Source organism: Deltaproteobacteria bacterium, assembly GCA_026388415.1.
GTDB lineage: Bacteria > Desulfobacterota > Syntrophia > Syntrophales > JACQWR01 > JAPLJV01.
This window is the reverse complement of sequence record JAPLJV010000008.1, coordinates 1-57671: the sequence shown is the minus strand read 5'-3', so window position 1 is coordinate 57671 and position 57671 is coordinate 1. Positions and strand designations below refer to the sequence as shown.

47 protein-coding genes, 1 tRNA gene and 2 pseudogenes (1 of these 50 running past the window's edge) are annotated in these 57671 nt (G+C 51.0%); 34 read left to right on the top strand and 16 right to left on the bottom strand.

Features of this window, described 5'->3' with window-relative positions; all coding sequences use genetic code 11:
- The 8 genes from NT140_02125 to NT140_02090 all read left to right on the top strand — a co-directional run.
- Window positions 1-180, top strand: the end of a protein-coding gene (locus tag NT140_02125; GenBank protein ID MCX5830682.1) for an ATP-binding protein. Its footprint begins 1563 nt before the window's first position; 180 of the gene's 1743 nt are visible here — the last part of the coding sequence; the start codon falls outside the window, past its left edge; the stop codon is at window positions 178-180.
- 365 nt (window positions 181-545) lie between these two features.
- On the top strand, window positions 546-1796 hold the full coding sequence (rho, locus tag NT140_02120; GenBank protein ID MCX5830681.1) for a transcription termination factor Rho: 1251 nt from the start codon (window positions 546-548) through the stop codon (window positions 1794-1796).
- Between the two features lie 119 nt (window positions 1797-1915).
- Window positions 1916-2146, top strand: coding sequence for a 50S ribosomal protein L31 (rpmE, locus tag NT140_02115; protein MCX5830680.1), 231 nt, complete (start codon window positions 1916-1918; stop codon window positions 2144-2146).
- Between the two features lie 125 nt (window positions 2147-2271).
- Window positions 2272-3342 (top strand): peptide chain release factor 1, encoded by a 1071-nt coding sequence (gene prfA, locus NT140_02110; GenBank protein ID MCX5830679.1) that lies wholly within the window; start codon window positions 2272-2274, stop codon window positions 3340-3342.
- Between the two features lie 7 nt (window positions 3343-3349).
- Window positions 3350-4201, top strand: a complete 852-nt coding sequence (gene prmC / locus NT140_02105; GenBank protein ID MCX5830678.1) for a peptide chain release factor N(5)-glutamine methyltransferase — start codon at window positions 3350-3352, stop codon at window positions 4199-4201.
- A gap of 152 nt (window positions 4202-4353) precedes the next feature.
- A complete protein-coding gene (murA, locus tag NT140_02100) occupies window positions 4354-5610 on the top strand; it encodes a UDP-N-acetylglucosamine 1-carboxyvinyltransferase (GenBank protein ID MCX5830677.1) in 1257 nt (418 codons plus the stop codon).
- The gene (gene hisD, locus NT140_02095) at window positions 5607-6905 is read left to right on the top strand and encodes a histidinol dehydrogenase (protein ID MCX5830676.1); all 1299 of its coding nucleotides are present in this window, start codon (window positions 5607-5609) and stop codon (window positions 6903-6905) included. Before murA ends, hisD begins: the two co-directional genes overlap by 4 nt.
- A 53-nt stretch (window positions 6906-6958) precedes the next feature.
- Window positions 6959-7033 (top strand) — tRNA-Gly (locus NT140_02090).
- Between the two features lie 199 nt (window positions 7034-7232).
- On the opposite strand, the gene NT140_02085 is transcribed toward NT140_02090, so the two are convergent.
- A complete protein-coding gene (locus NT140_02085; GenBank protein MCX5830675.1) occupies window positions 7233-8504 on the bottom strand; it encodes a diguanylate cyclase in 1272 nt (423 codons plus the stop codon).
- 75 nt (window positions 8505-8579) lie between these two features.
- Window positions 8580-9869, bottom strand: a complete 1290-nt coding sequence (locus tag NT140_02080; protein MCX5830674.1) for a 4Fe-4S dicluster domain-containing protein — start codon at window positions 9867-9869, stop codon at window positions 8580-8582.
- Window positions 9870-10421: 552 nt separating this feature from the next.
- On the opposite strand from NT140_02080, the gene NT140_02075 reads away from it, so the two are divergent.
- Window positions 10422-10679, top strand: coding sequence for a hypothetical protein (locus NT140_02075; GenBank protein MCX5830673.1), 258 nt, complete (start codon window positions 10422-10424; stop codon window positions 10677-10679).
- A 4-nt stretch (window positions 10680-10683) separates the two neighbouring features.
- On the opposite strand, the gene NT140_02070 is transcribed toward NT140_02075, so the two are convergent.
- Window positions 10684-11427, bottom strand: a complete 744-nt coding sequence (locus tag NT140_02070) for a ribonuclease H-like domain-containing protein (protein ID MCX5830672.1) — start codon at window positions 11425-11427, stop codon at window positions 10684-10686.
- Between the two features lie 357 nt (window positions 11428-11784).
- On the opposite strand from NT140_02070, the gene NT140_02065 reads away from it, so the two are divergent.
- Window positions 11785-12300 (top strand): hypothetical protein, encoded by a 516-nt coding sequence (locus tag NT140_02065; GenBank protein MCX5830671.1) that lies wholly within the window; start codon window positions 11785-11787, stop codon window positions 12298-12300.
- Between the two features lie 60 nt (window positions 12301-12360).
- Window positions 12361-12684, top strand: a complete 324-nt coding sequence (locus NT140_02060) for a hypothetical protein (GenBank protein ID MCX5830670.1) — start codon at window positions 12361-12363, stop codon at window positions 12682-12684.
- A gap of 73 nt (window positions 12685-12757) precedes the next feature.
- Here the strand turns inward: NT140_02060 and NT140_02055 are convergent, their stop codons facing one another.
- The gene (locus NT140_02055) at window positions 12758-13159 is read right to left on the bottom strand and encodes a secondary thiamine-phosphate synthase enzyme YjbQ (GenBank protein ID MCX5830669.1); all 402 of its coding nucleotides are present in this window, start codon (window positions 13157-13159) and stop codon (window positions 12758-12760) included.
- A 751-nt stretch (window positions 13160-13910) separates the two neighbouring features.
- Here NT140_02055 and NT140_02050 point away from each other — a divergent pair.
- The 8 genes from NT140_02050 to NT140_02015 all read left to right on the top strand — a co-directional run bounded on the left by NT140_02050 (window position 13911) and on the right by NT140_02015 (window position 26512).
- Window positions 13911-16058 carry a PAS domain S-box protein gene (locus NT140_02050; protein ID MCX5830668.1) on the top strand — a complete coding sequence of 716 codons (2148 nt, stop codon included), beginning with the start codon at window positions 13911-13913 and terminating at the stop codon, window positions 16056-16058.
- A gap of 53 nt (window positions 16059-16111) precedes the next feature.
- Complete coding sequence (locus tag NT140_02045; GenBank protein MCX5830667.1) at window positions 16112-17803, top strand: ATP-binding protein; 1692 nt, start codon at window positions 16112-16114, stop codon at window positions 17801-17803.
- A complete protein-coding gene (locus NT140_02040) occupies window positions 17800-18186 on the top strand; it encodes a response regulator (protein MCX5830666.1) in 387 nt (128 codons plus the stop codon). Before NT140_02045 ends, NT140_02040 begins: the two co-directional genes overlap by 4 nt.
- Window positions 18187-18358: 172 nt before the next feature.
- Window positions 18359-18817: a FecR family protein gene (locus NT140_02035; GenBank protein ID MCX5830665.1), complete on the top strand. Its 459-nt coding sequence runs from the start codon at window positions 18359-18361 to the stop codon at window positions 18815-18817.
- The gene (locus NT140_02030; protein MCX5830664.1) at window positions 18814-19434 is read left to right on the top strand and encodes an OmpA family protein; all 621 of its coding nucleotides are present in this window, start codon (window positions 18814-18816) and stop codon (window positions 19432-19434) included. Before NT140_02035 ends, NT140_02030 begins: the two co-directional genes overlap by 4 nt.
- 80 nt (window positions 19435-19514) lie before the next feature.
- On the top strand, window positions 19515-22511 hold the full coding sequence (locus NT140_02025) for a GAF domain-containing protein (protein MCX5830663.1): 2997 nt from the start codon (window positions 19515-19517) through the stop codon (window positions 22509-22511).
- Window positions 22512-22613: 102 nt separating this feature from the next.
- Window positions 22614-25646 (top strand): PAS domain S-box protein, encoded by a 3033-nt coding sequence (locus NT140_02020; protein MCX5830662.1) that lies wholly within the window; start codon window positions 22614-22616, stop codon window positions 25644-25646.
- Window positions 25647-26032: 386 nt separating this feature from the next.
- The gene (locus NT140_02015) at window positions 26033-26512 is read left to right on the top strand and encodes an NlpC/P60 family protein (GenBank protein ID MCX5830661.1); all 480 of its coding nucleotides are present in this window, start codon (window positions 26033-26035) and stop codon (window positions 26510-26512) included.
- Between the two features lie 263 nt (window positions 26513-26775).
- Here the strand turns inward: NT140_02015 and NT140_02010 are convergent, their stop codons facing one another.
- The 5 genes and pseudogenes from NT140_02010 to NT140_01990 form a co-directional block, all read right to left on the bottom strand.
- Complete coding sequence (locus NT140_02010; GenBank protein ID MCX5830660.1) at window positions 26776-27078, bottom strand: MTH1187 family thiamine-binding protein; 303 nt, start codon at window positions 27076-27078, stop codon at window positions 26776-26778.
- 127 nt (window positions 27079-27205) lie between these two features.
- Complete coding sequence (locus NT140_02005; GenBank protein MCX5830659.1) at window positions 27206-27538, bottom strand: DUF3147 family protein; 333 nt, start codon at window positions 27536-27538, stop codon at window positions 27206-27208.
- Between the two features lie 121 nt (window positions 27539-27659).
- Window positions 27660-27800: pseudogene (locus tag NT140_02000) on the bottom strand (aldo/keto reductase).
- 92 nt (window positions 27801-27892) lie between these two features.
- A complete protein-coding gene (locus NT140_01995) occupies window positions 27893-29008 on the bottom strand; it encodes a radical SAM protein (GenBank protein ID MCX5830658.1) in 1116 nt (371 codons plus the stop codon).
- Window positions 29009-29210: 202 nt separating this feature from the next.
- The gene (locus tag NT140_01990; protein ID MCX5830657.1) at window positions 29211-29462 is read right to left on the bottom strand and encodes a hypothetical protein; all 252 of its coding nucleotides are present in this window, start codon (window positions 29460-29462) and stop codon (window positions 29211-29213) included.
- A 486-nt stretch (window positions 29463-29948) separates the two neighbouring features.
- Between NT140_01990 and NT140_01985 the strand changes: the two genes are divergently transcribed.
- The 4 genes from NT140_01985 to NT140_01970 all read left to right on the top strand — a co-directional run bounded on the left by NT140_01985 (window position 29949) and on the right by NT140_01970 (window position 33308).
- A complete protein-coding gene (locus tag NT140_01985) occupies window positions 29949-30968 on the top strand; it encodes a magnesium transporter CorA family protein (protein ID MCX5830656.1) in 1020 nt (339 codons plus the stop codon).
- Between the two features lie 99 nt (window positions 30969-31067).
- Window positions 31068-31535, top strand: a complete 468-nt coding sequence (locus NT140_01980) for a hypothetical protein (GenBank protein ID MCX5830655.1) — start codon at window positions 31068-31070, stop codon at window positions 31533-31535.
- A 5-nt stretch (window positions 31536-31540) separates the two neighbouring features.
- Complete coding sequence (locus NT140_01975) at window positions 31541-31948, top strand: phage holin family protein (protein MCX5830654.1); 408 nt, start codon at window positions 31541-31543, stop codon at window positions 31946-31948.
- Window positions 31949-32336: 388 nt separating this feature from the next.
- Window positions 32337-33308, top strand: a complete 972-nt coding sequence (locus tag NT140_01970; GenBank protein MCX5830653.1) for a class II fructose-1,6-bisphosphate aldolase — start codon at window positions 32337-32339, stop codon at window positions 33306-33308.
- An 18-nt stretch (window positions 33309-33326) separates the two neighbouring features.
- On the opposite strand, the gene NT140_01965 is transcribed toward NT140_01970, so the two are convergent.
- A complete protein-coding gene (locus NT140_01965) occupies window positions 33327-34190 on the bottom strand; it encodes a thiamine pyrophosphate-dependent enzyme (protein MCX5830652.1) in 864 nt (287 codons plus the stop codon).
- Window positions 34191-34221: 31 nt separating this feature from the next.
- On the bottom strand, window positions 34222-35907 hold the full coding sequence (locus tag NT140_01960) for a 2-oxoacid:acceptor oxidoreductase subunit alpha (GenBank protein MCX5830651.1): 1686 nt from the start codon (window positions 35905-35907) through the stop codon (window positions 34222-34224).
- A 528-nt stretch (window positions 35908-36435) separates the two neighbouring features.
- Between NT140_01960 and NT140_01955 the strand changes: the two genes are divergently transcribed.
- The 11 genes from NT140_01955 (at window position 36436) to NT140_01905 (ending at window position 47962) form a co-directional block, all read left to right on the top strand.
- Window positions 36436-36906: a ribosome maturation factor RimP gene (locus NT140_01955; GenBank protein MCX5830650.1), complete on the top strand. Its 471-nt coding sequence runs from the start codon at window positions 36436-36438 to the stop codon at window positions 36904-36906.
- Window positions 36907-36947: 41 nt separating this feature from the next.
- Window positions 36948-38129 (top strand): transcription termination factor NusA, encoded by a 1182-nt coding sequence (nusA, locus tag NT140_01950; GenBank protein ID MCX5830649.1) that lies wholly within the window; start codon window positions 36948-36950, stop codon window positions 38127-38129.
- A gap of 93 nt (window positions 38130-38222) precedes the next feature.
- A complete protein-coding gene (gene infB, locus NT140_01945) occupies window positions 38223-40883 on the top strand; it encodes a translation initiation factor IF-2 (protein MCX5830648.1) in 2661 nt (886 codons plus the stop codon).
- Window positions 40884-40895: 12 nt separating this feature from the next.
- Window positions 40896-41276 carry a 30S ribosome-binding factor RbfA gene (rbfA, locus tag NT140_01940; GenBank protein ID MCX5830647.1) on the top strand — a complete coding sequence of 127 codons (381 nt, stop codon included), beginning with the start codon at window positions 40896-40898 and terminating at the stop codon, window positions 41274-41276.
- Window positions 41257-42210: a bifunctional oligoribonuclease/PAP phosphatase NrnA gene (locus tag NT140_01935; protein MCX5830646.1), complete on the top strand. Its 954-nt coding sequence runs from the start codon at window positions 41257-41259 to the stop codon at window positions 42208-42210. The genes rbfA and NT140_01935 overlap by 20 nt, the downstream gene beginning before the upstream one ends.
- Entirely contained in the window at window positions 42207-43139 is a 933-nt protein-coding gene (truB, locus tag NT140_01930) for a tRNA pseudouridine(55) synthase TruB (protein MCX5830645.1), read from the top strand. The genes NT140_01935 and truB overlap by 4 nt, the downstream gene beginning before the upstream one ends.
- A gap of 101 nt (window positions 43140-43240) precedes the next feature.
- Entirely contained in the window at window positions 43241-43507 is a 267-nt protein-coding gene (gene rpsO, locus NT140_01925; protein ID MCX5830644.1) for a 30S ribosomal protein S15, read from the top strand.
- Window positions 43508-43614: 107 nt separating this feature from the next.
- Window positions 43615-45735 carry a polyribonucleotide nucleotidyltransferase gene (locus tag NT140_01920; GenBank protein ID MCX5830643.1) on the top strand — a complete coding sequence of 707 codons (2121 nt, stop codon included), beginning with the start codon at window positions 43615-43617 and terminating at the stop codon, window positions 45733-45735.
- Window positions 45725-46975: a pitrilysin family protein gene (locus NT140_01915; protein ID MCX5830642.1), complete on the top strand. Its 1251-nt coding sequence runs from the start codon at window positions 45725-45727 to the stop codon at window positions 46973-46975. The genes NT140_01920 and NT140_01915 overlap by 11 nt, the downstream gene beginning before the upstream one ends.
- A complete protein-coding gene (gene dut / locus NT140_01910) occupies window positions 46975-47421 on the top strand; it encodes a dUTP diphosphatase (protein MCX5830641.1) in 447 nt (148 codons plus the stop codon). The genes NT140_01915 and dut overlap by 1 nt, the downstream gene beginning before the upstream one ends.
- A gap of 22 nt (window positions 47422-47443) precedes the next feature.
- Window positions 47444-47962 carry a ferritin family protein gene (locus NT140_01905; GenBank protein MCX5830640.1) on the top strand — a complete coding sequence of 173 codons (519 nt, stop codon included), beginning with the start codon at window positions 47444-47446 and terminating at the stop codon, window positions 47960-47962.
- A 411-nt stretch (window positions 47963-48373) separates the two neighbouring features.
- On the opposite strand, the gene NT140_01900 is transcribed toward NT140_01905, so the two are convergent.
- The 5 genes and pseudogenes from NT140_01900 to NT140_01880 all read right to left on the bottom strand — a co-directional run.
- Window positions 48374-50299: a response regulator gene (locus NT140_01900; GenBank protein ID MCX5830639.1), complete on the bottom strand. Its 1926-nt coding sequence runs from the start codon at window positions 50297-50299 to the stop codon at window positions 48374-48376.
- A gap of 3 nt (window positions 50300-50302) precedes the next feature.
- On the bottom strand, window positions 50303-53569 hold the full coding sequence (locus tag NT140_01895) for a PAS domain S-box protein (protein ID MCX5830638.1): 3267 nt from the start codon (window positions 53567-53569) through the stop codon (window positions 50303-50305).
- Between the two features lie 233 nt (window positions 53570-53802).
- Window positions 53803-55563, bottom strand: a pseudogene (locus NT140_01890) (DUF1302 family protein).
- 295 nt (window positions 55564-55858) lie between these two features.
- Window positions 55859-57154: a DUF4019 domain-containing protein gene (locus NT140_01885; protein MCX5830637.1), complete on the bottom strand. Its 1296-nt coding sequence runs from the start codon at window positions 57152-57154 to the stop codon at window positions 55859-55861.
- Window positions 57155-57468: 314 nt separating this feature from the next.
- On the bottom strand, window positions 57469-57671 hold a 203-nt coding region (locus NT140_01880; protein MCX5830636.1), incomplete at its 5' end, for a DMT family protein.

Sequence of the window (57671 nt, the reverse complement as noted above, 5' to 3'; positions counted from 1 at the left end):
GCCCGCCTGGGGGAGAGGTTTTACCGGGTGGACAAAATGCGCTCCCGGGAACTCGGCGGCACCGGTCTTGGCCTCTCTATAGTCAAGCATCTGCTCAAGGCGCACCGGGGCTGGATGGAGGTGGAAAGCCAACCCGGCGCTGGGACGACAGTAAAACTTCTTTTCCCGATAGACGCCTAAAACCGGCCACCCGGAAATGCCCGGCGGCTCCGCTTTCACAATCGTATCGCCAGCCCCTGCTTTTCGATGCCATAACATCGCTGTTCATACGCCAAAAAAATGCTTGACAGGTAATTCTGTTTCATATAGAGGGTAGCCAACGAAGATAGGAGCATGCAGAATCCTTCCTTTTGAGGTGTTTCAAGAGTTCAAGTAACGACCCAAAATCTTAATCCAGGTTCTTCTTAAACTAATTTAGTTTATTGCATAATATAATCTACTCAGCTTTTTCAATGGAAACACAATTTAGATGAAACAATCAAATCACTTGGGCGGTGCTCTGGTTATGCAGCGCCCGCCTAATCCTAATTTTACAAGGAACTATTATGAATATTGACGACATTAAAAGACTACCGATCAGCGAATTGACGAAACAGGCAAAAGATCTGGATGTGGCGGGCGCCAGCGGTATGAGAAGGCAGGACCTGATTTTTTCCATCCTGCAGGCCCAGGCCGAGAAAAACGGCGTCATCTCCGGGGCCGGGGTGCTGGAGATCCTGCCCGACGGCTTCGGTTTTCTCCGGGCCGTGGATTATAATTACCTGCCCAGTCCCGATGATATTTACATTTCACCCTCCCAGATCAGACGGTTCAGCCTGAGAACAGGGGATACGATAGCGGGAGAAGTGCGGCCGCCGAAAGAGGGAGAAAAATATTTTGCCCTCCTGAAGGTAGATACGGTCAACTTTGAATTACCCGACGTCGCCAGGGACAAGATTCTCTTTGACAACCTGACCCCGCTTTATCCGGAGGAGAAATTGGACCTGGAGTCAGATCCGGAAAACTTTTCGACGCGGATTATGGATCTGTTTACTCCTATCGGCAAAGGGCAGCGAGGCTTGATCGTCTCGCCGCCGCGCGCCGGGAAAACTGTGCTGCTGCAGGATATGGCCCACAGCATTGCCAAGAATCATCCCGAAGTCATCCTGATGGTGCTTCTGATTGACGAGAGGCCGGAAGAAGTGACGGATATGCAGCGCAGCGTGCAGGGTGAAGTCATCTCCTCCACCTTTGACGAGCCCGCCACTCGACACGTCCAGGTTGCTGAAATGGTTATCGAAAAGGCGAAACGTCTGGTGGAACACAAACGGGACGTGGTTATCCTGCTGGACAGCATCACCCGGCTGGCCCGGGCCTATAATCCGGTGGTGCCTCCGAGCGGCAAGGTGCTGTCCGGGGGGGTGGATTCCAACGCCCTGCACAAACCCAAACGTTTTTTCGGCGCCGCCCGCAACATTGAAAACGGCGGCAGTCTGACCATCATCTCCACAGCTCTGATTGATACGGGCAGCCGGATGGATGAAGTCATCTTTGAAGAATTCAAAGGCACGGGCAATATGGAATTGCATCTGGATCGCAAGATTGCCGATCGCCGAGTGTTTCCGGCCTTTGACCTGGTGCGATCCGGAACCAGGAAGGAAGAGTTGCTGATACCGAAGCAGAACCTGAACCGGGTCTGGATACTGCGGCGGCTGCTCCAGGAAATGAATCCTGTGGATGCCATGGAGTTCATCGTCAGCAAGATCCGCAAAACGGAAACCAACCAGGATTTTCTGGCCTCCATGCACCAGGGTTGATAATAACAATCCCTAAACAGAACAATAATTTCCTTGAATTTATTCAGGCGATGTTATAAGGCCCGTGAAACCAGGAACGGTATATTTTACAAATCAGTCAGAAGAAGCGAGGATAATCTATGAAGCAGGGTATTCATCCGGAATATACGGAAACAACCATCAGTTGCGTATGCGGCAATGTGATTGCCACCAAGTCCACGAAGAAAGATATCAGAGTGGAGATATGCTCCCAGTGTCACCCCTTTATGACGGGCAAGCAAAAAATTATTGATACGGCCGGCCGGGTGGAGCGGTTCAACAAACGCTATGCCCTCCAGGATGAAAAAAGCAAGCAGGCAAAAAAAGTTTAGCATTCCAGTCTCCCGCCCCAGCGCTGCCCTTTTGCCGGGGAAACGTCCATCTCAGATCCCCGGGTGGTCCGTGGGAATCTCCGGTAACCTGATGGGCTGCATTCCCCCGGTTTCAAGACGCTATTATGTTCGATAAACTAAAAGATATTGCCACAAGATACGAAGAACTGGAGGGGTTGCTCAGTTCCTCGGAAGTGGTTGGCAAGCAGGGTCTCTATCAGAGGTATGCCAAAGAGCACGCCGACCTTCGTTTACTGGTGGAAACATTCAAGAATTACGAAGATATCAAGGGACGCATCGAGGAGGGGCAGGAGATCCTGCGCGGCGCCGATGAGGAACTCAAGCAATTAGTCAAGGAAGAGACACCCCAACTGAAAGAAGGCCTCAACCTGCTGGAAAGTAAATTGCAACTGCTTTTGCTTCCCAAAGACCCCAATGACAGCCGGAACGTATTTCTCGAAATCCGGGCCGGCACCGGTGGAGACGAAGCGGGACTTTTTGTGGGCGACCTTTTCCGGATGTATGCGCGCTATGCGGAGCTGAAAAACTGGAAGGTAGAGGTGATCAGCAGCTCTCCGGCGGGCGGGATGGGGGGATTCAAGGAAATTATTGCGCTGGTTGCCGGTGCAGGCGCCTACAGTCTGTTGAAATACGAGAGCGGTGTGCACCGGGTGCAGAGAGTGCCCGTAACGGAGGCCCAGGGCCGGATACATACCTCGGCTGTCACGGTGGCGGTGCTCCCTGAAGTGGACGAGGTGGAGCTCAATATTGATCCCAATGAACTGCGGATAGACGTCTATCATTCCAGCGGCCACGGCGGTCAAAGCGTCAATACCACCGATTCGGCCGTACGGATTACCCACCTGCCTTCCGGTCTCGTGGTCACCTGTCAGGATGAAAAGTCACAGTTGAAAAATAAAGCCAAGGCGATGAAGGTGCTGCGGGCCAGGCTCCTGGATGCAATGGTCAAGACACGGAATGCGGAAATTTCCGCTACCCGCAAAAATCAGGTGGGCAGCGGCGACCGCAGCGAACGGATCAGAACCTATAACTTCCCCCAGGGCCGGATGACGGATCACCGGATCGGCCTGACACGCTATGATCTGGCGAACCTCATTGATGGCGATATCCAGTCGGTCATTGATGCCCTGGGCACGCATTTCCAGGCCGAGGCTCTTAAGCAGGCCGCTATCTGAATCGTTTATGAACATTCGTGACATGCTCGGGCAGGCGGCGGCCAATCTGAAAAAATCGGGTTCAACCTCGCCACGGCTGGATGCCGAAGTGCTGCTTGCCTCATATTTAAATACCGATCGCCTGGAACTCTATAAAGCCCCCGAAAGACCCCTGGGGGAAGAGGAAATTGCGGGGTTCGGGAAATGGCTGGCTCGACGTCTCCAGGGAGAACCGGTCGCCTATATTATCGGGGCGAAGGAATTCTGGTCTCTGCTTTTTGAGGTCAACCGGGAAGTCCTCGTCCCGAGGCCGGAAACGGAAATTCTCGTGGAAGAAGCCCTGCAGTTCGGCAAAAAAATGCCGCCGCCGGGACTGCGTATTCTGGAAATCGGGGTGGGAAGCGGCGCGATCAGCGTGGCTTTGGCTACGGAGTTGCCCGAGGCCCGCTTGATAGCGACGGATATCTCGGCCGGAGCCCTGGCGGTGGCTCGTCGTAACGCCCGCACCCATGGCGTGGCGGACCGCATCGAATTTTTGTGCGGAGACATGTATGGGCCGGTTGTCGGGACATTCGATCTGATTGTCTCCAATCCTCCGTATATTACGGCCGGGGAATTCGGACAGCTTCCGCGTGGCGTCAGGGAATACGAGCCCCGGCAGGCGCTGCTCGCGGATGAGGGAGGCACGGCCTGTCATCGGGAAATCATTGCCGGGAGCGGGAAGCACTTGAGAAAAGGGGGTTGGTTGCTCCTGGAAATGGGGGTCGGCCAGCAAGAAAGCGTGGCTGGGCTGCTGAAGAAGGCAGGGAATTTTGAGCATATCGGAACCCGTCGTGATTACGGCGGCTTGGAACGGGTTATAAAAGCCAGAGCGACATGATCAACATTTTCCATGCGGAGTTGCATTTAAAATGATAACAAGGCGGCAAGGAGGAGGTGACGCCGGCGTACGTTACCGTACGTTTAGGAACCGACGACGAAGCCAACGCAGTTAGCGTTTGAATGCGGCTGCGCATCAGAGGAGCAGCGCCAGTGGACAAAATAGTCATTAACGGAGGGAACAGACTGCGGGGAGAGGTTCAGGTCAGCGGGGCCAAGAATGCCGCCTTGCCCATCCTGGCCTCGGCCCTGCTTACGGACGGATGGAATACTTTTTCCAATATACCGAATCTGGTGGATATCAGGACGATCGGGAAACTCCTGAAAAACCTCGGGGTGGAAATTGAGGGAGAATGTCCGGTATTAAGAGTTAATGGCGGCGCCATCAGCAATTGCGAAGCCCCTTACGATCTGGTCAGAACCATGCGGGCCTCTATCCTGGTATTGGGACCGCTGTTGGCTCGGATGGGGGAGGCGCGTGTTTCCTTGCCCGGGGGCTGCGCGATTGGCGCCCGTCCCGTTAATCTGCATCTGCGCGCCCTGGAGGAAATGGGAGCCAAAGTCAGCCTGCAGGAAGGCTATGTGGAGGCCAAGGCCCGGAGATTACGGGGCGCCGACATTTATTTCGACATTCCCACGGTTACGGGAACGGAGAATATCATGATGGCGGCGACACTGGCGGAAGGGGTTACGGTGCTTTCCAACGCCGCCAAAGAGCCGGAAGTGGTCAATCTGGCCGACGTCCTGGTCAAAATGGGGGCGAGAATCAGTGGCGCCGGCACGGACGTGATCAAGATTGAAGGGGTCAGCGAGCTGCATGCCGTAGAGGCCGAGGTCATTCCCGACCGCATCGAGGCGGGCACGTTTCTGATTGCGGCCGGTGTTACGGGTGGGGATATTTTGCTGACAGGATGCGCCCCCCGCTATCTGGACGCCCTGATCACGAAGTTGCGGGCAGCGGGCATGGAAATTAACGTCCGGGATAACAATGTGCGGGCCGTGGGAGGAGATGCGGTGCGCAGCATAGACATCAAAACCATGCCTTATCCGGGCTTTCCCACCGATCTCCAGGCGCAGATCATGACCATGATGGCCATCGGCTCCGGCCTCAGCGTGATTACTGAGACTATTTTTGAGAACCGCTTCATGCACGTCAGCGAGTTGCTGAGAATGGGCGCCGATATTGTCATTCAGGGCAATCACGCCCTGGTGCGCGGCGTGGCGAAACTTCGGGGCGCCAAAACCATGGCCACGGATCTGCGGGCCTCGGCATCCTTGATCCTGGCCGGGCTGGCGGCGGAGGGAACCACGGAGCTGTCGCGAGTCTATCACCTGGATCGCGGCTATGAAACTATTGAAAAGAAATTCTCCGCCATAGGAGCAGATATCAGGAGGGTAGCGTCGTCATGAAGATTATCCATACGGAGGACCCGGCCTTTGCTGAGACTTTTCTCGGAATCAGGCAGCGCGGCAAGGTATTTGATGAGGAAATCTGGGCGATTGTGGGAGGGATCATAGCTGATGTGGTGCAGAATGGCGACGCGGCCCTTTTTCGTTATACGGAAAAATTCGATGGTATCTCACTGAATTCCTGTACTATCGAGGCCAGTGAAGCTGAAATCGAAGCCGCCCTCGGCAAAGTTTCCCCGGAGAATTGGCGTGTCCTGCAACTGGCGGCCGAACGTATTGAGCGCTTTCACCGGCAACAGGCAGTCCCTTCCTGGTTGGCCGCCGAGGAAGCAGGCATCGAACTGGGGCAGCGTGTCCTGCCTTTGGAAAGGGTCGGTATTTATGCCCCCGGAGGGCGCGCCGTTTATCCCTCCACGGTGCTGATGGCGGCCATTCCAGCCCGGATTGCCGGGGTCGCCGAGATTATCCTAGTGACGCCCTCAAAAAGCACGGAGCTGCATCCGCTGATTGTCGCGGCGGCAAAGCTGAGCGGCGTGAACCGCATCTTTAAAATAGGCTGCGCGCAGGCCGTAGCCGCCCTGGCCTACGGAACGGCATCCGTCCCTGCCGTTGACAAGATTGTGGGGCCTGGCAATGCCTATGTGGCCGCCGCCAAGAAGATGGTCTTCGGCCAAGTGGCCATTGATATGATCGCCGGTCCCAGTGAGGTGCTCGTGATCGCCGATGAAACGGCCGTGGCTGCCCACGTGGCCGCCGATCTGCTGGCCCAGGCCGAGCATGATGTCATGGCCAGCGCCGTCCTGCTGACCCCGCTCCGGATGCTGGCTCAGCAGGTGGCGGAAGCAGTTGAAGAACAGTTGCCGCAACTCTCAAGAAGAGAGGTCGCCCGCCAGGCACTGGCGGATTTCGGCATCCTGATCGTTACAAAAGATATGGAAGAGGCCTTCGTAATTGCCGACAGGTTCGCTCCGGAACATCTGGAACTCATGGTGGCTGATCCCGCCGCCGCCTTAAAAAAAATAACAAATGCCGGCGCGGCGTTTCTGGGCGGAACCACGCCCGAGGCGCTCGGGGATTATATCGCCGGTCCCAACCACATCCTGCCCACGGGCGGCACGGCCAGGTTTTCTTCACCCCTGGGAGTTTATGACTTTGTCAAACGAACGAGTATTTTGAACTTTTCCTCCGCTGCGCTATTAAAATACGGCAGCGAGGCGGCGTATTTTGCCGAGCTGGAGGGTTTCGACGCCCACGCCCGTTCCGTCACGCTGCGGCTGGCGCCAAAAAATCCTTGACAAAACGGCCATAACAGGTAAAGGGCAAAGCCGACCTTGATGAATGCAACTGAGCGGGCGTAATTCAGCGGTAGAATGTCAGCTTCCCAAGCTGGACGTCGCCGGTTCGATCCCGGTCGCCCGCTCCAATCAATACAAGGGGTTAGGTAAAATTGCCTAATCCCTTTTTCTTTACACGCGGCCTCATTTGCTTTTTGCTGGGAGGGGATATTTGAGGTAACAATGTCAGCTATTCACCCATAAATTGGCAGGCAAAACCCACCCAATACCCACCCACATAGAAAACAGAAACCAACACCAAGTCCGTGATAATGAAAATCTTATAAATCATTGAATACTGCTTGAAAGGGAGGCCCCTTGCATCAGAAGGCCCTTCTTGTTTTGCTTCTGCTCATACATCAATTTATCCGCAGAGGCCATGAGTTCGTCAATGGAACAGGGATTCTCAGGATCATAGTAAGAGCAGCCGACACTGATTGAAAGTCTGTATTTCCGGTTTCCCTGATTGTTTCGTATTTCAATCAGAGACTGCAACCGGGCAGTAAATATCTCGGAATTTGCATCGGGTATATCAACGGCAAGGGCGGCATATTCATCCCCTCCCAGACGGGCAACAATGTCAGAGGTTCTGAAGGTCTCTTTGAACACGATTGCCGCTTCAATGAGCGCTTTATCTCCTTCCTCATGACCCAGCGTGTCGTTGATCCATTTCAACCCGTCCAGGTCAGCAAAATAAAGCTGCACTCCTCGCATATTCCTGTTCGATAATTTTAGCTGCTGTTCCGCAAGAGATAAAAAGCCCCTTCTGTTGTTCAGGCCGGTGAGCGGATCGGTTATCGAAAGGCTGCGGAGTTCTTCCTCAAGTTTTTCACGCATAAGCGTCTGCCTCTGCAAACGTCGTGCGCCGGCACCGATTCCGACCAGGCCGATCATCCATAGAAAACCGTGGGCGAGCGTTAATTCGGCCATACGGGACCGCTCAATAGCCCTCAAGGGTTTCATGGGGATTGATATGCTGATCCCTGCCCGGATATCCCCTTCTTTATATCCTTGGGCGGCATGGCATTTCAGGCAGGCCTTTTCCGTAATAAAAGGGCGCATGAAACGAAAATATTCTTTTCCCGATATCTTTTCGATGGAACCGGTCTCTTTTGTTCCTTGCTCAAATGTTTTCAGAGCCTCAGTCTCCCAAGGATCCGGACGATTTTCGGGCCGGATTGGATTGAGGCTGGTGATGTGCCCCTGAAGGTCATTCATCTCCATGGCCAGTTCATTGACTTGGCGGCTCATGTAGGCAGGATTTACCAGCGTTAGCGACAGACCATCGTAAGTCGTGATGTCGCGGTTTGGGACCTTGAGGTCAGGATTGGCAGGGGTCATCTCTGAAACGGGCACATACACTCCCCCCTGTTTTGAAACCCATCTTCGATAGATGATATCTTTTTCATGGAAGATCTCGGCACTTGTTCGGGCAACCCTCAGGATGGACTGTCTCAGCTGGTATATGTTCAATCCCAGAGATGCAATGATGCCTAAAGTCCAGATTAGGACAAGCGTCAATAAATATTTCTTAAGATGCGCTAATTCTGAGTTCTCCATATCCGTGCCCTTGATTGCCTGTTAAAATTACCAGATACTACATTTCAGGAAAAAGTAAATGATCACTTATCTGATCTATTTCTTCATTGTATCAGTCCTCCTGATCAGAGTTTCAAGGTATCTCGATTTCATTTGGCGGCTTGCCATCGCTTGTTTAATGGGGGGTAGTTTAAGAATAACACCGAGAATTGCCGCCATGGCTCGGTGACTGAAAAGGGCCTGATTATCGAAAATAAGGTTCTGTAGCTTTCCTTTGTCAATGGCCATTACAACAGCCAGGTGAACCGAATTCAGCGGTGTTATGACCCGCTGGAAACGTGATTTCATTGAAATGTGATTGCCCTGGCAGGCCTGTTTACATAAACCACAGCCAAGGCATGTTTCTTCATTCAATAGGGCCTTTTTCTTTTCAGGCATTCGGGGATCATTGGCTGATACTATGCCCATGGCTTCCACAGGGCAAATGTTGACACACTTACCACAACCCACGCAATCGCTCACTTGAACCTCGGGCAGAAAATTAGTTGTATGAACAGGGTGAAGAAGACCAAAACGTCTTGCTGCGATTAGAGCCTCACAGCAGCAACCACAACAATTGCAGATAAAATTGACCTTTTCACGTACATTTGAACCAAATTGAACCAGCTTATTTTCATAAGCAATATCGAGCAAATCCAGACACTCCTCCACGCTAACAAGACGAGCATGACCATGTTTGATCAAAGACTGCGCAGACAAGTTAAAGGTCATGCATATCTCCTTCGGTGCATTACAATCCCTATCGAGATGCTGCATTTTGTGACGGCAATAGCAAATACTTATCCCCCTGCATGAAGCCGTTTTAATGACCTCTGTGGCTCTTTCATAGTCCAGAACGTATAGGCTTGTTTCAGCGGAGAGGGCTTTTTCTTGAATAAATATACGGCCTAAATGTGTTTCTCCGTCCGTGAAGAGGGATCTTATAAAATCATCTTCCACATTGAGATACTGATAGAAAAGTTCGCTTAATGTTTTCTGGTCAATATCTCCTCGGAGCCGCATGAGAGAAAACTCAAAAAAACCGGCCATGGGTGGTGGAAGAACATAGGTTTGCTTTCCATCTTCCTCCATGTCAAGAAGAATGGCCCGGTCTGCCAGATTATCTAAAATATTCTGAGCTTCTGATGTGTTGGTCTTCCAAAGACGGGCAGCCTTCTCTACCGAGAATGGTTTTATAGGAAGGAGCGATACCAGGGCAGCATCTTTCTCACTGAAAAGGATCTTAAGGATTTTATAAAGGGTGCCTGATGGGGGTGCCCCCTGGGGAAATAGATTTATTCTGTCTATAAGAGCTGTGTAACCTGATTGCACCAGGTGATGGGTCATAGTATCCTCAATATCGTTAGTGCCCTGGTTTAAGTTACCCAAGTAATGAAGCTATAACAGTCATCTGCCGCTAAAAAGTATACCACATCTTATTTGAGAGTTCTGTAATATTTTGATTATAGCCGCCCTAAATATACTAATTGCGGGCCAACATAGAAAACTACAGGTATATTCCAATCACAAGTCCTTTGATTTTGAGGTGGAAAAGCAATGAGGATTGCCAGTTGGAAGCAAGCATTTTCTTCAAGGGCGGCGTTTTGTTGCAGGAAGCTATATGTAATACCGCTTCCACTCGCATCCTACCAGAATCCTGCCGCCATTGCAAATAAAAAATCCAATGCGGTCTTTCCTATCATGATTACGGAGGTTGACGTATCTTCTATCGGCAAGATCTGGCGGCTGCTACCGGATCTATTTGCACCCACTGAATCTTGCCGCTTCTAAACCCCATGATTATCAAACATGTTATTTATTTTGTAATAATGATATATGCAAATCGTTGGTTGAGTTAGCCGAAACTGTAGAGCAAGGGTAATCTAAGGGAGGCTATTGATGGAGCAGTTTAATAAGATTTTGATTTTGGATAATGAAATTGAAGCTGAATTTCTCGATTCCATTCTTATCGAGCGAGATATTCCCCATCTAATAAGGAGCTATCACGATTCAGCATACGATGGGATCTATCAAGCCCAAAAGGGTTGGGGTGTAGTTATGGCACCTGAAGCTTTTAAAGAGGTAATCATGTCCATCTATCAAGATTTACCCCTTAAGGATCCTGACAGGAATGAAGGAAACCTGAAAGATTGCTAAATCCCTACCCAAACCTCAGTTCCTTCAGCTTCCTCTGATACGCCATCTCCATCAAGGTTTCCAAATTCCGCGCATCCAAGCTGTTATATTCAATAAGCATCTCCAAGGATTTCTTGTTCCCGGTCCTCTTGTATTCTTGCCAGAGAATCACGGCGTAATAACCGTCAATATCTCTAAGTTCACCGCGATCAATCCCTAGTTGTCTTTCGCATCCTTTCAAACCACCCGAAAATCCGAGACTTTTTAGAATAAATCTGAGGTCAATATGGACTTGATCAAGCTTGATCCGGAAAAATTGTTCGATGAAGGGGACGTCAAAACACCGTCCGTTGTAGGAAACAATGATTTTATATTGCTGAATATCGTCAACAAAATCATCGAGGTTCTGACCGTTGACATAGATATGGACCGTATGACCGTCATATAAAGCGACGGTGGTTATCTCATTACACCAGTTTTCCAACCCAGTGGTCTCGATATCAAGATAGGCGATGGTATCCCGGAAGTGGGGGAATAATCGCCAGTATTGATTGACTGGAAGGTGCTGGACAAAGTAATGGGGATTGCCTGCGACCAGTTGTTGTGATGATTCTTCGAGCTCGTGGTAAATGGACGCTATCCTGGATTTGGACAAGGGTATATTGGGTGATTGAAGGAATTGGTCCCAGTCATGAATACCGGCGTTCCATAGTTTGGATTCCGTAACTGGCCCGATTTTGGGGAGGTGACAAAATGTGTTCTTTAGCATTGTTATCTCCTTTCTCTGGCGGGTTCTATCATCATAAAATGAGTTTTACCACCTCTCCCTTCCCCTTATAGGATCCCGTGGCTAAATAAAATACTGGGGTCTGGACTTAAATATTATCGTACACCCCCGAAGATCTCCCACCGACTAACCGTTGAGAAGGTCTCCGCTACTACTGACACGTCAACCAATACCGGTAAGTCTTTCAAATACATCTTTCCTGCGTTAACCATGGAGTCATGTAAAATTTGAGCCGCTGTGTCTTTATTGACACCAGGTCCCTCGATCATTATCTTACCGTTGCCCGTTCCTGAGAAATGGAGCACAGCAGTGGCGGTCATGAAGTGAGGAGAAAAACAAATGTCAGATATTTCCAGAGAAGTAAGTGATTCTGTCAACCCATTAGTCATCGTCGTATCCAAGAAAGAGGTTCTGGAGAGAAACATCCAACCCGCACTGGATGTCCTGAGAAGTCTCATGGTATCACCAGAAATATCAAGGGTATATAAGGAAAATGTTAAGATAATATTTCAAGGATATAATGAAAATATCTCTGAACTTTACAAAAGTAAACCTGTTAGGGAATATGTCAATCTCCTGGACGAGGAATTTCCATTCTGGTTCTTTTTCCTTTCCAAAGAATATCTCGGATTGCAAAATATGGTTCATTGCTTCTTACCACCATTCAGTACTGATAAAATAAAACGAGAGGTTTTTCCGGAGAGCATTGGTTACTATTTGACGAATAGATGGTTACCTGCGATGGGTCATATTTGCCAATATGTAGGGTGCTCCCAAGAGGAGATTAATGAATTAGCTGATCGCGGAATGAGATATATTGAATCCGGTAGGTATAATAGCTGCGGTTATCATTAGGTTATTGTTTTGCGCCAATGTCACGGTCACTGTTCCCCAATAAACGAAAGGAGTGTCAGAATGAGCAAGGTCATAGGAGTTGCTTGGTTTAATGACGAGTTAACTTACCGCAAAGCGCTTGCGATATTTACCGACGCTAAAAATATGCCCGATACTTTTGAAGACTGGAAAGCTCTTGTCCAAAGGCAATGCGAAGAGATTGAGGGTACTGGCAATATCGCTATTCGCGCAGACATCGATCCGGAAACATTTACTGATTGGTGCCACTCGCACGGATTTCTCGCCAATTCCCAAGGGAGATCAGCATTTGCAGACCATGCCGAACTCGAGTATCAGATGACTGGCAAAGGAACAGTCATTTACCCTCCCAATATATTCGTTTGAAAAGATTTCCTACTGACTCACTATAGGGAAGGTCTGAACCGGTCTGTCTCTGATATAACTGATCTGAGTCAAATCAAGATGTAAAGGCCAAATATATTTCCCGCTGACGCGGTCCATCAAATTCACAGAAATATATTTCCTGCCAGGTTCCCAACCACATTTTACCATTACGGATGATTACCTGTACAGAAGACCCATACAAACTGGACTTGATGTGTGCGTCAGAGTTTCCTTCGCTGTGTCGGAATCGATTGCTCTGAGGGACCAGTTGGTCACTGAACAATTCCATATCCCTTGCTACATCAGGATCGGCGTTCTCATTGATTGTCACTCCTGCGGTGGTATGCGGCACAAATATTGTTAAGACACCATCCTGAAATCCTTTACTTGCAATGACTTCGGTAATTTTAGATGTGATGGAAACAAATTGGGTACGCCTGACCGTTGATATAGAAAGGGTTTCTGTTGTCTTCATACAAATTCCTCCGGATTATTAATGGTCTTTCATCAGGTAAACTGGTCATCTCTAAATGGAATTAGTCCTAATCATGTATAACGGCGTCCCATAGTTTCTCTTCGGTAATGGTTCCTATTCTCTGGATATGACAAAACGTGTTTCTTAGCATTATCTATTTCATTTCTTTCCAGTCAGGGTCATTTTTAATCATATCATGGATAGCGGCTTTCGGCCAATCACTGGAGCAGTAAATAAGCTCTCGCCGGAGAAAGCCGTATATGCTTGTTTTATAGAGTGTATTCGGCATTTTTTATTATTCCTGTTTACAAGTATATTTGATGAAGCCATTATTGTTTGTAGCCTATTATTATTCGCATTTTATCACTATCAGGCCCATTGATTACAGATGGGAATGATGATCTTCCAGTCCGTCTTATTTCTCAGTAAACATCAAAATTACCTTGAAATCTGAAATATTTTGGAGTATTGGTTGATTCATGAGTTAATCTATTGAGTGATTTATAGCCATAACCCCGCGGAGGGTGCCATGGACTGATTGCCGAGACCCCGTTACTGAGAAGAGTGCGGGGTTTTGTGTTTTAGTGAGATCCCGGGAGAAACCGGTCTACTCGACTCAAAATCAAAAAAGGGAAAAGGGATGCCGGTTTGAGTAATACCCTCTTTAGCCTTGGGGGGGTATGTTGGTAGAACCCGCTATTCGTGAGCCGTTACACCGACGCGTAATAAGACGGGAGCAAGTAGATACAGTATGAATGCATCCTTTCTCGGCTTGGTTCAGAATGCCACTTTCTTGCTGGCAGTGGCTTTCCTCTTTGACGTGGCCGCGAGCCAGTGGCGTGTAGGGCAATCTTCGTTCTGGAAAGCGCTTGTCGGTCTCGCTCTCGGCGCCATCGGCATCACCGTCATGCTGACGCCTTGGGCATTCGGGCCGGGCATCGTATTTGATACACGTTCGATATTGCTTGGCATATCCGGACTCTTTTTCGGTTTTTTCCCCACCACAATAGCGATGGCAATGACCGCAGCGTTTCGTTTCTATCAGGGAGGAACAGGAGCCTGGACCGGTATCGCTGTGATCCTCGCTTCAGGGGCGACCGGGATCGCCTGGCGTCACTTTCGCCGCCGTCCCCTGGCCGAAATTTCCTGGCAAGAGCTCTACCTTTTCGGCATGGTGATTCATTTGACCATGCTGGGCCTGATGTTCTCGCTGCCCTGGGCGACAGCCCTGCGGGTACTTTCAAATATCGCATTACCGGTCCTGGTGATCTATCCACTGGGAGCCGCCTTGCTGGGAGTGCTGATGGTCAAACGACTGCTGCGTGAGCGGACGGAGGATGCGCTTCTGAAGAGTGAGGAAAAATTCAAGACAATTTTTGATAGAGCCAGTGACGGGATTCTGATTGCTGATCCTATAACCAAAAAATTTCTTCAGGGTAACACTGCGATATGTTCCATGCTGGGGTATACAAAAGCAGAGATCGAAAGTCTTACCATCTATGATATCCACCCAAAGGAGGATATCTCCCGTGTTCAAGATGAATTTGGAAAAATGATAAAAGGGGAGAAAGTTCTTGCCGAAAGCTTGCCGTCATTGAGAAAAGACGGGTCAATCTTCTATGCCGATATAGGCGCTGCCAACATTACCATCGGGGGAATGCCTTATCTTATTGGCATCTTCCGTGACATTAACGAAAAAAAGCAGGCGGAGGAGGGACGCGAAAAAATGCTGGTGTTGCAGCAGGGTGTCAACCTACTCCAACAGTCGCTTCTTGCACCGGCTACGCTTGAAGAAAAACTCAGAGTTATAACTGACAGCGTTGTCAGTCTCTTCGATACTGATTTTTGTAGAATCTGGCTGATTCAGCCCGGTGATCTTTGCGAGCAGGGCTGCGTCCATGCCGAAGTGAATGAAGGACCGCATATCTGCCGTTTCCGAGACCGGTGTCTGCATTTGTTGGCGAGTTCTGGCCGCTACATACATACAGACGGCAAGATTCACCGCCGCGTTCCTTTCGGTTGCTACAAGATCGGACACATCGCGTCAGAGGATGATCACAGTTTCCTCACAAACGACGTACAGAATGATCCTCGGGTTCACAACCGCGAATGGGCACGCGAACTCGGACTCGTGTCGTTCGTAGGATACCAGCTACGCGTTCCCGGTGGAAAGACAATGGGGGTTCTGGCCCTCTTCGCAAAACACCCGATACTATCCTCAGAAGATGCAATGCTGGATGGACTCAGTAGCACCGTTGCTCTGGTTATCCAAAGAGACGTTGCAGAGAAGTCGCTGCGTGGGGCCCTGGAGCGCCTGCATAAAGCCATCGGGACAACCATTCAGGTCATGGTGTCGGCCGTGGAGACCAGAGATCCCTATACGGCCGGTCACCAGATCCGGTCTGCGGACCTTGCCCGTGCCATCGGCACGGAGATGGGATTGCCTCAGGAGAAAATCGATGGAATCCGGATGGCAGGTTCCATCCATGACATCGGAAAATTATCCATCCCCGCGGAGATATTGTCCAAACCCACTAAGCTGACAAACATTGAGTTTTCCCTAATTAAAGAACATGCCCAAACAGGATACGAGATGCTGAAGGATGTAGAATCTCCCTGGCCCCTGGCAGAGATAGTCTACCAGCACCATGAACGCATGGATGGATCGGGATATCCAAGAAATCTAAAAGGGGATGACATTCTCATGGAGGCCCGCATCATGGCTATCTCCGATGTCGTGGAATCCATGGCCTCCCACCGGCCCTATCGTCCCGCATTAGGATTAAATGCGGCACTTGAAGAGATTGAGAACAATAAAGGGACGTTTTATGACGCAAATGCGGCAGATGCCTGCCTAAGATTATTCCGGGAGAAAGGTTTTCAGCTTGAAAGGGCTTGATTCCAAACAGTAATCCTCGCTGCAATTCTGAACTGACTGAGGGTAAGTCGAAAATGAAACTCAAGACAAAATTGTTTGTCCTTTATTACGGATGGCTGATTTTATGCCCGCTTCTGGTTCTTTTGATACCGATTTATCCTGACAATTCATCGGCGGCCGGCAAAGATCGCATCGTGCGTGTGGGCGTTTATGAAAACGCTCCCAAGGTGTTTATTCCCGAGCCCGGCAAACCCGCAGGCATCTTCATTGATATCATCGAGCACATCGCTAAAAGCGAAGGATGGACCTTGCGCTATGTGCCCGGCACGTGGGGGGAGGGATTGGATCGCCTGTCCAAAGGCGAGATAGACTTGATGCCCGATGTGGCATATTCCCTGGAGCGCGAAAAAGTATTCTCCTTTCACAAGGAACCGGTCCTGTCCGACTGGTTTCAGGTATATGCCAGCAAAGACAAGCAAATCCGTTCGATAGTAGATTTGGATGGGAAAAGAATAGTTGTTCTGGAACGTTCGGTTCAACAGGAGGCTTTCAGGCAGCTCGCTGAAAACTTCAGATTTAAAATCACCCTCATTTCGCTGCCGGATTACAAACAGGCCTTCGAGGTGGTTGCCAGAGGGGAGGCCGACGCCGCCATTACCAATCGTTTCTACGGGTTGGTGCATGCACATAAGATGGGGCTGGAAGAGACAGCGGTTATATTCCATCCAACTCAACTTTTTTTTGCAGCGCCCCGGGGGGCTCCGGATGAACTGTTGAAAACCATTGATAAACACCTGCTGGAACTAAAGAATGATTCTCAGTCACTATATTACGAGTCATTGAAGCGGTGGACAACCGAAAAAACCGTATTTAAACTTCCGGCATGGATGAAGACCCTGGCGCTCATTGCTGGCCTTGCGCTGCTCATTAGTCTGGTTGCCGGTGTTCTGTTAAAGGTTCAGGTGAATGCGCGCACCTTGGAACTTAGGCAAATCAACCAGGAAATGGAACAGCGCATCAAACTGCGCACGGCCGAATTGGCAAATGCGATGGAAAAAGCTCAGGACGCCGACCGGATTAAATCAGCCTTCCTGGCGACGATGTCGCACGAACTGCGAACGCCGCTGAACTCGATCATCGGGTTCACCGGCATCATTCTGCAGGGGATTGTCGGACCTTTAAATGACGAGCAGAAAAAACAACTGAACATGGTGCGCGGCAGTGCACAACACCTGCTTTCGTTAATCAATGATGTTCTCGACTTATCAAAGATCGAAGCAGGACAGTTGCAGATCGCCTATGAAAACTTTGACCTTCGTTCCATGATGGAAAAGGCTGTGGAGAGTGCGCGTCCGCTTACCGGCAAAAAGGGTCTTGAACTCACCTATGCAGTCTCTCCCGAAATTGAAACCATAAACAGCGACCGAAGGCGCGTTGAGCAGATTCTTCTGAATCTGATCAGCAATGCCGTAAAGTTTACGGAAAAAGGTTCGGTGAAAATAGAATGCAAACCGGAAGCGGACAACGTAACGATAAGGGTTGTGGATACGGGCATCGGCATCAAGACAGAAGACTTAGAAACCCTTTTTCGGGCCTTCAGGCAGATCGATTCGGGAATGACCCGGAAATATGAAGGGACGGGTCTGGGCCTATCCATCAGTAAAAGGCTCGTAGAACTCATGGGAGGGCAAATCCGGGTGACAAGCGAATGGGGTGCGGGAAGCACGTTCAGCTTTTCCCTGCCGAAAGAGAGGAAAGAACCATGAAGGGAAAAATCCTTGTCATCGAAGACAACGAACAGAATCTTTATCTGGTCAGGTTCATCCTTGAGCAGAGCAACTATGAAGTCTTCGCCGCGCTGGATGGTAAAGCAGGCATTGAAATGGCGGCTTCGCTAAAACCGGATCTGATCCTCCTGGATATCCAGTTGCCTGTCATGGATGGTTACGCCGTCGCCCACAACTTAAGGCAGAACCTGGACCTTGCAGATACTCCCATTGTTGCCGTGACGTCCTATGCAATGTCCGGTGACCGTGAAAAGGTCATGGAAGCCGGCTGTAATGGATATATAGAGAAACCAATTGATCCGGATACCTTTGTGGCAAAAGTTGAACAACATTTGCCCGTAAGGACTACAGGAGAGCTTTGAATTTTCGTATTTTTGATTCTGGTTCATTTTCTTGCCCGTTTTTTTAAAAAAATCGGGCCAAGTTTAAAAAAGTTAACTGATGAAGCTGATTAACTTTTCACTTGTGAAAACGCGGGATCACGCATCTCGGAATGGGCGTTGAACACCCACACGCGCTAATGGGAGGAAAATCATGATACGCTTCATCCTAGTAATCATCCTGATGCTCCTGGCCGGATCGCCGGCATGGGCCCAGGATGCGATTGGCTTCGTCAAGACGGTCTCGGGCAGCGCAGCAGTGATCGATGCCGGAAAGCCGGTCAAGGCCGAGGTCGGTACTCCCATCAAACTTGGAAACACTTTGATGACCGGAACCAAGGGGGCCATGGGCGTCACCTTCAAGGACAATACCGTCATGTCCTTCGGGCCGGACACCGAACTGACGGTGGACGAGTACCTCTATGCGCCGGGGAAGGACAACCTGAAGTTCGGTACGCGCATGTCGAAAGGCTCCCTGCAGGTTATCTCGGGCGTGATCGCCAAGCTCAAACCGAGCTCTGTGACCATGAAGACGCCGACAGGCACGATCGGAATCCGCGGCACCCGCTTTCTTGTCAAGGTCGAGCCGCAGAACGGGAGGGAAAAGCCATGATTCGCAACCTGAAACCAGCGTTTGTCGTTTTTGCCGTCCTGATCGTTGCCATGGGCTGCGCCACGACCCCGCCGGCCGCCCAGGCGCCGAAGTCCTACGTCGTTCTGATGGACAATGCGGACGGCACGGTGGGACAGTTGTCGGTGAGCGGCGTGAAAGGCGATGTCCTGCTGAACGAAGCCCGCTCCGCCGTTGATCTGGACGATGGCTCGGGCAAGCCCTACGGTATAGATGAAGGCAAGATCAACCGGGACTTTGGCGAAGCCCTCGCCGCACGGCCACCACTGCCGGTCAGCTTCATGCTCTACTACAAGGCCAGCGGGACGGTGTTGACAGCCGAGTCGGAAGCCCTGATTCCGGAGATCCTGGCTGCGGCGGAAAAGCACCCCGCACCGGATGTATCGGTGATCGGCCATACCGATACCGTGGGGAACAGCGAGGCCAACGAGAGGCTCGGGTTGCAGCGGGCACAGTCGGTGGCGGAAATCATCAGGACGGCGGGCCTGCAGGTGCATGATATAACGATCGCCTCTCATGGTAAGAGGAATCTGCTTGTCGCCACACCGGACAACACACCCGAGCCGAAAAACCGCCGGGTGGAGATCACCGTTCGATAATCACTCGCCCTCCGGCTCCGGGCGTTGTACTGAGGGAGCGCTGGGGGTCTGTACGACGGATCCCGTCGAAAGGAGTTATTATGCATCTCTTGTTTGGTCGGAATCTACGCTTCCATAACTGGGCCGTCATCGCCATGCTCTGCATCGTCTTTGTGCTCACTGCCTCGATTCTGGTCGTCGTCATCACCAAATTCAACGCCATGGCGGAAGACAGCGCAAAGCAACGCTTCTTCCTCATAGCACAGACCGGTGTGGAGCGGCTGCGGAATCTCATCGGGGGCACAAGCCGCCAGGTCACGGTGCAGGCCGGCGCTAGGCGCGCGCGCTTCGCCGAGGAAGGACGCTTGAACGACCATGACATGGTGGTGACCTTCATGTCCCAGTTGGAGAGCGAAGAAAGCCTATATTCCGTCTATTTCGGGCTTGAGAACGACGATTTCTTTCAGGTGGTGAATACCAAGGGCAACCAGAACTTGCTTGCCTCCTTGGCAGCGCCCGAGAACACCCGGTTCGCCCTGCGGAAAATCGTCCGGAAGGAGGGAGGGAGGCGCTTGGAAACCTGGGAATTCTGGTCCTCCGACCGGCAAGTTATTGGTTCGAAAGAAGGACAGACCCAGTATTTCCCGACCCAGCGGCCCTGGTATGATGGGGCAAAACAGACTCCGCCCGTCGCGATCACGGACCCGTATATTTTTGCCTCTTCCCGGGAACCGGGGATTACGATTTCCAGCCCGCTCCGGGGAGGGATCGGAGTGCTTGGAGCAGACCTGAGCCTGGGCGCGCTTCACGATTTCCTGGCGAAAATTCCACTGACGCCGGCCAGCGCGATTGTCATTCTCGACCACCACAATAGGATCCTGGCTCACCACAGCGCCTACCAGGCCTACAACCTGAAGGAAGTGGCCTCATTGACACCGATCTCCCAGACCGCCAGTCCCCACCTTGCCGTATTGGAAGCATGGCAAAGTGAGGACGATGCGTCGCGTGCGAGGATCATCAACGTCGGGGGAGAAAAGTTCGTGTTTGCATATTACGCGTATCCCGCCGCACCGGGCGCCGAGTTCCGCATCGGCGTCTTTGCGCCGATGCGTGACTTTTCCGGTCCGATCACCGAGGCGCGGAACCAGGTCATCCTCCTGACGATCGCCTTTCTGCTGGTCGTGATCCCCCTCGCTGTTATTGGTGCCCGCCGGGTTGGGCGCTCCCTCTCCATTCTCGCCAAGGACGCAGAGCGCATCTCAAAAATGGACTTCTCCGGCGAAGTCGGTCGTCTGCCTACGATTCTCTACGAAGTCATAGCATTGGCCCAGGCCCAGAAAGTCATGAAGAGTACGCTGCATCAACGCACCAGAGCCCTGACGGTAGCCGAGCAGAAACTGGCGAGCCTGGTGGAGAACGGTATCCTGATGTCACGGGAGCGCAACCGGCAGACGCTGCTCCGGCACATCCTCTTTGGAGGAAAGCAGTTGTGTAATTGCGATGCAGGAACGATGTATCTGAAAACCGATAAAGGAACACTCGCGTTTGCATTGCGTACCAAGGACGATTCACTGCCTTCGTTCGAGATCCCGTTCAGAGACCCGGTAACGGGAGAAATCAACGAGAAGTACGTGTCCGTTTTCGCGGCACTGCACAACGAAGCCGTCGTCATCGACGACGTCTATTCCGAAAAGCGGTTCGATCTGAGCGGTTCGCACCGCTTCGACGCCGAGACGGGATATCGAACCGAATCGATGCTGACCGTTCCCATGTCGCCGCGTGAAGGCGAAGTGATCGGCGTCCTGCAGTTTATGAATGCCCTGGATCCGGATACCGGGAAGGTTATTCCGTTTCCGAGGGAATTGGTAGGTTTCGTCGAGGCGCTGGCCTCACAGTCGGCAGTCGCGCTGGAGAACCAAAACCTGCTGCAGGCGCAGCGGACGTTGATGGATTCGTTGATCAGGCTCGTGGCAGGCGCAATTGACACGAAGAGTCCTTACACCGGCGGCCATTGCGAGCGGGTGCCTGAATTGGCGATAATGCTGGCGGAAGAGGCCTCCCGGGTGGAGGAAGGGCCACTCGCTGACTTCCATTTCTATTCGGATGAAGAGTGGCGGGAGTTCCGGATCGGCGCGTGGCTCCACGATTGCGGAAAGGTTATAACCCCCGAGTACGTGGTCGACAAGGCAACCAAACTCGAAACGATCTACAACCGCATCCACGAAGTGCGCATGCGGTTCGAAGTGCTGTTGCGGGACGCCGAGATCGCCTGTCTCAAGGAAATCCAGGACGGCGGCGATTCCGAGGCGGCCATCAGGGAATACCGCGGGCGTCGCGCTCAATTGACCGACGACTTCGCCTTCGTGGCGGAATGCAATATCGGGGGCGAATTCATGGCTCCGGAGCGCATCGAGCGGATCAAGAGGATCGCCGGCCAGACCTGGCTGCGTCATTTCGACGATCGCCTCGGCCTGTCGCACGAGGAACTGCGGCGCTATGAAAGCGTGTCCGCCTCCGAGCTACCGGCGGTCGAACCCCTCCTCTCCGACAAGCCCTACCACATCATCCCCCGGGGTGTCGACAAAGCGCTCGATCCCAAGTACGGATTCAAGTTGCAGGTTCCGGAAAGCCTTTACAATTTCGGCGAGATCCTCAACCTGTGCGTGGCACGGGGCACGCTCTCCGAGGAGGAGCGCTTCAAGATCAACGAGCACATTATCCAGACTGTCGTCATGCTGGATGCTCTGCCGTTTCCGAGAGAACTGCAAAGGGTTCCCGAATATGCGGGCACTCATCACGAAACGTTGACGGGCTCAGGGTACCCGCGTGGTCTGACAAAAGACGATTTGTCGGTGCCGGCCCGCATCATGGCGATTGCCGATATCTTCGAAGCCCTTACCGCTTCCGACCGCCCATACAAAAAGGCCAAGACGCTCTCCGAGTCAGTGAAGATCCTCTCCTTTTTCAAGAAAGACAGGCACATCGATCCAGGGCTGTTCGACCTGTTCCTTCTTTCGGGCGTATACTTGAAGTACGCCAAGCGCTACCTCAAGCCGGAACAGATCGACAGTGTCAATGTTTCAATGTATCTGGGTTGAGGCGGGCTGCAGCGGCTATATAGAAATACCGATCGCCCCGGATATGCTTGCAGTACAGGTTGAAAAGCATTTATCAAAAAAAGATCATCATGGGGAGAAACAATGAAAAAAACAATCTTGATTGTTGACGACGACAGCACCAATCTATACATGCTGGAAACCCTGCTGAAGGGATACGGTTTTGAAGTGATTTCGGCGGAAAACGGCAAGGATGCGCTGGATAAAGCCATTCTAAACCCTCCGGATCTGATTGTCACGGACATTCTGATGCCCGTGATGGATGGCTACGCCTTATGCCGGCGATGGAAATCAGATGATACACTCAAGCATATCCCCTTGGTATTTTACACCGCCACCTATACCGGATCCAAGAACGAGGATTTTGCATTAAGCCTCGGGGCGGAGCGATTCATCATCAAACCCCAGGAACCGGATATACTGATGAGTATTCTAAAAGAGGTGTTGGAAGAAAACTATGTGGTCAAGCAAGTGGCGACTAAACCGCTTGAGGAAGAAATGGAGGTTTTCAGGCAGTACAATGAAATCCTTTTCAGTAAACTTGAAAAGAAAATGCTGGATCTGGAGATTGCTAATCAGGAGTTGAGGATATTGGAGGAGAGCTATCGTTTATCTTTTGAGAATGTGTCGGATGTTATTTATACACTTGATACAGATCTCAACATTATTAGCATATCTCCGAGCGTGGAGAAAATATTGGGATACAAACCACAAGATTTCATTGGCCGACCTGTTTCCGATTTAGGAAATGTCCTTACGCCGGAATCTTTTGAGCAGGCTTTAGCCGATATGAGTTTGATCTTAAAGGGTGACACAATTCATGCGACGATTTATCGGTTTATCGCAAAGGATGGAACCATAAAGTATGGTGAAGTCAGTGGGTCGCCCGTTATGCGCGAAGGCAAGATCATCGGAATCATTTCTGTTGCCCGCGACATTACGGACCGTGAGCAGGCAGAGGAGGAGCTGCGGAACAGCGAAGAACGTTTCAAACGCCTGTATCAGGATAGTCCCACCCCGACCTTCACCTGGAAAAAAAAAGGGGACGATTTCACTCTTTTAGATTTCAACAAGGCCGCCAAGCAACTGACCAACGGCAAAGTCTTCGACTATCTCGGAGCCAGTGCCGTGGAACTGTATAAAGACAGACCTCAGATCCTCCGTGATTTGAATCTTTGCTTCCAGGAACAGCGTGCTATTAAACGGGAAATAAGTTCCCGTCGCTTCGCACCGGGTAGATTCCTTTTCGTGCAGTATGGTTTCATTTTCCCGGATTTGATTATCGTCCAAGCAGAGGACCAAACCACCCGCAAGCAGGCGGAGGAGGCACTACAGGAGAGCGAGAAGAAATATCGTGATCTATATGATTTTTTGCCAATCCCGGTATATGATATGGATTTGGAAGCCAATATTACTTCTGTCAACCGCGCTATTTATGAAACTTTTATAGGTACAGAAGAGGATTTAAAGAAAGGTTTTAAAGCATGGCAGCTAATTTCACCTGAAGACATTGATAAATCGAGCAAGAACATTCAAGGGCTGTTAAAGGGGGAGCAAATAAGAGGCACTGAATATACTTTAATGAGGTTAGATGGGTCTGTCTTTCCTGCCATTGTAATCTCAAGTGTAATTTACAGTGATAGCAAACCTGTGGGGCTTAGAGGTGCTATCGTAGATATTACGGAGCGCAAGCAGCGGGAGGAGGAAATGCGCCGGATGAATGTGTTCCTGGACTCGATTATCGAGAATATCCCGGACATGATCTTCCTCAAGGATGCCAAGGAACTCCGGTTCTCCCGTTTCAACCGGGCGGGAGAGGAATTGCTGGGTTATTCCAGGGACGACCTGTTGGGGAAGAACGATTATGATTTCTTCTCGAAGGAACAGGCAGATTTCTTTACTGAGAATGACCGGGATGTTCTATACGGGAAGAAGGTTGTTGATATCCCGGAAGAACCCATTCAGACCCGGAAAAAAGGAGAGCGCATCCTGCACACCAAGAAAGTGCCGATCCCGGACGAAAACGGAGAACCCGAATACCTGCTGGGTATTTCCGCGGACATCACCGATCTCAAGCGGGCGGAATATGAAATCCGGGCACTTCTGGAATCTGTTCAAGAAGAGAAAACCAGACTATCCTCACTGATCAGCAGCATGACCGACGAGGTCTGGTTTGCAGATACACATAAGACATTCACCATAGCAAACCCATCTGCTCTCAAACACTTCTGCATTGACCCTAATCAGATGATCGAAGTAGAAAAGCTGGCGAAGAGCCTGGTCGTGTTGCGCCCGGATGGTAGCGAGAGGCCTGTCAAAGAGGCTCCGCCCCTGCGCGCCCTCACAGGAGAAGTGGTAACGAACCAGGAGGAGATCATTAAAATTCCGGCAAGCGGAGAATTTCGGTATCGCCAGGTCAATGCAGCCCCGGTCAGAGATATCACTGGCAATATCATTGGGTCTGTATCCGTCGTCCGCGACATCACCGAGAAGAAGCAGGCGGAGGAGGAACTTCAGCGTACAGTCAAAAACCTCAGAAGGGCGGTTCAAACAACCATCCAGGTCATGGTGTCAACCGTGGAAACACGAGATCCTTATACCGCCGGTCACCAGATCCGGTCAGCGGATCTGGCCCGTGCGATTGCCACGGAGATGGAACTTCCCCCGGATAAGATCGAGGGCATCCGCATGGCCGGTTCGATCCATGACATCGGAAAGCTATCCATCCCGGCAGAGATATTGTCCAAGCCGACAAAGCTGTCTGAAATCGAGTTTAGACTGATCAAGGAACACTCTCGCAAAGGATACGAAATTCTCAAGGATGTGGAATCCCCTTGGCCACTGGCGGAGATTGTCTTTCAGCATCATGAACGGATGGATGGTTCGGGCTATCCAAGAAATCTGAAAGGGGATGACATTCTTATGGAGGCCCGCATTCTGGCTGTTTCAGATGTTGTGGAATCCATGGCATCCCACCGGCCCTATCGTCCAGCATTGGGATTAAATGCAGCCCTGGAAGAGATTGAGAACAATAAAGGGACAATTTATGATGCAGATGTGGCAGATGCCTGTCTAAGATTATTCCGGGAAAAAAGTTTTCAGCTTGAAAGAGCTTGATTCCAAACAGTAATCCTCTCCACAATGGTGAACTGAAAATCATTTAGTTGGAGGGTAAATTATTATCGGCAAGATTCGGGAAAGGTTTCATTTTGAAAAGCTTTTTACTTTGATATTTACACGAAATTGCTTTACGCGCATCCATCGGTAATCATGAAACATCAAGAAAGGAATTGAACGATATGGATCTATTGAACTATCTGGGGTCTATCCTCATTTCCCTCTGCATTGGCTTGGGAGGGTTTGTCCTGGCATTTAAGGTCTTTGACTGGTTTGACGCCAGGGGTTGAATTTTCCGAGCAGCTTAAGCAAGATAACCGGTCCGTGGCTATATTCCTGGCTGGGCTCTTTATCGGCTTGGGCCTCTTGCTTGGCAGTGCGGTAAAATGAAAAAATTGGCTTTTCTGATCTTGTTGTTCATATTGACCAACTTCTTGGCCCAACCGGCTATTGGGGTGACTGCCAGTATGGACATACCAGAATATAAAGCTTTGTGGGACAGTTTACAGCCGAACATTAACCGCCACCTTCGCAGGCCTTATATCTGGGGGGCAAGCGGTTTAAAGAGCTTCGATTGTTCCGGATTTGTCTGGCGCGTGATGTACGATAGCGGAGTGTTGATAAAGCGCACAACTGCACGCAAGTTTTACCTGTCGTTACCGGCCGTTGAGCAGGATCAGAAGTACAGGCCCGGAAATATCGTTTTCTTCGATGACCTCAAGCACTGCGGTATAGTGTCCGACGGGCAAAAATTTTATCACGCCAGGAGCTCGAAGGGAACCACCCTCGATAGTTTTGACCATTATTGGAGTCCGAAGGTAACTGGTTTTCGGGCAATACCCGTGCCCAGCATCTCGCGGCAATGATAGACACGGACATATTCAATTATTCAATAGCGGAACGTAAGACGAACATTGCTCATCGCTACTGGAATACTGACGGATGTCGCCTGGTTGCTGGATTAACGGGCATGAAGCTCCGGCGTTACTCTCTTTCGATCCATAATCCTCAGTTCTGACAACTGGCTATTACTGAAACTTCTGTCACGATGTTTTTTACCGGCGAGATCTTGTATCGAGTATGTTGGAAGAAACGGGTACCGTAAGCTCATGTCTCGTCCAGGTTGACATCAGCATAGAAGCTTGTCCTGCACACTTTTTACCTTAGCTTCCATTGTTTCTGAACGGTCTGTCCTTGTCCCAACTTTTATGGTCGTTGTGATACGTGGGGCACCCATTTCATGAACCACCTCATGGCAACGTTTGACAGCGGCAAATACCTCGTCCCATTCGCCTTCGATATCGGTGCCGTAGGAATGGAGCGATATTTTCAATCCTGCAGCCATGAGTACCTTTTCACAGGCGGCAATATACGGTGACAATGATATACCGACTCCTATCGGCACAAGGCAAAGATCAATAATAACTTTCATTTGCGGTTTCCTTTCTCAGTGATTTATTCCCTTATCTTGGTTCAGCACCCTACAGACTGAATTGTATTGTTAAAGGTTAGTTGAAAGTTAAAAGAGTAAAAAACCACAGTAAGTAATGTGCTTTTCTTCATTTCAACATCCATTGGTGAATGATAGCTGCCACGATCCATGCTCCAAAACTTGCCGTAAGGGCAATGGATAGTGGAAGGTGCTTCTTGAAACAGAGGAAAGCCACTAGATAGAAGAGCATGGTCGGCAAGATTCCCCACTGTGCCCCTTTGGCGAAGTTCTGCATGGTTTGCGGATCACCATTGTTCTCCAAATATATCCAAACAAGGACCAGCGCACCGGTAAGTGGCATCACGGCAATAAGACCTGCGGCGGCGGGCAACTTCTTGCCGATTGCTGTTGCGGCAATTATGACAAATAGACTGATAATAACTTTGATCAAAATCTGCATGGAACCTCATTCTGTTAAACTGCCTCGTAGATTGGCCGAGGATCATCTTAAAGTTAAATTTTCTTGAAAGATTTTTTTTGCCTTGACTATAGTTTGCTCCCAATCAGATCCTTCGAGCTCATCCATGGTCGATTGCGTAGCGGACCTGCTTCCTTGCCCTCTCTTCATCTATCGTCCTATCTTCTTTTAAGGGTAAACGCATACACCCGAAACCGAGTATCGAGAGCTCATCTCCATTCTTAGGTACTCTTCTATACAACATTTTCAATCCCCGCTTCTTGATCGTTTACCCGGTTGATGGGTCATGCACATGGTTTTGAGTATAAGCTAAATGCCAATGCTGGCCAATCAATATCATAGAGTTTCCATGGCGATGAGTTCTTTTGCATCAAGGTGTTTTGATTCGTCTATAAAAAGACCTTCGCGAATCAGCTCCAGAACAAGCGGTTTTTCTTCTGGAAACTTATAGCCTTCATAATCCTGATGAAACAGCAGACCGCCACGTCTATTTGTCCATGCATTCATGCTATGGTCAAAGCAGACACGCGAAATCACATTCAATCCATCAATCGTTAACCTTAACTCTTCAAGACGTTCATGCGGTGAGGAGAGTTTCAGCTTCCCTTGCTTGTAATCCTCAGAAATTGGTGTTCCACGTCTGGGCACAAAGGGACGTGACCTGATATAGTTTGGGTTTATAGCCGTTAAGACGCGGGCAGTGTTTTCCGCATGTTGCCGCCAGTATGTACTACCACCCAGACCGGGCATCCAGTACTCAGAAAGTTGAAAGCCGGCAGCCATCGCCTTTTTCCCACTATCAATTTGTTCGGCGCTGGTCACGCCTTTGCGGATGACGGTAAGTAATTCATCATCCCCTGTTTCCAAGCCAACATGGAGACGATCGAGTCCTGCCTCCCGGATGGCCTTCAATTCTTCCGGCTTTCTTTGAGACAACGTCTTGGAGCGGGCGTAAGAGGTAACTCTAGTGAGCGTTTTTAACGTTCCCCGCAGATGCTTGAGTACTTCTATGATCTCGTGTGGCCGCATGATCATACTGTCGGCATCCTGCAAGAAGGCCGTATTTCCTCCTGAATGGAGCCAGTTGAAAACAGTGATGAAGCAATCGTTGTTATTGAGAGAAGGATCTGCCCGCAAAATAGCCATTCCCACCTCGCTGGTAATTTGGCCATCTTGGGCCATTTTCGTGGAGACGGCTTTTAGTTCATCGCCGATGATCTTGACGGTATCGATGTCTGCTTTGATATCTTCTGCTTTGCGATACACAAAGGGATGCCCCTTGTACATTTCGCAGAAGGTGCATTTGTTCCATGGGCAATTTTCTGTGATCCTAAGGAGTAGTGATGAGCTCCCACCCTCGCTGGGTGGACGGTACAAGCCCATAGCAAAAGATGAATTCGCTATTAATTCAGCACTCTTCTGATATGTATTGTTTAATGCTGAAGACGACATATATGCCCCTATTGTCTTTCCTAAACCGCATTCCCAGGATATGGTAATAAGGTATGTTTACTCCAAATATCTTCCGGTGCGTTTAATTCCATTAGGGTTTCTGATGATGGTTGGCCGCCATTCCAGAAGTGATATTTCTGGTCAGAGTTGAAAGGGATGATTATACTTCCATTATTGTCGGAATAGGGGATACTTTTATTGGTCATGTTGCTGAGTTTCCTTTTTCTTTCCTTATTATTTTCATCGGCGCGAGCTGGGTTTTGATCAATTCCTTTTTGTTCTCCCGGTCCAGCAACAAAGCCAGCACCAGCGGGATAATAAAGCCGATGATGCTTACCCAGATTGGTATGATAAACCCACCGATAAGAATATCAACCTGAAAAATAATCCTCACCAGGTGCGCCGCTGATATAGCCATGAGCAGAATCGCTACAACGGTTATTAAGGGTTTCATGATCAGATCCCTTAGATTTTAAAAAGTTTCCGTAGCGGCCAGGTCTGGTAAAGGGAACTGGTGACGATTATTAATAGCTACCGGCGCGCTCTGGCGTTGGTTTGTGATGCTACACCTGTTTCTGGTCATTGTAAACAGCAGAAATCTGTTTTGTTCCATTTAATTGACAGATTCTCCTCGCTAATGTATGTTTAACGCCAGACATAAAAGAGTGCGGGAAAAGATCTGATTTTGCCCCGTCTAATTTTTCAGTCCCACTATAGTCCCACTTTTTTGGTGTTCCCTTGGGAATATTGAGGAAAGCAAGAAAAAATATTATACTAAAAATCAAGTATTTATGTAGATGGGGAATATAGGGGAAGTTAAAAAATCAGCTTCCCAAGCTGGACGTCGCCGGTTCGATCCCGGTCGCCCGCTCCAGTAAAATAAGGGAGTTACTGAGGACTCGTGACCCCCTTTTCTTTGGTTTCCATCGGAGAAGAAGCAATGCCAGGGTATCAATACTTCCACATCACCAAAACGGGGAAATTAACGTCCAAGGAAAATTTATCTGACGCCTTGAGCGCGATCAGCAAAGGCGGGTTTTTATGGCTGGACTATTGCGAACCGGATAAGGCGGATTTGGAAAACCTGATCGAGCCGCTCAATCTGCATCCTCTGGTCGTTGAGGATTGTGTGGATGAAAACCAGATTCCCAAAATTGAAGATTATCCCCAAAATACATTTATTTTGTTTAATGCCTTCGAATACACCAATCATACCCTGAGCATTTCAGAGATTGACGTGGTTATCGGTGATAATTATTTGATCACTGTCAGCGGCCGTGACAGCAACGGGCAACCGATGCTGAAGGGAATCGAGCATTATGTGGAAAACGATCTGGGCAATGCCCGCCAGGGGCCAGCTTATCTGCTGCATGTGCTTTTGGACCGCATCGTTGATCAGAAATTTGTGGCGATTGAAGCGATCGAGGAAGCTATAGATGAATCGGAGGATGTCATTCTGACAGATTTGGACCGCTTCAATCCCGCCGACCTGTTGTGTTTGCGGCGCAACCTGGTGAAATTGCGCAAGAGCCTGTTCCACGAGCGCGAAATCCTCGTGAAGATTTGTCGCAAGGACTGTCCGTACATCCCCGACAAGGCCATTCTGTATTACCGCGATTTGTATGACCACCTGGCCAAGTTTTTTGAGCTGACCGAGTCCTCCCGTGAAATTATCAGCAGCTTGATGGAAATGTACGCTTCCCTGATCAACAACCGGATGACCAAAGCCGCCAACAGTACCAACATCACCGTACGGCGGCTGACCTTCATCACTACCATCTTTATGCCGCTGACCCTGCTGGCCGGGATCGGCGGTATGTCCGAGTGGTCCATGATGACGGGTCCGGAAAACTGGCAGATTTCCTACCCTCTGTTTCTGGTGGCAATGGTGGTGACCGGCATCACCAGTTATTATCTGCTGAAATGGATCGAGAAGCGGAAAGGGGCGGATCAATCTTGAAAAAGCTGTCCGGACTGGTATTGGACTTTACACAAACTTTTAATACGGGATGAAATGTGGTAATATGGGTCAATTATTTTAAGTAAAAGGAGGCGTCAAATGGGAAAAACATCATATCTGCGGTTCAATCCGGAAACTAAGGAAATCGAGTTGGAAGGCTCGGAGGAATTTATCAAAGCATATTTCGATAAACTTCAGCAAAAGCTTCCCCAATCGTCCGGCGAAGGGAAAAAAGAGCCGGCAGCGGCAACAACGTTACCGGCGAAAAAGGCAAAGGTTAAGGCAAAGGCCAAGGCAAAAGCGAAAGCAAAAGCGAAAGCAAAAATTCCGGCGCCCGGAAAGGCGATAAAGGTTGCCGGTAAAAAGGCAACTGCCAGGAAATCTCAAGAAGCGTCCTTGTTTGATAAGGTTGTGGGCATTATCCAGGACAGTGCCGAGGGAATCACGACGTCTGAACTTAATGTTAAAACCGGACTGACTGACAGGCAGATATGGGGCATTACCAGTCGGGCAGCTAAGTTGGGTAAGATAAAGAAGACGAAGCGGGGGATTTATTTGCCGGAGTGATAATTATGAATAACGCGTTCGTCAACATGCTGTTGCGGTGGCTCGTTCTGGCGCTGGGCGTAGTGCTTGGCACGATAATCGTGCCCGGCATCAGCTACGATACGGGCACAACCCTTACGATCGTGGTGCTGATACTGAGCTTCTGCAATGCGATCCTGAAGCCGCTGCTGCTGCTTTTCACTCTTCCGTTTATTGTCTTATCGCTTGGTATCGGGATTTGGATCGTAAACGCAGTCCTGTTCTATTTCGTCAGTTGGCTGGTGGACGGTTTTTATGTAGAGGGTTTTGGTTCTGCGTTGCTGGGGGCGTTAATTGTCAGTATCACCAACCTCCTGATGAACCGACTGCTTGTGCAAAAACGTTCGCCCGGTCCGCCTTCACTGGTCAAGCGGAATGACGTGATTGATATCTGAGCGCCGGGAGCCTCAAACGGACTCAATTTGATAATCCGTGACGAATAGGAAGAATGCGGATTCAACCAAGGTGAGGTCTTTGTAACGGCCATGGATGAGTTCTTTGGTTGCGGCCGCATCCGATAAGTCAGTCTTCAAAACATAACATCCATCAAGTTTGGCATTTTCATTGATGAATCTGCACGATAAATCAAGGGCAATTTCCCGCTACCGGACCCCTGCGGATTTACATTTGTTATCACCAAGTCGTGGAATAAAGTGCGGGCAAAACGTAATCATTGATGTTCTTTTCATCCAGAATTGTGATATGGAGGACATACATGTCCAAGGAAGAAGAGTTGCCGGTAATCTATGTCCCCCGGAAAACTAAGCACAGAAAGGAAAAAATATGGTCTCTTACAAAGAGTTAGGCCTGGTCAACACCAGAGAGATGTTCGCGAAAGCAATGATAGGCACTTACGCAATACCTGCCTATAACTTCAACAATATGGAACAATTGCAGGCAATTGTGACGGCGTGCATAGAAACGAAATCGCCGTTCATTCTACAGGTATCGAGCGGCGCGAGAAAATACGCCAATCAGATACTTCTCAGGCACATGGCCAAAGGCGCCATGGAGATCATTAAGGCGGCGGGGGTTGATCTTCCTGTGGCGCTGCACCTGGATCATGGCGACACTTATGAACTCTGCGTTTCCTGCATAGAAAGCGGTTTTTCGTCTGTTATGATAGACGGTTCCGCCCACAAATATGAGGACAACGTGGCTCTGACCAGAAAAGTCGTGGAATACGCGCACCGGTATGATGTAACCGTCGAAGGGGAACTGGGAGTGTTGGCCGGCATAGAAGACGAAGTAAGCCATGCAACAAGCCATTATACCCGTCCGGAAGAGGTTGAGGACTTTGTAAAAAAGACCGGCGTGGACAGTTTGGCGATATCCATAGGGACTTCACACGGCGCCTACAAGTTTAAACTCAAGCCGGGAGAGTCTGTGCCGCCCTTAAGATTCGATATTCTCGCGGAAGTAGAAAAAAGGATACCCGGCTTTCCGATAGTTCTGCACGGCGCGAGCTCGGTAATGCCGGAATATGTCGCGATGATAAATAAATACGGCGGCAAAATGGATAATGCGGTAGGCGTTCCGGAAGAGCAACTGAGAAAAGCAGCGGCTTCCGCGGTTTGCAAAATAAACATAGATTCGGACGGAAGACTTGCCATGACGGCCATGATTAGAGAAGTTTTCGCGACCAAGCCGGGCGAATTCGATCCAAGAAAATACTTAGGTCCTGCCCGGGACGAACTCGTCAAAATGTACAAGCACAAGAACGAAGCGGTTGTCGGCTCAGCCGGTAAAGCTTGACTTTCGAAAGAGTGAAATTCATACCCGGGACTTCAGTATCGCCGCGATTTTATCCGGCGCCCTTTCCCGCTCGTAAAGCGGCCTTTTGTCATGGGCATAGAGCGGCAGATTCTCCTCAAAAGGGATGCGTGCGCTATTCGAGTAGATGATCCCCAGGGGGAAAGGGGATTCTTCCTGCGCTTTGGCCAGGGCCGCGGTCCTGTTCGTGGGATCGTAATCCTCCTGAAGGTAATAGGAATTATCTTTATACCACTGGGAAGTATTGATTTTGTTGAAGGAAATGCAGGGCTGGAAAATATCTACCAGCGAGAAACCCCGGTGGATGATCGCCTGCTTCATGATCTCCTTGGTCTGCTCCCAATCCGCGGAGGAGGCGCGGGCAACAAAGGGAACGTCCAGCGCCACGGCTAAGGACACGGGATTTAAAGGTTTTTCAAAGACCCCGGCCGTCTGGACAGGAGTCACCATGCCCTCTCTGGTGGTGGGCGCGGCCTGCCCCTTTGTCAAGCCATAGATCATGTTGTCATGGACAAAAAGGGCAATGTCCGGATTGCGCCTTGTGGCATGCAGGAAGTGATTGCCGCCTTCCCCGTACATATCGCCGTCGCCGCCCTCGGCAATAACCGTCAGGCCCGGATTGCTGGCCTTGACAGCCGTCGCCGCTGGCAGTGCGCGGCCATGCAGCCCATTGTAAAAATTGGTGTTTATATATTGGGGCATCTTGGCCGCCTGGCCGATGCCGGAAACGAGTACCACTTGTTCCCTGGCAACACCGAGCTCGTCCAGCGCCGCCAGCAGGGAGCGGCGGATGGAAAAATTGCCGCAACCCGGGCACCAGGCCATGTCTATTTTATGGGGAAAATCAAATTTGTTTTCGGCCATAGCAAACCTCCTTACTCCTAACACCTCACCTCTAACACCTGGCGCTTATTTCCCGGACCAGCTCCTCAACAGAGAAAGGCTGGCCATTGTATTTCAGAATGCTTTCAATTTGCCGCCCCGTCACCAGTTTCAATAAATTCGCGAATTGCCCGGCAACATTTCCCTCTACTACGATAATTTTTTTGGCCTTCCGCAAATAGTCCGCCGTTTCTTCCGGCAGTGGGTAAACCCAGGAAAAGTGCAGATGTGCAAGAGCGGGCCGTCCTATCTTCGAAAGCGCCTCGGCCAGCGCCGGATAGGTGGAACCCCATCCCACAATCAAGGTCTCGTAACCCTCCGCGCCGGTAAAAGCAGGAGGCAGGGCGGCATTTTTGACCACTGCGGCTTTTCTGAGACGCTTCTGAACCATCTTGACCCGCACATCACTATCTTCCGTAATATGGCCGCCTTCATCATGCTCATCGCTATCTACGCAGACGATTCCTTCGCCAAACCCCGGCACGCCGCGTGGAGAGATGCCGGAGTCTGTGAAGCGGAAGCGCTGGTAATCTGCCCGCGTCCGTTCGAAGTGCTTTTCCACGGTTAAATGATCCATCTTAAAGCAGGGCAGGTTATAATAGGTATCCATCAGGTATTGATCGGTAAGAATAAATACCGGGACCTGGTATTTATCGGCCAGATTGAAGGCTTGTTGGGAAAGGAAAAAGGCCTCCTCGATGTCCTTCGGTGCCAGAATAATACGGGGAAATTCACCATGTCCCGCATAAATAACCAGGTTTAGGTCCCCCTGCTCTGTGCGCGTGGGAAGGCCGGTTGCCGGTCCCGGTCTCTGGGCCAGATGCACCACGAGCGGCGTCTCAATCATGCCGGCCAGGCTCACCCCTTCCGTCATCAGGGCAAAGCCGCCGCCGGAGGTCGTCACCATAGCCCGGGCGCCGGCGTACCAGGCCGCAATAGCCATGTTTACCACCCCGATCTCATCTTCAACCTGTTCCACAATGACATCAATCGTCTTTGCGTAAGCGGCCATGTGGGTCAGGACGGCGGTGCCTGGCGACATGGGATAGGCGCAAAGGTAGTTGCAGCCGCCGGCCAAGGCCCCCAGAGCCACGGCTTCCCCGCCGGACAGCATGACTTCCTGCGTCACGGGGGCATCCCGGACCAGCTCGATGACAATTTTTTCCGCCAGCCCGGCGCCGATTTCGAAGCCCCTTTGAGCTGCCGCGATGTTTTTCTCTCTGATCTCCTCATTTTTTTTGCCGAAATACCCGGCCATGAACTGTCGGCATTGTTCCCGGTCTATCTTCAGCAAGCCTGCCAATACTCCGACAGCCAGGGTGTTGGCGTAGACGCTGTTGCCCATTTCCACGGCCATCTTCGTAAAGGGGACATCAATCATGGGACGATAGCCAATTTTTTCCTGATCGCCGATGATCACGGTCTCTTCGGTGAGACGGCGCTTCAGGTGAGGAATAGCTCCCCGGTGCAGGGGTATGCAAAGGTCAACTGTTTCCCGCAGCGCGGTCACCCTCCGCGAGGCAACCCGCAGCGTCGTGGAATTCATCCCTCCCCTGACCCGGGACATATATTCCTTCGTCGCGAAAATGTGATAACCGCCGCTCTTCAGGAGGCTGGTCAGGAGCGCTTCGATAGTTTGAATGCCTTGACCGGCCTCGCCGGCCAGTGCGATCGTCAGATCATCCTTGAAGATGGGCATATTCGTCCTCCTTGGCGTGTCAAACCGCGATAAATGGGATAAGTGCGTTTTCAGCTTCTTCCTACCACAACCACCCGGACATTGTCACGCTGGAACTGTAACCTTTGCTGTCCCCCGGCCGAAAAATAGAATCGTTCCCATTTACTGCATTTACTTAAACTTGTTAAACCTGTTGCTTTTTGCGCGCGGCGGTAATATAATTTAATCAAATAATCATTCAGGAGGGTGTATTTATGTCAAAGTCACAGGACGCCAAGAAAGACGCTAAAAAGAAGCCGGCCAAATCAGCCAAGGAAAAGAAGCTGGCCAAACAGGAAAAGAAGAACAAGTAGTATCCATCTTAATTTTTGCTTGCATATATAATATTTGTATGTTAGCAACCACCAAAATCATCGTGCTGTAAAGATGAGTGGGCTTCTGCCCACTTTTTTTTTAGAAAGTTAGCAGTTATTCTCTGCGTTTTTGGCGGAAAATAACTGCGTAAACCTTCTTATCCCGCTTAGCGGGATTGAAAAGAGAGACATTTCCATGGCGCAACGGGCCTACGAGGATAAAATCAGGGAACTGGCAGGGCCGGTTGTGGAGGCGGAAGGCCTGGAGCTGATTCTGGTCGAATGCCTGAAGATGAAGTCCCGCTGGGTGGTACGACTTTACTTAGACAAAGAGGGCGGTATTGCCCTTGATGATTGTGCGGCCGTAAGCAATCAGTTGGGCGATCTTCTGGACGTCCACGATGTGCCGCCCGGTCCCTATACGCTGGAGGTCTCCTCCCCCGGTCTGGACCGGCCCCTGGATCAGGATCGGGATTTTCTCAAGTATCGGGGCGCCGAGATAGCGGTCCGGCTGGACGAAAAGCTTGATGGCAGCCGGAATTTTCGTGGGAAACTGATTGATTTTGTTGATGAGGACGGGGGCAGGGTGCTGCTCGTAGATGTTATGGGTACGATCCGCCGTATCCCCAGGGATAAGGTGACAAAGGCACATTTGGTGTATAAATAGCTTGAAAAAATCATGACCAACGACAACGGAGGATTTAAATAATGTTTCCAGAACTTAAACGTCTGATCGAGCAGATGTGTAAGGACAAGGGTATAGACAAAAGCGTGATAATAGAGGCATTGGAAGCGGCAATGATGACTGCGGCCCGCAAGAAACTGGGACCTCGTGTGGAGATAGAAGCCCACTATAATGACGAAGCGGGAGAAATTGAGGTCTTTCAGTTTAAGACTGTCGAGGCCAAGGTTACCGATCCGGAGATGCAGATACCCATTGAAAAAGCACGCTTGGAATATGATGAGGAAGCGGCGGTAGGCGATAGTCTCGGCATGAAAGTGGATACCAATACCTTTGGCCGGGTGGCCGTGCAGACGGCCAAGCAGATCATCATTCAGCGGGTCAAGGATGCCGAACGGGATAACATCTACGATGAATACAAGGACCGCAAAGGTGAACTGGTCAATGGTTTCGTGCAGAGATTTGAGGGCGGCAACATCATTGTCAACCTGGGTCGGACGGAAGGGGTGATTCCGGCGACGGAGCAGATCGGCCGGGAGGTTTACAAGCGGGGCGAAAGGGTGCGTTGCTATCTCTTCGAGGTGAAAAAGATATCCAAGGGGCCGCAGATTATCCTTTCCAGGACCCATCCGGCCTTTCTGAAAGCCCTTTTTGAAGTCGAGGTGCCGGAAATCTCCGAGGGGCTGATAGAAGTTGTGAGTGTGTCGAGAGAACCGGGCAAAAGGTCGAAGATAGCAGTCAGGAGTAAGGACAAGGATATTGATCCCGTTGGCGCCTGCGTAGGTATGAGAGGTTCCCGGGTGCAGAGCGTGGTGCAGGAATTGCGGGGCGAGAAGATTGACATCGTCCCTTATGTTGATGATCAGGCCAAGTATGTGTGCAATGCCCTCTCGCCGGCCAAGGTTAACCGGGTTTTTGTGGATGAGGATAACCATGCCATGCTGGCGATTGTTCCCGATGATCAGTTGTCGCTGGCCATCGGCAGAAACGGGCAGAATGTCAGGCTGGCTGTCAAACTCACGGGCTGGAAGATTGATGTGAAAAGTGAAGCCGTGGCCAGCGCTGATGAAGCGGGGGAAAATAATGAAGTTAACGGTAGCCTGGCGGCGGCGGAACTGATTTTCAAAGAAGATCCACCGGCGACAAACCCGGCAGCGGAACTGATTTTCAAAGAGGATCCACCGGCGACAAACCCGGCGGCGGAGTAAAACCGTTTTCGAAAAAAAGTAAAGGCAGTCAAGGCAGCGTGGTGTGGATAATATTTGTAGAGATTATATGGCGTGGTTACGGGGAGTTTAGTAATGACCAAAAAAAGAGTATATGAGCTGGCCAAAGAACTCGGCATCGAAAATAAAGATCTTATCAATCACTTGGGAACATTGGGCGTGAGCGTCAAGTCTGTCTCCAGCTCCCTGGAAGATAGTGATGTGGAAAGAGTAACGCGGTTCTTACGTAAAGGCGAACCCCATGAGACTGAGGAAACAAGAGTAAAACCTTCGGTCATCAGAAGACGTTCCGTGCAGATGCCCGTGGAAGAACCTGAAGTGGCGGTAGCCGACGTCGTAGCGCCGGTGACCGACAAGAAGGAAGAAGAAGCGCCGGCGACGGTGGCGCAGGCCTCCCCGAAAACGGCCAGAAAAGAAACCGGGACAAAAGTAACGGAGTCACTGCGCGAAGCTACGGCGCAGCCCCTGGAAAGTGTCCAGCCTCCGGAAGAGGCAGCAAATAGAGCGGCCGTGCCTGAAAGCAATCTGTCAACCGATGCGGCCACGGTCAAGCCTTTGCCCCAGGAGGGGAAACAGATCCAGACGCCGCACGCAACCATCGTGAAACCGGCACCCGCTTTATATCAGGCGTTACCGGGTAAAGGCAAGGGACCGGCCATCCTGCCTCCGCGCACCGCGTCCAAGCCTCAATTCCCGTCCCGACCTCAGGAACCGAGAAGAGACGCCGCCCCCAAACAAGGGTTAGCGGTTCCTAAGCCGGTTGTGGCGCCGCCCTTTGAGGATAAGAACAAGAAAAAGGCGAGAGCGCCCGTCGAAGTGTTGATGGAAGATCAGCCGACCGTCAAGAAAAGGGCTTTCATCAAAAGAAGTGTGGAGAAAAAGACCAAGCGCGATGATACCGATGCCGAGGAGCGACCCTCCAAGTGGAGGGAAACGAAAAAAGCCGTCGTCAAGATGCAGAAAACGGCCATTACCGTACCTAAGGCCGTTAAGAGAAGGATCAAGGTAGGCGAGACGATCAGTGTCGGCGAGCTGGCCAAAAAGATGGGCGTCAAGGTCAGTGAAGTGATCAATAAATTGATTGCCCTGGGCATGATGGCGACCATCAATCAGCCCATAGACTGCGATGCGGCCACCCTGATTGCTACCGAATTCGGTTATCAGGTAGAACCTTCCGGTATGGACTATGATGAGGAGATACAGAAGGCAGAGATATCTCCGGAAAAGCTGAAGCCACGGGCGCCCGTCGTGACGGTGATGGGGCATGTTGACCACGGCAAGACATCACTTTTAGACGCCATCAGAGAGACCAATGTTATCGGGGGCGAGGCCGGCGGGATCACCCAGGCTATCGGCGCCTACCATGTGCATATCAAAAACCGGGACATAGTTTTTCTGGATACACCCGGTCATGAAGCCTTCACGGCCATGCGGGCCAGAGGGGCGAAGGTGACGGATATCGTAGTGCTTGTAGTGGCTGCCGATGACGGGGTCATGGAACAAACCGTGGAGGCCATCAACCATTCGCGCGTGGCCGGTGTTCCCATTATTGTGGCGATCAACAAGATTGATAAACCGGGCGCCGATCCGGAAAAAATTAAACAGGCATTGACGGAATATAACCTGCTTTCGGAGGCCTGGGGCGGCGATACCATCTTCTGTGAGATATCGGCCAAAAAGAAGCTGGGTATCGAAGAACTGCTTGAAATGATCCTTTTGCAGGCCGATATCATGGATCTGAAGGCCGATCCGGATCGTTTTGCCCGCGGCGTCGTGATCGAAGCGAAGCTTGACCGGGGCCGGGGGCCCGTGGCCACCATCCTGATTCAGGAGGGCACCTTGCGGGAGGGCGATGCCTTTGTGGCCAAGAGCGAGTTTGGCCGGGTGCGCGCCATGATTAACGATTCCGGCAAGCGGGTAAAAGAGGCGGGGCCTGCCATCCCCGTGGAAGTCATCGGTTTTTCCCGTGTCCCGCAGGCGGGCACGGAATTTATCTGTCTCGAGGATGAAAAGAAAACACGCAGTATTGCCGAGTACTGGATCAGAAAAGAGCGCGCGCGCGAGCTTTCCGAATATTCCAAGATCACGCTGGAGCAGTTGTACCAGAAGATCAAGGAGGGTGTTAAGGCCTTCAATGTCATTATCAAGGGTGATGTGCAGGGTTCCATTGGGGCCCTGACGGATGCCTTGAATAAACTCAGCACGGCCGATGTAAAATTAAAGATCATCCACGCTTCCGCCGGCGCCATTACCGAGACCGACGTCATGCTCGCTTCCGCCTCCAATGCGCTCATTATCGGCTTTAATGTGCGGCCCGACAGCCGGGTCAGCGAGGTGGCCGAGCAGGAGGGTGTGGAGATCAAGCTTTATGATATTATCTACAATGTCATTGCCGATATGAAGGCCGCCATGGAAGGGCTCCTGGAACCCATCTACCGTGAGGTCGTGCAGGGAAGGGCCGAGGTCAGGCAACTCTTCAAGGTGCCCAAAATCGGGACCATCGCCGGCTGTTATGTTCTGGATGGCAAGATCGTGAGGAGTTCGCCGCTTAAATTGGTTAGAAACGGCGTCGTGGTGTATGACGGAGTAATTCTTTCCCTGAGACGGCAAAGGGATGACAGCCGGGAGGTGGCGGCGGGCTTTGAGTGCGGCATCGGCATAGAAGGTTACAATGATCTCCGGGAGGGAGATATCATTGAAACATATATGAATGAAGAAGTGGCCAGAAAGCTATAACCACAGGTAATTATGAGGAAGGCAGGTACTGCTAACTATAAAAGGTCCGACCGGGTTGGCGATCTCATCAAGGTGGAGCTCGCGGATATAATTTTCCGGCAGATCAAAGATCCGCGGATCGGCATTGTGACCATAACGGGCGTCAAGATGACTGACGATCTGAAGCTGGCCAGGATTTATTTTGTGGAAATGGGCCAGGATACCTGTGCCCCGGCAACCCAAAATGGTCTCGATCAGGCGAAGGGCTTCCTGAAGCGTGAGCTCGGCAAACGACTGAAAATCCGCCATATACCGGATCTCATCTTTACGCCCGATGAATCATTTGCCTATGGCAGCCGCATTGAAAAACTGCTGGCCGAGATTGGAGAGCAAGATGCTGCCCCGGATAATTGAGTTGATCGCCCAATACGAGACCTTCCTCATTACCTCGCATGTCAGGCTGGATGGGGACGCTGTGGGCTCGGAATTGGCGCTTTATCACACGCTACGCGGTTTGGGCAAAGAAGCCCTGATCTATAATCAGGATCAAACGCCCGAGAGCTATCGGTTTTTACCGGGAGCTGGCAGCATTGTGCAAAATCTCCGGGACCCCGGAAAATACGATGTTGTTTTCGTGCTGGATTGCAGCGATCTGAAGCGGATTGGCGCACCGGCCGCGGCAATCGGTGGGATGCCGCGGATCATCAATATAGATCATCATGTTTCCAACGGAGGGTTCTGCGAGGTGGTTTACATAGATCGCGAAGCCAGCTCCACGGGAGAGCTGATCTACCGCCTGATCAGGCAAATGGGTGCCCCGGTTACAAAGGATGTGGCCAATAATCTGTATGCCGCCATTATGACCGATATGGGCGGTTTCTGCTACCGGAATACGAAAAATCAAACTCTCCTAGCCGCCGCTAATCTCGTGGAAAATGGGGCGGACCCCCAATGGCTTTCGGAAAATATTTATGACAATGGCCCGTTGGAAAGGATCAGGCTGCTGACAAAATCGCTCGCGACCCTGACCCTCGATCTGGACGGCAAGGTAGGCTCCATGGTTGTTTCTCGCGCGTCCCTGGCCGCCACGGGAGCCCAATCCGAGCATACCGAAGGTTTTGTTGATATCCTGCGTACCATCAAAGAAGTCCAGGTATCAATTCTCTATCTGGAGCTGGAGGAGAATGATTATAAGCTGAGTTTCCGTTCGAAAGGGCAAACCAATGTGGAGCAAGTTGCCCGGCGCTTCGGCGGCGGGGGACACACGAACGCGGCGGCCTGTCAGATCAGCGGTCCCCTCGCAGACATCCAGCGACAGGTGATAGATGCTCTTAGTACGGTGCTATGAACGGCATCATTGTCATTGATAAACCGGCAGGGAAGACGTCGCACGCTGTAGTTCAGGACGTCAAAAAAATCCTGGGTGCGAAAAAGGTGGGACATACAGGCACACTGGACCCTTTAGCCACCGGAGTGCTGCCCGTCTGCATCAACGAGGGGACCAAACTGGCCCAGTTTTTCAACCTGGACCGGAAGGAATACCGGGCCACCGTGCTGCTGGGTGTGACTACGGACACCTACGATGTGGATGGGAAAATAATTGCGGAAGCAAGCCCCAGTGTGGACAGGGTGGATATTGCCCGGGCGCTGCTTTCCCTTGTTGGAACAAGGCAGCAGGTCCCGCCTCCCTACTCGGCCGTTAAGCATCAAGGGCAGCCGCTTTACAAATGGGCCAGGAAGGGGATAAACATTGTTTCGCCGCCCAGGACTATCGAGATTTCCCGCGTTGTCCTGGAGGAGGTTACTTTACCCTATGTGACCTTTAATGTGGCCTGTTCCAAGGGGACATATATCCGTTCCCTGTGTCTGGAAATTGGGGAAATGCTGGGGTGTGGGGCCTGTCTCGCCGGATTGCGGCGGACAAAAAGCGGCCATTTTTCAGAAGGGGAGGCCGTTGCTTTAGCCGGGATGGTAGAGCCGGGCAGAAAAGAAGCGCTGGCGGCGCATCTGATCCCCTTGGGCGACGCCTTGCCGCATTTGCCGGTGATAACGGTGGACAAGCAGTTGGCGGAAAAAATCAGGCAGGGATATCAGCCGGTCTTTGATAGTTTGTTTCCTGATCATATTCCTTTTCTTGCGGCCGGAGATGTGCTAAGGTTAAAGCAAGAACGTCACCTCGTCGCCATTGCGAGGATGCTTCACCAGTCCGATAATTTGCCGGCACTGGCGGGTCAGGAAAGGGCGGTTGAGATACTGAGGGTGTTCAATAGCGAGTGAATTCGATGGCGTGTGCCGATCTGGCCTTGCCACAATTTGCGGGAACATTAAATAGGCGATGTTGTCAAACGCAGCAGAAAAGTAAAGGAGGATATAAAGCGGTGTTGGATGCGGATAGAAGAGCGGAGATTATGGCCAAGTTTCGATTGCATGAAACAGATACGGGCTCTCCCGAAGTGCAGGTTGCGCTCCTGAGCGCCAAGATAGGGTATCTGACGGAACATTTCAAGATACACAAGAAAGATCATCATTCCCGGAGAGGCCTTTTAAAGCTGGTTGGGCAGAGAAGAAGACTGCTTGATTACATGAAGAACAAGGATCTGGAAAGATACCGAAGTGTCATTGCGCGACTGGGGCTCCGGAAGTAGGGAATGGATAAGAACTTGGCGGTACCGGACGAAAGGTGAAAAGCCTTAATGATCCGTTTAGCTTTGTTTCTTTTTTCCTGAATTAAAAAGAGAGGTAAAAATAATAGATGAGTAATGTATTCAGTGCGGACTTTGCGGGGAGAAACATTTCCGTAAAGGCGAATTATGTGGCCGGACAGGCCGACGGGGCAGTGCTGGTGACCTATGGTGACACAGTGGTGCTGGTCACGGCAGTGTCTTTAACGGCTGTCCGGCAGGGTGTTGATTTCCTGCCTCTGACCGTGGAGTATCAGGAGATGACCTATGCCGCAGGAAAGATTCCGGGCGGCTTTTTTAAAAGGGAAGGCCGTGCCAACGAACGGGAAACATTGATGTCCCGCGTAATTGACCGTTCCCTGCGGCCCCTTTTTCCCAAAGGGTATTGTTCGGAGACCCAGGTTATCGCCTCGGTGCTTTCCGCCGATAACGATAACGGTTCCGATGTAGCAGCCATGCTGGGCGCTTCCGTCGCCCTGGAAATATCGAACATCCCTTTCAAGGGGCCCATTGCGGGAGTGCGCGTCGGGCGGGTGGAAGGAGCTTTTGTCTGTAATCCCTCGGCCGAGGCCATGGGGAAAAGCGAACTTGATCTTTTCCTCGTAGGCAGAAAGGTTACGCCCGGCACGGACGGACGGGATTTTGACGTCAACCTGGTCATGCTCGAGGGAGGCGCTCAGGAGGTAGCAGAGGATGTGATCGTAGATGCCATCAACTTCGGCCTGGAGAATCTGCGGCCGGTTATTTTGCTTCAGGACCGGATGCGCGCGGAGATCGGAAAAGAGAAGCGCATCTTTACCGAGGCGACGCTCGACAGCGAAGTTTTGGCCAGGGTCTCCGACCTGGCCCTCGCCGGTTTAAAAGATGCCTTCAGTACGCCGCAGAAACAGGCACGCTACACGAAACTGGCGGAGATCAAAGAACTGGTCATTAAGGCCATGGCGTCGGCCGACGGCGCCCTGGAAGCCGCGGCGGCCAAGGCCCTGGATAAACTGGAGCGGCAGGTGCTGCGGGAAATGATAATCAAGGAGAAGAGAAGGGTTGATGGCCGGTCCAGTACCGATATCAGACCCATCAGTTCCGAGGTGGGACTGTTGCCAAGGACGCATGGTTCGGCCCTTTTCACGCGCGGCGAAACACAGGCCCTTGCTGTCTTGACATTGGGCACCGGGTCCGACGAACAGCGCATGGACTATGTGAGCGGTGAGGAGCGGCGCACCTTCATGTTGCACTATAATTTCCCCCCCTATTCGGTGGGTGAGGCCAAATTCCTGCGCGGACCGGGACGCAGAGAAATCGGCCATGGCGCACTGGCGAGAAGGGCCTTATTGCCCATCCTGCCTTCCAAAGAAGAATTTCCCTACACCATCCGGATTGTCTCGGAAATCCTTTCCTCCAACGGGTCGTCATCAATGGCCTCGGTATGCGGCGGTTGCCTGGCCCTGATGGATGCCGGCGTTCCGGTGCACGGTGTGGTGGCCGGCATTGCCATGGGCTTGCTGAAAGAGGGCAACGAAGTGGTGGTTCTTTCCGACATCCTGGGCGATGAAGATCACGCCGGTGATATGGATTTCAAGGTCTGCGGCACCAATAAAGGGATCACGGCCATGCAGATGGACATCAAGATTGACGGTCTGAATGAAAATATTCTCCGCACCGCTCTTAACCAGGCGCGTGACGGCCGGATTTTTATTCTCGGCAAGGTTTGTGAAACCCTTGCGGCTCCCAAGCCCGACATATCCAAATATGCCCCCCGCATTACGACGGTTAAGGTTAGACCGGACAAGGTTCGGGATGTGATCGGCTCCGGCGGCAAGAATATTCGCCACATTATCAGTGAAACGGGGGTGACCATTGATGTGGAGGATGACGGCACGGTGACGATTGCCTCCAGTGACGCCGAGGCGGCCCTCCGTGCGGTACAGATGGTCAAGTGGTTGACGGAGGATGCGGAGATAGGCAAGATTTACTCCGGTACGGTCAAGAAGGTGGTTGATTTCGGGGCCTTCGTGGAGATTATGCCCGGCACGGAAGGTCTGGTTCATATTTCTCAACTCGCCAAGGAACGGGTCAATAAAGTCACCGATATCTTGAACGAAGGTGACGTGGTGATGGTCAAGGTCCTGGAGATAGATAAACAGGGCAAGATCCGCCTGAGCAGAAAGGATGCTTTGGGAGCTGATGATAAATAAGACCGTTTTGGATAACGGCATCAGTGTCATTTCCGAAGATATCAGTCATGTCCGCTCCGTATCCATAGGAATGTGGGTACGGTGCGGTTCCTGCCATGAAGATGCACATACCAACGGCACGGCCCATTTCATCGAACACATGCTTTTCAAGGGCACGGAAAAACGGTCCGCCTTTGATATTGCCTGGGCGATAGATTCTGTGGGCGGGGTGATGAATGCCTTTACGGGCAAGGAATTAACCTCTTTCTACCTCAAGATACCGGATTATCATTTCCCGTTGGCCATAGATATCATGTCTGATATCTTCAATAATTCCTGTTTTGCCGAAGCGGAGATCGCCCGGGAAAAATCAGTTATCCTGCAGGAAATCAGCATGGTGGAAGATTCACCAGACGAGTATATCCATGAACTTTTCGATGCCCTCTTCTGGGGTCGTCACCCGCTGGGGCTGCCCATTCTCGGCACGAAGGAGCGAGTAGGAGCGATGAACCGGACCTCCTTGGCACACTTCTTCAATTCCCGGTATCGGGGTGATAAACTGATCCTGACGGCGGCCGGCAACCTGAAGCATGAGGAGCTCGTGGAGATGGCCACCGCTGCTTTTGGTGCCTTGTCCGGAGATGTCACGGAAAAGGAAGTTGTGGCGCCCGTCGTCGCGGCCCGGACCTCGGTCCTGGAAAAAGATCTCGAACAGGTGCACTTGGTAATAGGTGTGCCGGCGCCCTCGGCGGTGAGTCCCCAGCGGCACGCCGGCATGCTTTTGAATGCCATCCTGGGCGGCTCCATGAGCTCTTGGCTTTTTCAGGAAGTCCGGGAAAAACGGGGCCTGGCCTATGAAATACAGTCCTATCTGACGTCCTACACCAAGGAAGGGCTGCTGGGCGTGTATGTAGGGACAGATGCCGAAAAAATCCCGGAGGTTATGAACATTATTCTGGATGCCTTCCGCCGTTTTAAAGATAGACCATTGGAGGAGAATGAACTACGGGCGGTCAAGGAAATGCTCAAGGGAAATTTCCTGCTGAGTATGGAAAGCACGGATAACCGGATGTCCCGCCTGGCCAGAAACGAGGTTTATTTCCAGCGCCATGTGCCCGCCGAGGAGGTGACCGCAAATATTGATGCGGTAACGAGTGCCGAGGTGCGCGATCTGGCCGCGGAGCTTTTTGATCCGGCGGTGCTTTCCGTGGCCGCCATCGGCAGGATCAAGGAAAGAGACATTACCGGATATTTGACATGATGGAAGAACTTCTTATCCCTATCCGGCAATTGCCTGGTCAGGAGGACGTTCCCTTGCCCTGCTATATGACGGCGCAGGCCGCCGGGATGGATGTCTGCGCGGCCGTCCGGTCGGACACGACGATTGCTCCGGGCGAGAGGATGATCATACCGACAGGGATTGCCATCGAATTACCGCCCGGTTTCGAGGCCGAAATCAGGCCACGGAGTGGGCTTGCCATCAAATACGGTATCACGCTCGTCAACAGCCCCGGCACCATTGATGCGGACTACCGCGGGGAAGTGGGCCTGCTCCTGATCAACCATGGGCGCGATCCTTTTGTCGTCCGCCGGGGTGAACGCATGGCCCAGATGGTTGTCCACCCGGTCTGCCGGGTAGCCTGGCAGACGAAAAATGAATTGGCGGCTACGGCCCGTGGTGAAGGCGGCTTCGGTCATACAAAATAAAAAAGCATCAAGGAGGCAAGATATGGAAGAACGTTTGGATGCCCTGCAGGTAGCGCTGACCAATGAGATGCGGGAACATGAGTTTTACCTGAATAATGCCCGGAGAACGGCCAATGCCGTCGGCAAGGCCATGTTTCAGCAGATAGCGGCCGAGGAACTGGAGCACTACGAGCGGTTGCAGCAACTCTCCGAGATCTGGAAAAAACAGGAAAAATGGCCGGCTACCGTTCCTCTGCAGGTGAAGGGAACGACCGTCAAAGACGTCTTGAAAGCAGTTGTAAAAAAAGCCGCCAATACTCCGGCCGGCGATGCCGACGACCTCCAGGCCATCCGGACGGCCATCGATTTTGAGGCCCAAGGGGCAGCCTTCTATTCCCGCCTCCGTGACCAGTCAACCGAAGCACGGGAAAAGGCTTTTTTTGCTCTGCTGGCCAGCATTGAGCAGGAACACTTTTCTTCTCTCAAAGACACTGAAGAATATCTTACCAACCCGGCCGGTTGGTATCAAAAAGCGGAAAGAAGCGGACTTGACGGGGCGTGATGGCTGCTGATGTCTGATATCCAGCTAATTCCTGGCAACAGGAGCATGGATCGACAAACATATTTGCATGTAACTACAGGCATATTGTTATAGCATGAAACTCATCGCCTGGAGGCGAATCAAATCATGAATGTGCTACACAAAGATATTGCCGTAATGGATTCTTTCGAAGTTGGTTGCATCATCTGTTATTTTTATTGAAGTCAATAATCGAGGATGTTTTGATTTTGTAGCAGCTTATAACCCGTAATGCTCATCCAAAAAGCCACGTCAGCTTATTTTATTCACCTACTACTGTTGGGTGGTGCGCATCAGCCAACTCTACTGATTTCCGTTTGTACAGTTGAATATGGCGACATCTATTTTTGAGGTGAATAAGACGTGGATTTGTGGACTTGGGAAATGCGACGTCTATTTATCCTTGAACTCGTATACTCCATTCCACAATTTCATATTAATAAGGCCGGATCGAGCTTCCCTAAGGATTCTTTCACATCTTTCCTTATAGAAAATGAGTGCCGGGTCTATAATCTCATTTGCACAACTTTCAAAAGATCCTATGCGTTTGGCTATTTTGCAGTATAATTCATAGGCTTCGTCTATTTCTCCAACATAGTATAGATGAAATGCTCGATCGAGCTCCGGCTGTATGCGTTTGTAAATATCTTTTATTTGATCGGTCTTCTGTTCATATAATTCATATATTTTTATCGGCTCCTTTTTGCCCTTCACTAGAGCAATATCCAAAAACCTGACATCAGATATTCCATGCAAACATTTAACAAGATCATCTGACAATATTGTTGAAACACCATAATGCTTTGTCAACGATTCTAAGCGTGATGCAGTATTTACCGTATCGCCTATAAGCGTGTAATCTAATTTACTGGCTGAACCAATATTGCCTATAATTACGCTACCATATGTTATGCCAATTCCTGTTTTAACGATTCTTAGATTTTGTTCGACGCGTTTTCTATTGTATTCATTGAGCGCGCGATTTGCTTCAATCGCTGCACGGACAGCGTCCAACGGATCTCCAAACGCCGCCATAACGCAATCGCCTATAAGCTTATCAATTTCTCCACGGTTTCGAATGATAATCTCATTTATCATATCAAAATATGTATTTAAGAACTTTACGACGTCAATAGGAGGCATTTTTTCGGAAAAACTAGTAAAGTCACGAATGTCGTTGAAAAAGACAGCAATATTTATTTCTTTTGGTTGGTATGATGTTGGATCACCCCCATCCTGAATAATGCGCACCAACGAATCTCTCGTATAAGCTTTAGTTATTTTTAATCGTCTTTCGGATTCAGCGAGGAGTTGGAAGTTGTCGAGTGCCACTGCCGACTGGGCGGCCATGGCCCCAACGAAGCGCAGCAGTTCCGGCGGGAAGGGAATCACCTTGCCGGTCTCGGGATCAAGGGCATTGATAAATTGCATAACCCCGATAACCTCGCCCTCGCGTGGTGAGAGCGGCACGGTCAGCATGGACACGGTGCGGTAACCCGATTCGGCATCCATCTTCTTGGCGCCGGAAACGTCGAACCTGGTTTCACTGTACACGTCATCTACGATGATAGGCTCGTTGTGCAGTGCACACCAGGTGGCCATGAAGCGTTCGACAGGGGCGCCAGCCTCGTCGTAAAGAGGAATTTCGAAGGACGACAAATCGTCGCTTTTTGTACGTTGGGCAAAGCGTAGCGTATTGTGTTCCGTCACCATGTAGAGCGTACCGGCATCGCAATTGAGCAGGGTCTTGGCGCCGAAAAGGATCTTGCGCAGGAGCGCAATGCGGTCATGTTCCAGTCCGAGTTCGAGCCCCGTTTGGATCAGGTATCCTAGCTTGTCCTGGGCGGCGACAAGATCCTTGGTATGTTTCTGCACCGCTGCATCCAGAAATTGATTCTGATCCTTCAAAGAATCCTGCATCCTTTTCAACCGCAGATGGGTTTGCACCCTCGCCAGTACCACGGGCGGGCTGATCGGCTTGGTAATGTAATCAACCGCACCCAGTTCGAAACCCTTCGTTTCATCCTCCACTTCAGTCTTCGCAGTCAGGAAGACGATTGGTATGTCTCTTGTTTTCGGATTATCTTTCAGGTGACGGCAGGTTTCATATCCGTCCATGACCGGCATCATGATATCAAGGAGAATAATGTCGGGCGGCTCGATCTCCACGGCCTTGAGAGCCAGCTTGCCGCTGGGAACGGGCCGCACCAGATGGCCCTCTTCCTTGAGGATGCCTGTGAGAAGGGTCAGGTTGGCGGGGACATCATCCACCACGAGGATATTGCCTTGGATCGAATCACTACAGCTTACGTTAGTCATGGGTCATGCTCCTGAAGATAAAAGCTCGATCAATGCTTCATATTCGTACCGGGTGGCCATTTCTCGCATCCGCTTCGCAAGCGTTGGATGGTCAGTGATCAGCGTTCCAACAAGGTCGTTCAATTGGTCGAGGTCAGCTCTCTCAACGGAATGAATCAGTTGGCCGACAAGGTCGGTGGGCAGCGCGGCAACGCTCTTGCGCATCAGGGTCTCATCGTCCGCTGTTTCTGCAGCCTTTTCACTACCGTCTGCTTCTTCATACAGGTACTCCGCTCCGGTCAGCCGACCGATGTTTTCAAAAAGCTCGGTGTCCTTGAATGGTTTCGACACGTAGCCGTCGGCTCCTGCGGCTAAGACCCGCTGTTTGTCTTCCTCGAAGACGCTGGCCGTCACGGCAATGATCACCGTATTCTTGCTGTCGGGCGATGCCTTGATCTTCCGTGTGGCTTCGTAGCCATCCATAACGGGCATGGTCATGTCCATGAGAACCACCTGCGGTTTCCATTCATGGACCATGCGAACCGCTTCCGCCCCGTTGACGACTTCCCGTATCGGAAATCCTACCACCTCAAGCAACTGCGACAAAAGACGACGGTTCGTTTCCCTGTCGTCGGCGACCAGAACCCGGATCTCGCTCTGGCCGGGCCTTAAACCCAGCACGCGTCTTTTTGCCTCTTTTGGTGGCGCCTCTTCCTCTTTGCCTTCTCGGACTGGAATCTCGAATCGGAATGTGGTTCCCTTTCCAATCTTGCTTGTCACCGAGATGGATCCCCCCATGATCTGGATGAATCCCCGGCTCAATGCCAGGCCAAGCCCTGTACCGCCGCTCTTGATCCCGGTGTTGGTCTGTTCGAATGCCTGGAACAGACGACCGATTTCCTCTTCGGCCATGCCCGGACCCGTATCCTCCACCTCGAACCGAAGTGCTATCGTGTGCTCCTTTTCGGCTACCGCACGGAGACGCAAGGCGATCCCGCCCTCCTCAGTGAATTTTACGGCATTCCCCAAGAGGTTGATGAGCACCTGGCGGAGTTTCCCTTCGTCTGTAATTACCCAGCGAGGGACATCCCCAATTTTCTCCGACAGGAACCGCAGCTTTTTGGAATCGGTCCGCACTCGGAACATCATCTCGAGGTCATGGAGGAGAGAATGCAAGTCCAAGGTGATCGGGATAAAAACTGCCCGCCCTGCCTCGATTTTCGACATTTCCAGGATGTCATTGATAAGTGCCAGCAGGTGTTCACCACTACGGTTGATGATATTGAGGTGCTCACGCGATTGCTCTGAGAGATCAGGGGCCCGCTGCATAAGCTGGGCAAAGCCAAGAATGGCGTTCATGGGCGTTCGGATCTCGTGCGACATGTTGGCCAGAAAGATGCTCTTGGCGTGGGTGGCAGTTTCGGCGACCTCTTTGGCGGCGAGAATCTCCCGTTCCATCCGTTTTCGCTCGGTTATTTCCTGGAAGGATGTTTGCACCGCCGTTTTTCCCTGATAGATGGTCAGGGTGCTGCCCAAGATCACATCCAGTGGCTGCCCGGATAGATTGAGCAAGCGGAGTTCGAAAAACTCGGTGGGTTGTCCTTCCTGATAAATCCGTCGCAAACGTTCCTCAACCAGGGAGTAGAAGTCCGGGTGTATAAATTTCTTGATGGGTTGTCCGATCAGCTCTTCCGGCCGGGACGCCCCGATGGCTTTGACGCCGGCCGTGTTCACGTAAATCACCTCGCCGCCCTGATGCACGACAATGGGCTCCGGGGAAAAATCTACCAGCCGACGGTAGCGTTCTTCGCTCTGGCGCATCGCTTCGGCAGCTTCACCCCTCTGGGCCTCGGCCTGCTTCCGTTCGGTGATATCGCGGAAAAACCAGACCCGCCCATAATACTTGTGGTCGCTCGCGATCATGGGTGCCGAATACCTATCAAAGACCCTGCCGTCTCTGAGGACAATCTCGTCCTGGCTGATCTCGTTGAGGTGGGCATGCAGGTATTTGACTATTGCCAGAAAACCATCCGGATCCGCAACTTTGTCAAGCACCGACTGTAATGCCTGTTCATCGGAACGGGACTGGGCGACCTCTGGCGGGATGCCCCACATCTTGATAAATTTCTGGTTATAGGAAATGATCGTCCCGACTTCGTCAACGACCAGAATCCCGTCTATCGAGACCTCTTGCTGCGTTGCTAACAGCAGATTTCTCAAACGCAGCTCTGCTTCTTTCTGCTTCAGCGCTTCCTCGGACTCTTTGCTCGCGGTGATGTCGTGCCAGACTACCAGGCGGCCGCTGCGGAGAGGGACCAGCTGAACGTCAAAGTGCCGGAGCTTCCCGTGCTCTTCCAGAATCGTCACAAACTGGATTTTCCCTTCTTTGTCCAGGGAAGCCACCACCTCTTGCCACGGGGCCAGAATCTGCGACGCCTGCTGGCCAATTACCTGATTGGCCGCAACGCCAGCAGGCAGCGTCCCGGCTAGCAAGCACTGCATCGCCTGATTCAGGTCAACCACGCGACCTTGGGTGTCCACAACCAGCATCCCATCGCCCATCATCTCTACCAGCGTATTGCGGGCCACTGGGACCACATCGAGAAGGCGGTGGCGAAAGGTCGCCCAGGCCAGGATCACGCCGGTAAAGGTAAGAGCCCAGGGAACCAGATATTGGGCAAAGGCCAAAGCTTGAAAGGCAAGGAGGACGCTGACGACAGTCGGTGCGATCGCGGCTGCGAGTATCGCAATGGCCTGCATCCGATACAGGTGGAAGCGGATCGCCGTAATCACGACGAAGACAAGAGCGATCATCACCAGCGAAAAGCTGTAAAAGCTGTACACCCAAAACCAGGGCCCGAAGACCACTGCGCCCTTCCAATACAGCATCGAATCGCGGAAACCCAAGCCAGATTCTCTTACGAAGAGGTGCTGCAGCGTGGGCGCCCAGTTCAGTACCATTGTGAGAAAGGGCACCGCAAAGAGCGTGACAATGCGGCCCCGACTCAACCACCACCCGTAGCCACTGCGCTGGAGGACAAAGACAAAAAAGAAAACCGGCCCTGTCGCCATGCCGAGAAGGCCCAGGCGAAACCAGTACATGAACATTTCCGGCGTGCTGATGCTTCTTAGCCCAGAGGCCACCATCCGCACTGTCAGCGCCAGCATCACACCGGCAAGGGCCGTTGCGCCCGCGGTATCGCGGTGCCGCCAGGCGTAAACGGCCAAAAGCAGTGTGATTAAAGAGGCGGTGTACGAGGCAGCTATGTACACGATGGAGGACCATGACATAGGCCTATGCTCCTTTCACTATCCAAGGTCTCCCGGACCTAGGTGACCAAGTCTCTTCGGGAGAATGGCTTCTGTAGGATGACATGGAAGCATTTTTTTCCAATTCTTGGCCTTTCATGCTATACGTTAGAGGACAATTTTGCCCTCTGCCTATTGCCATCGTATGACATAGCGCAGGGTGAACCGGCTGTTTTCCTTTTGTTCTTGTTTCTCAAATAAATAAGAGTTTTAAATCAGAATCTCATACCTATATTTGAAGAAGCATAAGAGAGATCGCTGTACACATTATAAGTGCCACCCCACTGAGGCACATACTGCAACTCCATATAGTACTTTTTCATATATGCGGCGCGTGCACTAAGCCGAAGGAATTGGCGCCCTTCAATAAATACTTCCTCATTATCATACCCGGATATATCATGACCAAAGACAACCGATGATATTATATCCACTCCGGTGAAAGCATTCGGATAGGTCAAGGAAGCCTGTAGACGGTAACCATACTATGCATTCGTAATGTATCCTGCGTTGCTGCAGGCTGTACCGGTACCATTGTCGGTACAGGCAAAGCCGGGGACCGGACCCAGTCCAAAAGACTCGTGTCGCCCATAACGCACTTCAGTGCTATCGGGAAGGTCAGGAACATACTTGGCCCCAAATTCGGCCTCTATGGCTAAGCTGTCAGCCCCGAGTACCGACCGGAAAGTCTTTTGTGTGCCTAGAGATACTTGGTAAATTTGGTGACGGTCATAGCCATCAAAAAACCCTCCTAACGGCACATTGTTATAAGTCTGGCGAAGCAATGAAGCAGTTGTATTGCTATAGCTGGCGCTCGTCAAGTCATTGGGATTAAACCTAAAAATTGCGTTGGGTTGATAGACCAGTTGTCCGAAAAATCTCAGTTCCCGATCCTTTAGACGGGTGTCGAAGCTTAAACCCAGGGATTGCACGTTTTCAGGATAGTCCATAAAAAAGGCAGCATTCATCCCATCGGGGTTGAAAGGAACGAATGGGCTGGTGCGAGCTGCTTTCATCACGTTGTATACGGGACTGGTATTATCGGTATTTGCATAATAAAGGCCGAAATTAGTTTGAAGGCCCGTGCTCTTAGCGGTCAAGCCGATCCCGAATTGATTGGGATTGGTTGGGAGCTTGTGTGCGCCACGATTTAAGAAATATCCCTGAGCTATCAGTTGGGCGTCAGTAAGCGAAACGGGACCACTCGTCATCATATTGCACGAATTTTGCCCGAAAAAGTCGCATTTCGCGAAAAACTGTCCGCAACCGACCGCTTCGTTCGGTACAAAAGCGAATTGATAAAATCCTTCTACAGTAATTGCCGACCCGATATTGCGTTTGGCGGAGATGGCCGGAATCGGTATTTTCATTTCTTCAGGCAAGGCCCCTGGTCGAATTACGGCATTCCAATCGAGCGGGTCTATGGCCGACAAACCGTTACGAAACATACTGGGTAGGCCCCAATTCATATTCTGATAACCCAACTTTATTTCTCCAATGGAGTCAAAGGAACCATAAAGATAGCCCGCCCCAAGGGCGATACCGGTAAATTTTCCATAAGAATCAAATCCATCATCGCTCAAGGGTTTGTTTTTGGCATAACCGTTAGGTTCGTTTCCGTAAGGTACCTTTGAATTATTGAGGGTATAATCAGACCAGGCTCTAACCCGAGCGAAGACACCCAACTTCTGATAACTAAGATCGGCGCTCACCACCCCCTTAAGGACCGTCGAGACGATATCACCGTTTTTGTAATTGAGTTTTGAATCATCAAGGCTACGTCCGCCGATATTGGCTCCAATTTGGCCGACTGAAGCGGCGTTAACAATATTCATATATCGTGGATCTGGACTGGTAGTTCGCATGGCCGTTCCCAGTGTGACGGCCCCATCAACCTTCACATTTGCTTTCCCAAGTTGGTATTCAGCCGCCTGAGCGCTTACCGCCAAGGCCACAGTTAGGATAAAGTAAACCATAAAAATGCGAATGGTAAATGATGAGATTTTTTTCGACATCAGTTGAGCCCCCAGTGCTAACCTGATGGAATGGCTCTATTCGGAGCTTTTTAACAATATAAAAGCAAGTCTTTTTCAAGAAAATTTACAATTGTGATACCACATATTGCCACTTGAAAGCATGTATGTCAGTCGAAATTGCCTGGTAATACATTTCAGGAAGCTGTCCTTAGCAAAAATACCTGCCTGTGATGATCAGCATACTGGGTGCTATGTGGGTTAGGGGAGCCCCCCCCCGGCCATCCCATTAGCTCTTCTATTGAATGTAATAGCCTGACACTCTCCAGATACCATCTTTTTCAAACATCGGCGTAACCGTTTCGATTGCTGACTTCTTGTTTCCGAAGGAGGTCTTAAACTGGATGACTATATATTCGCCCTCCGGGGCATTAGGCAAAGACGTCCAGTATGTAGTGTTTTGGACTTCTCTTGCTATCAGCTTACCCAATGGATTCCTTACTGCGTTAATAGTCTGGACCCACTTCTCTTCATTTATAGCATACCTGAAGTATCCAGCCGCTTCTCTCCAGCTTTGCCCATAATTCCCTGAGTCAACCATAGGAAGCCACTTTTCTGCTGCTGCTATGGCCGCCTCAAGCCGTGCCAACTTATCAGGTTCAGTTTGCGAAGCTGATCTCGTCGCATAGGAAGTAGCATACGGTAGGTTATTATGCCTATTTCCCTGTGGATTGAAATAGAATTGCCCCTCAAGGGAGGACAACTCCCAGGGAATCTGTTTCCCCCCCGTCTGTCGACCAAGGTCCTGTCTCACATTCTTGAAGACCTCTTCAATGGGCAGTCCGGGAGTCACCATATGCTTCATCAAATATCCAGTATATGGGCTATTGCGACCTCCGCCATCCGCTGCTATGTTACCGGGACTTGTGGAATAAGACACTAAAGTCCCACGAGGCGCAGAGGAGATAATTGCCAAGCCGCGGGAGGCGGTCCGGAAACTCTTACCAAAAGGATTGTCACGACAGGCGTCAAGAATAACGATGTTCATGGGATTGCCGGCATTGCCCATCTCATCCAACACCATATCCGTATCCATGGCTCGATACTTGACGTCCGTGTCCCTGTCAATACGGGCCCCGATGGGAAGCAAGAAGTTCTTTCCCGCGATCTGGACTCCGTGACCGGCATAGAAGAACAAGCCGACGCCGCCTTTCTTCAAACGATCGCCGAAGTTGCGGATTGCGTCTTCCATATCCTGCTGTGTGGCATTCTTTTTCAAGATAACATCGAAACCGAGGCGTTTGAGAGAAGCGGCCATATCGTCAGCATCATTGACAGGATTTCTGAGGCTGCCGGTATCGTAACTGCTGTTTCCGATCACCAGAGCTGTCCGCCGCTCCGGGGAAGCAATCAATCCGGGTAAGACTTCTGCCGACTCCTTCTGGTTGGCATTGGTCTTGGGGATTTCAGGCGGCGTGGGCGAGCCACTCTTGATATCAGGCGGCGGTTGTATTCGTTCGGCAATCAATAAAGATGGGTAGATTAAAGCAAATATAAACAGGACAAGGAAGATTCTTATAGGCATGGATTGCATAGAAATATTCCCCTCATTAGCGAAACCATGTTCCTTATACTTCAACGATCACCAAATGGCAATTAGATGCTAAGGATTTCCGTTTGAACAGTTGAATGGACGGGAAAAAGAAGGCGTGCAACATTTCAAGAAGCTACAAACGACCCTGCCCATCCTAAACATCACCATCCCAATGCTGAATGCCCCGGCCAATTATCAACAAAATATCAGAAAAAGTCCACAGATTTTTTTATGACCGATTAGCAAACTGGACCGTATTTTCACCTGCCGGCCAAACCTACTTGCGGAGAAGGAGAGAAAGCTTCCGGTTAATTTCAGGTATGGGGTAAGCCTTCCCGAAACATGAAATAAGCTGCGCCGACTAGACAGAATCCAGCCCAAAGGTAATCCAGCTTTAGAGGCTGCCTCATGTAGAAGTATGCAAAACCGGCAAATATAATCATCGTGATAATCTCCGGGATGACTTTTAGCTGGCCCAGATTGAAATAATGGATACCGATCCGGTTTGCTGGTAATG

Excerpts from the sequence above, each read along its gene's own strand:
- rho (MCX5830681.1), top strand. The coding sequence starts at position 546 with ATGAATATTGACGACATTAAAAGACTACCGATCAGCGAATTGACGAAA.
- rpmE (MCX5830680.1), top strand. The coding sequence starts at position 1,916 with ATGAAGCAGGGTATTCATCCGGAATATACGGAAACAACCATCAGTTGC.
- prfA (MCX5830679.1), top strand. The coding sequence starts at position 2,272 with ATGTTCGATAAACTAAAAGATATTGCCACAAGATACGAAGAACTGGAG.
- prmC (MCX5830678.1), top strand. The coding sequence starts at position 3,350 with ATGAACATTCGTGACATGCTCGGGCAGGCGGCGGCCAATCTGAAAAAA.
- hisD (MCX5830676.1), top strand. The coding sequence starts at position 5,607 with ATGAAGATTATCCATACGGAGGACCCGGCCTTTGCTGAGACTTTTCTC.
- NT140_02085 (MCX5830675.1), bottom strand. The coding sequence starts at position 8,504 with ATGGAGAACTCAGAATTAGCGCATCTTAAGAAATATTTATTGACGCTT.
- NT140_02080 (MCX5830674.1), bottom strand. The coding sequence starts at position 9,869 with ATGACCCATCACCTGGTGCAATCAGGTTACACAGCTCTTATAGACAGA.
- NT140_02075 (MCX5830673.1), top strand. The coding sequence starts at position 10,422 with ATGGAGCAGTTTAATAAGATTTTGATTTTGGATAATGAAATTGAAGCT.
- NT140_02070 (MCX5830672.1), bottom strand. The coding sequence starts at position 11,427 with ATGCTAAAGAACACATTTTGTCACCTCCCCAAAATCGGGCCAGTTACG.
- NT140_02065 (MCX5830671.1), top strand. The coding sequence starts at position 11,785 with ATGTCAGATATTTCCAGAGAAGTAAGTGATTCTGTCAACCCATTAGTC.
- NT140_02060 (MCX5830670.1), top strand. The coding sequence starts at position 12,361 with ATGAGCAAGGTCATAGGAGTTGCTTGGTTTAATGACGAGTTAACTTAC.
- NT140_02055 (MCX5830669.1), bottom strand. The coding sequence starts at position 13,159 with ATGAAGACAACAGAAACCCTTTCTATATCAACGGTCAGGCGTACCCAA.
- NT140_02050 (MCX5830668.1), top strand. The coding sequence starts at position 13,911 with ATGAATGCATCCTTTCTCGGCTTGGTTCAGAATGCCACTTTCTTGCTG.
- NT140_02045 (MCX5830667.1), top strand. The coding sequence starts at position 16,112 with ATGAAACTCAAGACAAAATTGTTTGTCCTTTATTACGGATGGCTGATT.
- NT140_02040 (MCX5830666.1), top strand. The coding sequence starts at position 17,800 with ATGAAGGGAAAAATCCTTGTCATCGAAGACAACGAACAGAATCTTTAT.
- NT140_02035 (MCX5830665.1), top strand. The coding sequence starts at position 18,359 with ATGATACGCTTCATCCTAGTAATCATCCTGATGCTCCTGGCCGGATCG.
- NT140_02030 (MCX5830664.1), top strand. The coding sequence starts at position 18,814 with ATGATTCGCAACCTGAAACCAGCGTTTGTCGTTTTTGCCGTCCTGATC.
- NT140_02025 (MCX5830663.1), top strand. The coding sequence starts at position 19,515 with ATGCATCTCTTGTTTGGTCGGAATCTACGCTTCCATAACTGGGCCGTC.
- NT140_02020 (MCX5830662.1), top strand. The coding sequence starts at position 22,614 with ATGAAAAAAACAATCTTGATTGTTGACGACGACAGCACCAATCTATAC.
- NT140_02015 (MCX5830661.1), top strand. The coding sequence starts at position 26,033 with ATGAAAAAATTGGCTTTTCTGATCTTGTTGTTCATATTGACCAACTTC.
- NT140_02010 (MCX5830660.1), bottom strand. The coding sequence starts at position 27,078 with ATGAAAGTTATTATTGATCTTTGCCTTGTGCCGATAGGAGTCGGTATA.
- NT140_02005 (MCX5830659.1), bottom strand. The coding sequence starts at position 27,538 with ATGCAGATTTTGATCAAAGTTATTATCAGTCTATTTGTCATAATTGCC.
- NT140_01995 (MCX5830658.1), bottom strand. The coding sequence starts at position 29,008 with ATGTCGTCTTCAGCATTAAACAATACATATCAGAAGAGTGCTGAATTA.
- NT140_01990 (MCX5830657.1), bottom strand. The coding sequence starts at position 29,462 with ATGAAACCCTTAATAACCGTTGTAGCGATTCTGCTCATGGCTATATCA.
- NT140_01985 (MCX5830656.1), top strand. The coding sequence starts at position 29,949 with ATGCCAGGGTATCAATACTTCCACATCACCAAAACGGGGAAATTAACG.
- NT140_01980 (MCX5830655.1), top strand. The coding sequence starts at position 31,068 with ATGGGAAAAACATCATATCTGCGGTTCAATCCGGAAACTAAGGAAATC.
- NT140_01975 (MCX5830654.1), top strand. The coding sequence starts at position 31,541 with ATGAATAACGCGTTCGTCAACATGCTGTTGCGGTGGCTCGTTCTGGCG.
- NT140_01970 (MCX5830653.1), top strand. The coding sequence starts at position 32,337 with ATGGTCTCTTACAAAGAGTTAGGCCTGGTCAACACCAGAGAGATGTTC.
- NT140_01965 (MCX5830652.1), bottom strand. The coding sequence starts at position 34,190 with ATGGCCGAAAACAAATTTGATTTTCCCCATAAAATAGACATGGCCTGG.
- NT140_01960 (MCX5830651.1), bottom strand. The coding sequence starts at position 35,907 with ATGCCCATCTTCAAGGATGATCTGACGATCGCACTGGCCGGCGAGGCC.
- NT140_01955 (MCX5830650.1), top strand. The coding sequence starts at position 36,436 with ATGGCGCAACGGGCCTACGAGGATAAAATCAGGGAACTGGCAGGGCCG.
- nusA (MCX5830649.1), top strand. The coding sequence starts at position 36,948 with ATGTTTCCAGAACTTAAACGTCTGATCGAGCAGATGTGTAAGGACAAG.
- infB (MCX5830648.1), top strand. The coding sequence starts at position 38,223 with ATGACCAAAAAAAGAGTATATGAGCTGGCCAAAGAACTCGGCATCGAA.
- rbfA (MCX5830647.1), top strand. The coding sequence starts at position 40,896 with ATGAGGAAGGCAGGTACTGCTAACTATAAAAGGTCCGACCGGGTTGGC.
- NT140_01935 (MCX5830646.1), top strand. The coding sequence starts at position 41,257 with ATGCTGCCCCGGATAATTGAGTTGATCGCCCAATACGAGACCTTCCTC.
- truB (MCX5830645.1), top strand. The coding sequence starts at position 42,207 with ATGAACGGCATCATTGTCATTGATAAACCGGCAGGGAAGACGTCGCAC.
- NT140_01920 (MCX5830643.1), top strand. The coding sequence starts at position 43,615 with ATGAGTAATGTATTCAGTGCGGACTTTGCGGGGAGAAACATTTCCGTA.
- NT140_01915 (MCX5830642.1), top strand. The coding sequence starts at position 45,725 with ATGATAAATAAGACCGTTTTGGATAACGGCATCAGTGTCATTTCCGAA.
- dut (MCX5830641.1), top strand. The coding sequence starts at position 46,975 with ATGGAAGAACTTCTTATCCCTATCCGGCAATTGCCTGGTCAGGAGGAC.
- NT140_01905 (MCX5830640.1), top strand. The coding sequence starts at position 47,444 with ATGGAAGAACGTTTGGATGCCCTGCAGGTAGCGCTGACCAATGAGATG.
- NT140_01900 (MCX5830639.1), bottom strand. The coding sequence starts at position 50,299 with ATGACTAACGTAAGCTGTAGTGATTCGATCCAAGGCAATATCCTCGTG.
- NT140_01895 (MCX5830638.1), bottom strand. The coding sequence starts at position 53,569 with ATGTCATGGTCCTCCATCGTGTACATAGCTGCCTCGTACACCGCCTCT.
- NT140_01885 (MCX5830637.1), bottom strand. The coding sequence starts at position 57,154 with ATGCAATCCATGCCTATAAGAATCTTCCTTGTCCTGTTTATATTTGCT.